At 56.6% G+C, this 57,671-nt stretch carries 48 protein-coding genes and 1 tRNA gene (1 of these 49 running past the window's edge); 25 read left to right on the forward strand and 24 right to left on the reverse strand.

Annotated elements, in window-relative coordinates:
• Positions 1–332: 332 nt before the first annotated feature.
• From LAO21_17000 to LAO21_17030, 7 genes are all read right to left on the reverse strand, one after another.
• Positions 333–2,135: a response regulator gene (locus LAO21_17000; GenBank protein ID MBZ5554418.1), complete on the reverse strand. Its 1,803-nt coding sequence runs from the start codon at positions 2,133–2,135 to the stop codon at positions 333–335.
• Positions 2,136–3,138: 1,003 nt separating this feature from the next.
• Positions 3,139–3,561, reverse strand: coding sequence for a hypothetical protein (locus LAO21_17005; GenBank protein MBZ5554419.1), 423 nt, complete (start codon positions 3,559–3,561; stop codon positions 3,139–3,141).
• A 24-nt stretch (positions 3,562–3,585) separates the two neighbouring features.
• The gene (locus LAO21_17010) at positions 3,586–4,344 is read right to left on the reverse strand and encodes a 1-acyl-sn-glycerol-3-phosphate acyltransferase (GenBank protein MBZ5554420.1); all 759 of its coding nucleotides are present in this window, start codon (positions 4,342–4,344) and stop codon (positions 3,586–3,588) included.
• 92 nt (positions 4,345–4,436) lie between these two features.
• Positions 4,437–6,242, reverse strand: a complete 1,806-nt coding sequence (locus LAO21_17015) for a PDZ domain-containing protein (protein MBZ5554421.1) — start codon at positions 6,240–6,242, stop codon at positions 4,437–4,439.
• A complete protein-coding gene (gene mpl / locus LAO21_17020) occupies positions 6,239–7,702 on the reverse strand; it encodes a UDP-N-acetylmuramate:L-alanyl-gamma-D-glutamyl-meso-diaminopimelate ligase (protein ID MBZ5554422.1) in 1,464 nt (487 codons plus the stop codon). Before mpl ends, LAO21_17015 begins: the two co-directional genes overlap by 4 nt.
• A gap of 47 nt (positions 7,703–7,749) precedes the next feature.
• On the reverse strand, positions 7,750–8,694 hold the full coding sequence (locus tag LAO21_17025; protein MBZ5554423.1) for an LD-carboxypeptidase: 945 nt from the start codon (positions 8,692–8,694) through the stop codon (positions 7,750–7,752).
• Complete coding sequence (locus tag LAO21_17030; GenBank protein ID MBZ5554424.1) at positions 8,691–9,581, reverse strand: DMT family transporter; 891 nt, start codon at positions 9,579–9,581, stop codon at positions 8,691–8,693. Before LAO21_17030 ends, LAO21_17025 begins: the two co-directional genes overlap by 4 nt.
• Positions 9,582–9,605: 24 nt before the next feature.
• On the opposite strand from LAO21_17030, the gene LAO21_17035 reads away from it, so the two are divergent.
• Complete coding sequence (locus tag LAO21_17035) at positions 9,606–9,851, forward strand: hypothetical protein (protein MBZ5554425.1); 246 nt, start codon at positions 9,606–9,608, stop codon at positions 9,849–9,851.
• 45 nt (positions 9,852–9,896) lie between these two features.
• On the forward strand, positions 9,897–11,018 hold the full coding sequence (locus LAO21_17040) for a S9 family peptidase (GenBank protein ID MBZ5554426.1): 1,122 nt from the start codon (positions 9,897–9,899) through the stop codon (positions 11,016–11,018).
• Here the strand turns inward: LAO21_17040 and LAO21_17045 are convergent.
• Positions 10,957–12,168: an endonuclease/exonuclease/phosphatase family protein gene (locus LAO21_17045; GenBank protein MBZ5554427.1), complete on the reverse strand. Its 1,212-nt coding sequence runs from the start codon at positions 12,166–12,168 to the stop codon at positions 10,957–10,959. The genes LAO21_17040 and LAO21_17045 overlap by 62 nt on opposite strands.
• Positions 12,169–12,335: 167 nt before the next feature.
• On the opposite strand from LAO21_17045, the gene thrC reads away from it, so the two are divergent.
• Positions 12,336–13,637 carry a threonine synthase gene (thrC, locus tag LAO21_17050; GenBank protein MBZ5554428.1) on the forward strand — a complete coding sequence of 434 codons (1,302 nt, stop codon included), beginning with the start codon at positions 12,336–12,338 and terminating at the stop codon, positions 13,635–13,637.
• Positions 13,627–15,180 carry a hypothetical protein gene (locus tag LAO21_17055; protein MBZ5554429.1) on the forward strand — a complete coding sequence of 518 codons (1,554 nt, stop codon included), beginning with the start codon at positions 13,627–13,629 and terminating at the stop codon, positions 15,178–15,180. The genes thrC and LAO21_17055 overlap by 11 nt, the downstream gene beginning before the upstream one ends.
• Positions 15,181–15,327: 147 nt before the next feature.
• Here LAO21_17055 and LAO21_17060 read toward each other — a convergent pair whose 3' ends face one another.
• Positions 15,328–16,131, reverse strand: a complete 804-nt coding sequence (locus tag LAO21_17060) for a hypothetical protein (GenBank protein MBZ5554430.1) — start codon at positions 16,129–16,131, stop codon at positions 15,328–15,330.
• 196 nt (positions 16,132–16,327) lie between these two features.
• Here LAO21_17060 and LAO21_17065 point away from each other — a divergent pair, with 196 nt between their 5' ends.
• Complete coding sequence (locus tag LAO21_17065; GenBank protein MBZ5554431.1) at positions 16,328–17,302, forward strand: 2-dehydropantoate 2-reductase; 975 nt, start codon at positions 16,328–16,330, stop codon at positions 17,300–17,302.
• Positions 17,303–17,537: 235 nt separating this feature from the next.
• Here LAO21_17065 and LAO21_17070 read toward each other — a convergent pair whose 3' ends face one another.
• The 7 genes from LAO21_17070 to LAO21_17100 all read right to left on the reverse strand — a co-directional run bounded on the left by LAO21_17070 (position 17,538) and on the right by LAO21_17100 (position 25,588).
• The gene (locus LAO21_17070) at positions 17,538–17,924 is read right to left on the reverse strand and encodes a carboxymuconolactone decarboxylase family protein (GenBank protein MBZ5554432.1); all 387 of its coding nucleotides are present in this window, start codon (positions 17,922–17,924) and stop codon (positions 17,538–17,540) included.
• Between the two features lie 465 nt (positions 17,925–18,389).
• Complete coding sequence (locus LAO21_17075; protein ID MBZ5554433.1) at positions 18,390–19,499, reverse strand: hypothetical protein; 1,110 nt, start codon at positions 19,497–19,499, stop codon at positions 18,390–18,392.
• Between the two features lie 282 nt (positions 19,500–19,781).
• Entirely contained in the window at positions 19,782–20,699 is a 918-nt protein-coding gene (locus LAO21_17080; GenBank protein ID MBZ5554434.1) for a hypothetical protein, read from the reverse strand.
• 132 nt (positions 20,700–20,831) lie between these two features.
• The gene (locus LAO21_17085) at positions 20,832–21,458 is read right to left on the reverse strand and encodes an MBL fold metallo-hydrolase (protein ID MBZ5554435.1); all 627 of its coding nucleotides are present in this window, start codon (positions 21,456–21,458) and stop codon (positions 20,832–20,834) included.
• 6 nt (positions 21,459–21,464) lie between these two features.
• On the reverse strand, positions 21,465–22,034 hold the full coding sequence (locus LAO21_17090; protein MBZ5554436.1) for a hypothetical protein: 570 nt from the start codon (positions 22,032–22,034) through the stop codon (positions 21,465–21,467).
• 133 nt (positions 22,035–22,167) lie between these two features.
• On the reverse strand, positions 22,168–24,660 hold the full coding sequence (gene leuS / locus LAO21_17095) for a leucine--tRNA ligase (GenBank protein ID MBZ5554437.1): 2,493 nt from the start codon (positions 24,658–24,660) through the stop codon (positions 22,168–22,170).
• Positions 24,661–24,694: 34 nt separating this feature from the next.
• Positions 24,695–25,588: a deoxyribonuclease IV gene (locus LAO21_17100; protein MBZ5554438.1), complete on the reverse strand. Its 894-nt coding sequence runs from the start codon at positions 25,586–25,588 to the stop codon at positions 24,695–24,697.
• 183 nt (positions 25,589–25,771) lie between these two features.
• On the opposite strand from LAO21_17100, the gene LAO21_17105 reads away from it, so the two are divergent.
• The 5 genes from LAO21_17105 to LAO21_17125 all read left to right on the forward strand — a co-directional run bounded on the left by LAO21_17105 (position 25,772) and on the right by LAO21_17125 (position 31,406).
• The gene (locus LAO21_17105; GenBank protein MBZ5554439.1) at positions 25,772–27,454 is read left to right on the forward strand and encodes a methylmalonyl-CoA mutase family protein; all 1,683 of its coding nucleotides are present in this window, start codon (positions 25,772–25,774) and stop codon (positions 27,452–27,454) included.
• 171 nt (positions 27,455–27,625) lie between these two features.
• Positions 27,626–28,606 carry a curli production assembly protein CsgG gene (locus LAO21_17110; GenBank protein MBZ5554440.1) on the forward strand — a complete coding sequence of 327 codons (981 nt, stop codon included), beginning with the start codon at positions 27,626–27,628 and terminating at the stop codon, positions 28,604–28,606.
• A gap of 187 nt (positions 28,607–28,793) precedes the next feature.
• On the forward strand, positions 28,794–29,207 hold the full coding sequence (locus tag LAO21_17115; protein ID MBZ5554441.1) for a cobalamin B12-binding domain-containing protein: 414 nt from the start codon (positions 28,794–28,796) through the stop codon (positions 29,205–29,207).
• Positions 29,208–29,505: 298 nt separating this feature from the next.
• On the forward strand, positions 29,506–30,861 hold the full coding sequence (locus tag LAO21_17120) for a hypothetical protein (GenBank protein MBZ5554442.1): 1,356 nt from the start codon (positions 29,506–29,508) through the stop codon (positions 30,859–30,861).
• Complete coding sequence (locus tag LAO21_17125; GenBank protein ID MBZ5554443.1) at positions 30,858–31,406, forward strand: LOG family protein; 549 nt, start codon at positions 30,858–30,860, stop codon at positions 31,404–31,406. The genes LAO21_17120 and LAO21_17125 overlap by 4 nt, the downstream gene beginning before the upstream one ends.
• A 58-nt stretch (positions 31,407–31,464) precedes the next feature.
• Here LAO21_17125 and LAO21_17130 read toward each other — a convergent pair whose 3' ends face one another.
• From LAO21_17130 to LAO21_17145, 4 genes are all read right to left on the reverse strand, one after another.
• The gene (locus LAO21_17130) at positions 31,465–32,232 is read right to left on the reverse strand and encodes an enoyl-CoA hydratase/isomerase family protein (GenBank protein MBZ5554444.1); all 768 of its coding nucleotides are present in this window, start codon (positions 32,230–32,232) and stop codon (positions 31,465–31,467) included.
• Between the two features lie 325 nt (positions 32,233–32,557).
• Positions 32,558–32,923 (reverse strand): hypothetical protein, encoded by a 366-nt coding sequence (locus LAO21_17135; GenBank protein ID MBZ5554445.1) that lies wholly within the window; start codon positions 32,921–32,923, stop codon positions 32,558–32,560.
• A gap of 40 nt (positions 32,924–32,963) precedes the next feature.
• Positions 32,964–34,322, reverse strand: coding sequence for a DUF1446 domain-containing protein (locus tag LAO21_17140; protein MBZ5554446.1), 1,359 nt, complete (start codon positions 34,320–34,322; stop codon positions 32,964–32,966).
• A 103-nt stretch (positions 34,323–34,425) separates the two neighbouring features.
• Complete coding sequence (locus LAO21_17145; GenBank protein ID MBZ5554447.1) at positions 34,426–36,078, reverse strand: acyl-CoA carboxylase subunit beta; 1,653 nt, start codon at positions 36,076–36,078, stop codon at positions 34,426–34,428.
• A 266-nt stretch (positions 36,079–36,344) separates the two neighbouring features.
• Here LAO21_17145 and bfr point away from each other — a divergent pair, with 266 nt between their 5' ends.
• The 4 genes from bfr (at position 36,345) to hutU (ending at position 41,382) form a co-directional block, all read left to right on the forward strand.
• A complete protein-coding gene (gene bfr / locus LAO21_17150; protein ID MBZ5554448.1) occupies positions 36,345–36,815 on the forward strand; it encodes a bacterioferritin in 471 nt (156 codons plus the stop codon).
• Between the two features lie 256 nt (positions 36,816–37,071).
• Complete coding sequence (locus tag LAO21_17155; protein MBZ5554449.1) at positions 37,072–37,479, forward strand: acyl-CoA thioesterase; 408 nt, start codon at positions 37,072–37,074, stop codon at positions 37,477–37,479.
• Between the two features lie 259 nt (positions 37,480–37,738).
• The gene (gene hutH / locus LAO21_17160) at positions 37,739–39,280 is read left to right on the forward strand and encodes a histidine ammonia-lyase (GenBank protein MBZ5554450.1); all 1,542 of its coding nucleotides are present in this window, start codon (positions 37,739–37,741) and stop codon (positions 39,278–39,280) included.
• A 401-nt stretch (positions 39,281–39,681) separates the two neighbouring features.
• Entirely contained in the window at positions 39,682–41,382 is a 1,701-nt protein-coding gene (gene hutU, locus LAO21_17165; protein ID MBZ5554451.1) for a urocanate hydratase, read from the forward strand.
• Between the two features lie 187 nt (positions 41,383–41,569).
• Here hutU and LAO21_17170 read toward each other — a convergent pair whose 3' ends face one another.
• Positions 41,570–42,988 (reverse strand): insulinase family protein, encoded by a 1,419-nt coding sequence (locus LAO21_17170; GenBank protein ID MBZ5554452.1) that lies wholly within the window; start codon positions 42,986–42,988, stop codon positions 41,570–41,572.
• A gap of 51 nt (positions 42,989–43,039) precedes the next feature.
• Positions 43,040–44,374, reverse strand: a complete 1,335-nt coding sequence (locus LAO21_17175) for an insulinase family protein (protein ID MBZ5554453.1) — start codon at positions 44,372–44,374, stop codon at positions 43,040–43,042.
• A 283-nt stretch (positions 44,375–44,657) separates the two neighbouring features.
• On the opposite strand from LAO21_17175, the gene LAO21_17180 reads away from it, so the two are divergent.
• Complete coding sequence (locus LAO21_17180) at positions 44,658–44,945, forward strand: 4a-hydroxytetrahydrobiopterin dehydratase (protein MBZ5554454.1); 288 nt, start codon at positions 44,658–44,660, stop codon at positions 44,943–44,945.
• A gap of 11 nt (positions 44,946–44,956) precedes the next feature.
• On the opposite strand, the gene LAO21_17185 is transcribed toward LAO21_17180, so the two are convergent.
• Positions 44,957–45,181 (reverse strand): zinc ribbon domain-containing protein, encoded by a 225-nt coding sequence (locus LAO21_17185; protein MBZ5554455.1) that lies wholly within the window; start codon positions 45,179–45,181, stop codon positions 44,957–44,959.
• Positions 45,182–45,441: 260 nt separating this feature from the next.
• Between LAO21_17185 and hutI the strand changes: the two genes are divergently transcribed.
• From hutI to LAO21_17235, 10 genes are all read left to right on the forward strand, one after another.
• A complete protein-coding gene (hutI, locus tag LAO21_17190; GenBank protein MBZ5554456.1) occupies positions 45,442–46,719 on the forward strand; it encodes an imidazolonepropionase in 1,278 nt (425 codons plus the stop codon).
• Positions 46,720–46,748: 29 nt separating this feature from the next.
• Positions 46,749–48,287, forward strand: a complete 1,539-nt coding sequence (gene ftcD / locus LAO21_17195) for a glutamate formimidoyltransferase (GenBank protein ID MBZ5554457.1) — start codon at positions 46,749–46,751, stop codon at positions 48,285–48,287.
• Positions 48,288–49,490, forward strand: a complete 1,203-nt coding sequence (locus tag LAO21_17200; GenBank protein ID MBZ5554458.1) for a P1 family peptidase — start codon at positions 48,288–48,290, stop codon at positions 49,488–49,490.
• Positions 49,491–49,728: 238 nt separating this feature from the next.
• Positions 49,729–52,566, forward strand: a complete 2,838-nt coding sequence (locus LAO21_17205) for a prolyl oligopeptidase family serine peptidase (GenBank protein MBZ5554459.1) — start codon at positions 49,729–49,731, stop codon at positions 52,564–52,566.
• A gap of 60 nt (positions 52,567–52,626) precedes the next feature.
• Positions 52,627–52,899, forward strand: coding sequence for a hypothetical protein (locus tag LAO21_17210; GenBank protein ID MBZ5554460.1), 273 nt, complete (start codon positions 52,627–52,629; stop codon positions 52,897–52,899).
• A gap of 235 nt (positions 52,900–53,134) precedes the next feature.
• Positions 53,135–54,820, forward strand: coding sequence for an N-acetylmuramoyl-L-alanine amidase (locus tag LAO21_17215; GenBank protein ID MBZ5554461.1), 1,686 nt, complete (start codon positions 53,135–53,137; stop codon positions 54,818–54,820).
• A gap of 33 nt (positions 54,821–54,853) precedes the next feature.
• On the forward strand, positions 54,854–55,552 hold the full coding sequence (locus LAO21_17220; protein ID MBZ5554462.1) for a GerMN domain-containing protein: 699 nt from the start codon (positions 54,854–54,856) through the stop codon (positions 55,550–55,552).
• Positions 55,542–56,261 (forward strand): ribonuclease PH, encoded by a 720-nt coding sequence (gene rph / locus LAO21_17225; GenBank protein MBZ5554463.1) that lies wholly within the window; start codon positions 55,542–55,544, stop codon positions 56,259–56,261. Before LAO21_17220 ends, rph begins: the two co-directional genes overlap by 11 nt.
• A gap of 5 nt (positions 56,262–56,266) precedes the next feature.
• Positions 56,267–56,884, forward strand: coding sequence for an XTP/dITP diphosphatase (locus tag LAO21_17230; protein MBZ5554464.1), 618 nt, complete (start codon positions 56,267–56,269; stop codon positions 56,882–56,884).
• Positions 56,885–57,004: 120 nt separating this feature from the next.
• Positions 57,005–57,082, forward strand: a tRNA-Pro gene (locus LAO21_17235).
• 203 nt (positions 57,083–57,285) lie between these two features.
• Here LAO21_17235 and LAO21_17240 read toward each other — a convergent pair.
• Positions 57,286–57,671: the final stretch of a maleylpyruvate isomerase family mycothiol-dependent enzyme gene (locus LAO21_17240; GenBank protein MBZ5554465.1), read on the reverse strand. It continues 439 nt past the right edge of the window; the window shows 386 of its 825 coding nt (coding positions 440–825); its start codon lies beyond the right edge, outside the window; it ends in the stop codon at positions 57,286–57,288.

The following is a 57,671-nucleotide window of genomic DNA, read 5'->3' on the forward strand; positions in this document are numbered from 1 at the left end:
GACGCCCAAACTGATGTAATCGGTGATGCGGCTCCCCGCAGGAAGCGTCGCCAAGGTTCTCGCCATGAGGTGGCCTCCCGAACCGTTATTGTAGTCCAGGAGACTCTATCATATATTTCTCTAAGTGAACAGTATTGGGAACAGTCCTGAATTTCCCGGTCGTTCTTGACCCGGAGGCGGAATTTGAATGATCCACCAGCTACCGCAGGTGGGATTCTCAGGTCGAGCTTTGCCGGTTGGTAGGTTGAATTTTAACAATCCACCACCTCCCGGTGGGGGGATTTGAGCAACGGCCTGTTGAGACCTTGCACTAGCACTGTTGGCCCCTGCAATCATACCTTATCCAGCACCTCTCGAACCTTGGTAGCCATATCCTTTGTTGAGAATGGCTTCTGTAGGAACTGGACCCCATCGTCCAGCACACCGCGATGGGCGATAATATCGGCCGTGTAGCCGGACATGAACAGGAATTTCAACGCCGGCCGGGACGAGAGGAGCTGTTGGGCCAAGTCTCGGCCATTGATGCCGGGCATGATCACATCGGTGATCAGCAGGTGAATCTCGCCGGCGTGTTGTTTTGCCAGCCGGATTGCTGCGTCAGAGGTTTCGGCGGGAAGGACGGCATAGCCCAAGCCTTCCAGGATCTTGCCGGCAAGGTTGAGGATGGAAACATCGTCTTCCACCAACAGCACCGTTTCGCCCTGACCCTTTGGAATCTCCGTCTCGGTTTCTGGGCGGGTGTCATCGGCTTTTCCTTCATGCCGGGGCAGGTAAATCCTGAAGGTGGTTCCTTTCTTCGGTTCACTGTAAACGTCGATAAACCCGCTATTCTGCTCAACGATGCCGTAGACCGTGGCCAGCCCCAGGCCGGTTCCATGGCCCCGCTCCTTAGTGGTGAAAAACGGTTCGAAGACCTTTTTGAGTGTCTCCTTGTCCATGCCGCAGCCGTCGTCGCTCACCCTCAGCATTACAAACTCGCCTGGGATTGACCCCGCATGAAGGTCGCAGTATGCCTTGTCGAAAACGACATTAGCTATCTCGATAGTGACCTGACCGGTGTTCGCGATCGCATCCCGGGAGTTGACACACAAATTGGCCAGGATCTGGTCGAATTGGCTTGGGTCCATTTTGACTCTCCACAGCCCTGACCCGGGCTGCCAGACCAGATCGATATCCTCGCCGATCAGCCGCCGGAGTATCTTGAGCATGCCCTTCACGGTGTGGTTCAAGTCGAGAACCACAGGAGCAATGGTCTGCTTCCGTGCAAAGGCCAGCAATTGACGGATGATGTCCCGGGAACGCAGTGCGGCCCTGAGGACTTCGTCGAGATGGGCACGCAGCGGGTCGGCCGGTTCCATCTTGTTGAGGGCGAGCTCCGTATATCCCAGGATCACGCTGAGGATATTGTTGAAATCGTGGGCCACGCCACCCGCCAGCCGGCCGACGGCCTCCATCTTCTGGGCCTGGGTCAACTGCGCCAGCAGCATTTCTTTCTCCTCCTCTGCACGCTTGCGCTCGGTGATGTCGGTCTGTATTCCGTTCCAAGTCACATCGCCGTTCTCCACCAGTTCCGGCGACGACTCGATCAGCAGCCACTTCGTGTCGCCCCCTACCACCACCCTCCCTTCCCACAAGAAGGGTTGCCTGGTTTGGAAGACCTCGTGATTGAGACGAAGGAACAAATCTAGATCCTCTGCATGAATAGTTCTAAAGAAGACCTGCGTGTTCGCATACACTTCCTCCTCAGAAAGTCCAAGCATTTCACAGAAGCGCGGACTGACGTATTCGAATTTCATCTCATCGTCCGTGGTCATCCGCAGACGATATATGCCCACAGGGATCTCGGCCACGAGTTTGGCGTACTGGGCTTCGGTACCGCGGAGGTTTTCCTCCGCCTTCCGGCGCCTGATCAGGGATTCGGAAAGACGCCGGAATTCCCGGACCAGAAGGCTATACAACAACAGCGTGGAGGCGAGAACGAACAGCCATCCCTTGTATGTTTGAAGCGTTGTCAGCGCATGCGGATCGGATGTAAAAAGTTCCAGCAGGCGATCGGAAAGCACAATCCACAGGCCTGCGGCAAGGGCATAGATCAAAATCGTAGGGAGCGGAAACCGCAACTGTGACTCTTTCATAGGGGACTCCGTGGCGATGCTCTCAACTCGGCGGCCAAAGTCTCATGGACGAGGAATCGTATCCGGCATATGGGTCGACGGCACTCTGGATCGCACTCCGGTCCGGAGCAGTCCGCCTTGTCCGGTGGCCGCGATTTCCGGGGCCATACTTTGGCCAGGCGCAAGAATTTATCCGCCATTGCTTGCAGCTGAGAGGAAAAACCCGCTGCATTACTTTTCCATGCTCCATTATTGGGGTTTTATTGTCTACTCCGGCGCGTCTGCCGCCACTGAGCAGAGCCCAGGATCGATCACAAGCGGAATTTTACGCCGAAACGATGCCGCCCGATAGGGGATTTTAATCAGGGAAAAACGAAAAAGGCTGGGGTCTGATGGTTCCGTAGGACGGGGTGGCGCACACATGCGCTGTAGGCATGTGTGCGGTCTTCTGGGAGAGAGACCCCGTCAAAAAGTTGAAGAGCATATCGATTCTTCACCGCATACATCGCAAACGACGCGATGTATGCGCCACCCGGCCGCTCCGTCGATATGCTGGGAAACTAAGAGGTTCTTACACCCCTCCGGGGCTCCCATCCTTTCCGACGCTTACCCCGCCCTCGCCCCGCAAAAACAAAAAGCGCGGGGCTCAGACGGGGCTACAATCTGGTAGCCCTCCGGGCCTTCCAAAGGGCGCTACAATCCACATCCTTCATCGCGCCGCTTGACGCTTTATCGCACACATCGCAAAGAACGCGATGTATGCGCCACCCGGCCGATCCGTCGATATGCTGGGAAACCAAGAGATTCTTACACCCCTCCGGGGCTCCCATCCTTTCCGACGCTCACCCCGCCCTCGCCCCGCAAAAAGAAGAAGCGCGGGGCTCAGACGGGGCTACAATCTGGTAGCCCTCCGGGCCTTCCAAAGGGCGCTACAATCCACATTCTTCATCGCGCCGCTTGACGCTTTATCGAATACATCGCAAACGACGCGATGTATGCGCCACCCGGCCGCTCCGTCCTTTTTTCATTGGATGGTTTTCGATTCCGGCTTCGGGGGGGAGATCAGGGCCACGTTCAGGTTTGTTTCCTTGACCATGACCCCGTTGAGGTAGACTTGAAGGATATAATCGCCCGCCGTTTCAAAGGTGACGTTGGCAAAGATGGTGATGTTGTCGGCGAATCCGTTGGGTTCAATCCGGAAGGGAGCCGCTTGCGCCTGCGCCACTACCTTGGAACGGTCCGGGGACAGGATCTTGACTTCCGATGTGTACTCCCCCTCCCCGGTCCAGTGGTTGATCAATGCGAATTTGAGGAGGCTGGCAGGCAACGCATAGAAGTACACATTTCTGAAAAGTCCCATCAAGCTCAGCTTGTTTCCCAACTCCACCCGAACATCGTCGCACAACAGACTGTATTCGAGATGTGCCTTCAGGGGTTGACTTGACATGATTTACTCCTCATCGTCGACCGATCACACGGTCTCAGAACCTTCCGACTGCGCGATCGGCGATTGAACTTGCGAAAGTTGATCCTGTTCCAGTCCTGAGGCGATGGCGGCGCGGACCCGTTCGATGAGTGCGTCGCGATCGTCCAGCGAATAACCGGAAACATCAATCGGGTCGTGGAAGGTCAGCTTGATGTGGCCCGGGCGGATCTTGAATTCCCCCTTCCGCATCATCTCGTAGCACCCATCCAGGGTCATGGGGACCACGGGAACCTTGGATCGAATCGCCGCGATGAACCCCCCTTTTCGGAACTCCCCCATCTCGCCGGTCCGGGTTCGGGTGCCCTCCGGATAAATCAGGAACGAGTCCCCGGCTTGCAGTTGTCGGATGGCCTGTTCGATGCTTTCTACAGCACTGGAGTGATTCTTTCGGTCGACGGGGATAAACCTCTCCACCCGACAGGCCGTTCCCAGCAGCGGCGTCCTGAAGAATTCCTTCTTGGCAATGGCCTTCACATCCCTCGGGATCGCAAGAAAAACGGCGACGGGATCCACATTGCTCTGATGGTTGGGCATGAAGATGTAATTCTGACCCTCCTGAACCTTTTCCCTCCCGTAGATTGTAAGGTCCCCGCCGGAGAGGAAAAGGGCCAATCGCGCACCGGTTCGACCCACGTTGTAAAGAAAATGGTGCGTCTTGAAGACCCAGGTAATCAGTATGGTCAGCGGCCCCGCCAGCAGGATGTAGAGGCCGACTCCCAGGACTGCGATGGTCGCGCGTATCATAATTAACTCATGGTATCAAACTTTAGACCCGGCAACAGGATCTGCAGGCAACCAGCGAACCTCAGGTGCGCGGTCGCTCCCCCGTCCGCTTTCTATCTTCCGGTCAGTATACCGTTGCGGATCGAGGCCTGAAGCGGCGTGGGATTGGGGAACTCCACGATGGCATACCGGGTCACCGTCTTCGCCGCCGTCTGGAACGAGACCTCCCGGGTCTGACCGTTGCGCACGAACTTGACCTTCAAGCGCTTCCCCGGATCCATGTTGGAGAGCAGGCTCAGGGCGGAACGCGTAACGGCACGCCAGTTGACTTCAACCAACACATCGCCGTTTTTCAGCCCCGCCTTCTCCGCGGGGCTCCCTTCGGTGACCTCATCGATCCGCGGGGATCCATCAAAATTTTGTGTCACGGTGAACCCGGAGTCTGCCACCTTTCGCGGTTGAAGGTCGAGCTTGAGGCCCGCGAGTTTCAAAAACGAGTCGTAGTCGATCTCCTCGACCCCCCGGACGTATCGAGTGAAAAAGTCGCCCCATTCCTTCCCAGTCATCCGCGCCACCGCATCGGGGATGCCTGTCCGGTCGTCAAAGAAGCGCCCTTTCTGAGCGTATTCCTCATTGAGGAAGCGCATCACATCGTCCAGCGAACGCCGGTTCTCGGTCTCCTGGCGAATGGTCAAGTCCAGAAGAAACCCGAGAATCTCACCCTTCTCATAATAGGAGATGGAATTCTCCGGGCGCCGGTAGAACGGGTATTTGTCGAACCAGGTATCGAGACTCGCCTCCTCGACACTTTGATGGAGGCGCGCCGGACGCACCTCTTCGCTTTGAATCGTGTCGGCCAGGGTGCGATAAAAGTCCTCCTTCTTGTCGACGCCCGCCCGAACCAGCGTGTAAAGGCCGTACAGACTCGTGACGCCTTCGCTGAACCAGAGCGCCCGCGTGTAATTCTCCCGGGTGTAATCGACCGGCTCAAGCGATGCCGGCCGAATCCGTTTGACATTCCACAGGTGAAAGAACTCATGCGCGCTGACGTCGGCCACGTCCTCAAGCCGACGCGACACCTCCTGTGCATTCATGTTGATGGCCGTCGAAAAGGCGTGCTCCATCCCGCCCCCTGACGACCCCTCCGGAAAATGATAGATGAAGGTGTAATGGTTCAGCGGAACATCCTGCATGATTTCGAATTCAGCCTCCACGATGCGTTTCAGGAGCGTGAGCAGCTCCTGGTCATCGAATTGGGCCGTTTCTCCATCCACAATGACGTCAAACTTCGCACCCTTGGATTCGAATTGCAGCCAGCGGAAAGTCCCCGCCTCCACCGGGGAATCCACCAGATGATCGTAATTGCGCGCGTTGAAGGCATTCTTTTCCCGGGCTGGAATCAACTCCGTGGCAATCCGCCAGGGTTCGGGAATCTGGAACTCGACCCGGATGGGGAGGCTCTTCTCCCCGACCGGATACATGAAGATATAGGCCCCATTGAAGAACCCGTGGTGGGTGTCGAGTTGGGCATCATAAGGGCTTGAGAGGTTGGCAAAGACATCATAGTCGAGCAGGACCTCGCGGGCGTTTTGGGTCGTCACCCGCCAGGTTTGCTTGTCCACCTTTTCGACCGGGAGCGGCCTCCGGTCCTGGTCGAATGCCTGCACCGCCCGGACCCGGTGAGCGAAGTCGCGAATCTGGTAAAGGGCATTCCAGGCGGGCATTTGAAAATCGATCGTCGGGGCCTTCTCCACCCCAGTCCGAATCTCAACATGAAAGAAATGTTCCTTCTGTTTCGCCATGTCGCAGGTATAAAGAACACGCGGCTCGGCGCGGAGCGGAGGGACGGCCACCTCCAAAAACAGAACTGAGAAAAACACCGTGAAACGCAACGCCGGGAGGGCTGTCCATCGTCTCACGCGTGATGCCCCCTCTTTTTCATGGCCTCCAGCAACTTTTCGTGGATGTTGTCGAAACCCCCATTTGAGAATACGACAAACACGTCTCCCGACCGGGCCAAGGGGCAACAGGTTTCCACGATGGCATCCGCATTGCGAAGAAAGCGCGCGGATTTTCCCTGGGCCTTCAGCCCTTCGACCAAACGCTCGGAAGAGAGCCTTTGCCCCAGGGGGAGCTTCTCCGGGGCATAAACATCGGCAACCACAATCTCGTCCGCCTCAGTGAAGGCACGCAAGAGCTCGGCCTCAGAAACCCTGCGCCGCATGGTCGCCGACCTTGGCTCCACCACCGCCCACAGGCGCGCCTTCGGAAACCGGGAACGGAGAGCCTTCACGGTCTGCTGAATGGCGGTGGGATGGTGGGCAAAATCGTCAATCACAGTTACCCCGCCGACAGTGCCGCGAATTTCCATCCGTCGTCGGACACTTTGAAAAGTTTTGAGAGCCTTCTGGATGATCCGGATGCCAATCCCGAATTGGGTAGCCGTCACAATAGCCCCCAGGGCGTTGCTCACGTTGAAATCACCAAATAATGGAATCCGGAAATCGGAGAAGGGTTTTCCCCCTTCGAAGACGGAAAACGAGGTCCCCTCGGAATTGATCCGGATGTCGCGCGCCCTATAACCCGTCTGCTCCGCGTCGGACGCCGTGCCTGCCTGGGTGGACGCTGTGGCGATCCCAAAAAAGATGACTTTGCAGAATGCCGCTCTCGAGAGTTCAACCACCACCGGATCGTTGACATTGGCGATCAGAAACCCATTCCGGGGAATAATGTTGATCAGGCGCCGAAAGGAGAGTTTGACGGCATCGATGCTGGGATAGATGTCGGCGTGGTCGTATTCGACGTTGTTGAGAAGGACCGCGTTGGGCAGGTAGTGAAGAAACTTTGGCCCCTTGTCGAAGAAGGCGGTGTCGTACTCATCGCCTTCAATGATGAAGTGAGACCCTCCGCCGAGCTGATAACTTTTGTGAAAATTCTGCGCAATGCCTCCGATCAGGAAATTGGGGTTGAGCCCGGCAAATTCAAAAATCCATGCAAGCATGGAGGTGGTCGTGGTCTTGCCGTGGGTCCCCGTCACGACAATCGAAGTGTGCTCCCGGATGAACAGTTCCCTGACGGCTTCGGGCAATGAGCAGTACCGGATCCCTTCATCCAGAACCCGTTCCACTTCCGGGTTTCCTCGCGACAAGGCATTCCCGATGATCACGAGGTCGGGACGAACATCCAGATTCCCGGCATCGAACCCCGCGAAGAGCTGGATTCCCAATCGTGCCAGTTCGGTGGACATCGGAGGATACACGTTCTGGTCTGAGCCCCTCACCTCAAACCCGCTTTCTTTCAGCAAACCGGCCAGCGAAGCCATGGCCGTGCCGCAAATGCCAATCAAATGTACACGGCGGATATCCTGAAGATGATTCATGGACTCATCCTGGGAGGTCCACGCCCTGCCGTTTGCAGGGCATGTCTTTACTTTGTTGTGGGCTCCTCGATCACCAATCTTGGATTCGATCGAGTATCGAGGGTGACCCGGGCCCCGATCGGCAACGTCACGAAGGGATTGCGCGTATGGCCGGAGCTGAGTCCTCTAACCACCGGTCCGTTAAAATTGCGGAAGTAGCTCTCCAGTACTTTCTGAGCGGTCCAGCGCGGATGCTTCTCGTCCGCACAGTTCAGCATGTCGCCCAGTACAACGCCGCGCACCCGGCGGAATTTGCCGGCATCTCCCAGCTGTTTGAGCATGCGATCGAGGCGATACGGGGGTTCATTGACGTCTTCAATGAACAGGATACTGTCGGCACTGTCGAACTCGTAGGGAGTACCCATTGAACTGATGAGAAGCGACAAGCATCCGCCCAACAGCTTTCCCTCGGATCGTCCCGGACGAATGACGCCTTCGTGCGTAAGCGACAGGCTCCAGGGATTTCTTTGTTTCCCTACTCCCAGGCCCATCACGGCGTTCCGGAAGGATTCAAGATCGACACCCGTTTCGCCTTTGGAAAAGTTGGTCGCCACCATCGGACCATGAAACGTGATCAGACCGGTCCGGTTATGGATGGTGTTAAGGAGGACGGTGATATCACTCGCTCCCATCACAATCTTTGCCTGCCGGCGGAGGGTCTTGAAGTCCAGATCTTCGAGCAAGTAAACTGATCCATAGCCTCCGCGCGCGCAAAAGATCGCCTTGACGGCGGGATCGCGGATCATGGCATTCAAGTCGGCCTGGCGCCCTCGATGATTGCCGGCATAGAAAGAGTCCCTTGCAAGAACGTGGGGCCCCACCTTGACGCGGAATCCCATACGGGCAAGGGTCCTTATTCCCTGGCGCAGCCCCGCCTTGTTCACAATTCCCGCAGGAGACACCACGCCTATGACATCTCCCGGCTTAAGCGCGCATGGAAGCAGGGTTTTCATAAGGAGGCCTTCGCCGGCCGGCTCTCACTGACTGAAAGAAAGATTCCCACCAGGATAATAAATCCCCCGAGAACCTTTTCAGGAGTCAAAATTTCCTTAAAGATCAAAAGGGCAAGGAGCGAGGCCCCCACCGGCTCGAGCAGCGTGCACACGGCGACGACAGCGGCTGGAAAATATCGAAGCGCCCAATTCAAGGACGTGTGCCCGATCGACTGCGGGACCAGGGCCGACAAAGCAAAAAATAGAAACGTCCGTCCCGAATAATGGACCCAATTCGGCTCTGTCAACACACCGAGGAGCACCAACAACCCGCCGGCCGCCGCGTACACCCTGAATACGTACCGGGTCAACGGGGTTACACTCCGAATCACCCGGCCGGTTAGTATGTACCCCGCCATCATGATGGCCCCCAGCAGGGCCAGTGCATCGCCCTTGAGGGTGTCGTGGCCGATCCCGATATCGGCCCGGGCCACCAGGATGCCGCCCGCAACGGCAACCAGAATTCCAATGATAGCACGCCGCGAAATCCCTTCGCGTAAAAACCACCAGGAGAACAGGGCAACAAACAGTGGATTGGCGGTGACAAGCACGACTGAGCTCGCCACCGAGGTGTATTTTAATGAGGCTATCCATGTCGTAAAATGGAGGGCCAGGAAGGTCCCGGCCAGCAGATAGTAGATTGCTTTGCTTTGACTCTGCCCCTCCCCGAGAGCCGCTGGTCTTGAGAACTGAAACGGCACTAAAACGATGGAGGCGATGAGTAGCCGGTAGGCCGCTATCACCAGAGACGGCGCCTCGCAAAGCCGGACGAAGATGGATCCAAAGCTGATCGCCACGACCCCGAGGCACAAGACAGAGGCAGTGACGGCACGCGAGGGGGAAGACATGAAATCGCACCTCGAACGGGTTCGTTGACCATCTCATCGGCCCTCCGCCCATTGCCACCCCGTCTGGAGCAGGCGGCAGAATACGGGACCCGATCCCCCGTCAAAAACATCAAGCATCAAGCTCGAGGGGACGGACTCAATGGGGCCGAGGCAACAGAGAAGATAAGCACGACCTCGACTTTCTGCAAGCTCATTCATGACGCTGCCAAGGATTTGTCCGGCCATTTCCCGTCCGGCCGGTCCCTCGAGGGATGTTCCGTTGAAAAATAACTGAAATCCAGTAAAATACTTGTTCTTCTTTGGGTGAAAGGAAACATGTTAGAACGGTGGATCACTTCTCAGGAAAGGCGACGGCTGGCGCGGGACACCAACCGCCGCGTTCTGCCCTTCGAATGGGGCCTCGAATACATCGAGGCTCGAAACGGGTCTGACGATCCCCGCCGGATTCTCGATGAGTACGTCGACTGGGCGATGCAAAACAGCGAGGAATTCTTCCATCATACTTCGACAGCCGACTACCAGTTCGATGGCCGCCAGCTTACCTATCCGAGTCAAATCCAAACACCCTATCCTGAGAATAACACGGTGTTCGCCCGCTACTACCCGTCAAAGCATTTGACATCGCGAGCGAAGATTCGTCCAGCGGTCATTGTGATGCCCCAGTGGAATGGTGACTTCGATGCCCACGTCGCCCTGGCTCAACTTTTTGCCCGGTTCGGAATTTCTGCTTTGCGGCTGAGCATGCCTTACCACGACTCGCGGAAGCCGCCGCACCTGGAGCGGTCGGATTATATGGTCAGCTCCAACATCGGCCGGACCCTCCAGGCCTCCCGGCAGGCGGTCCTGGACGTCAAACGGGCCGCCGACTGGCTACTGGGCCAGGGGTTCAACCGGATCGCCGTCATGGGAACTTCCATCGGATCGAGCGTGGCTTTCCTGACCTTTGCGCACGACCCGAGATTCGCCGCGGGGATCTTCAACCACGGGTCGAGTTATTTTGGGGACGTTGTTTGGACCGGGATCACCACGCAGCATGTGCGCCAGGGGATCGAGTCTCACCTGACTCAGGATCAGCTTCGCCGCTACTGGTCACCGATCAGCCCGTTCCCCTTCATTCGGAGGCTCAACCAGAATCCCCGAAAGATGCTCATCGTTTCGGCGGAATACGACCTTTCGTTCCTTCCGTGCTTTTCGCAGGATGTCTTCCGCGAGTACAGGTCCCATGGCATCCCCTTTGAGCTACAACTCATGCCTTGCGGACATTACACGCTCGGCACTTTTCCGTTCAGCTGGTGGGTTGCAGGTCGGATGGTCCGGTTCCTGCGGAGACATCTGCTTTCCATCCCGACCGGTTCGCGGGACCTCCCCGGCAACGCTAGGGATGCCACGCCAGGTCGACCAGAATGGGTCGATGATCGGACACCTCCTCAGGTTTAACACCATTCTCAAATTCTATGATGGTCCTTGGAGACAAGGGCTCCGAACCCTTGGCCATGTTCCCCTCCCATGGGGGACGAACCGCCGGGGAGATGTTCTTTCCCACAAACCAGTCCAGGCGCAAAGGAAGTCCTTCCTCGAAAGATTTCAAGGTCCTGAAGGCCCGGTCCCGGAGAAACCTTGGGACAAGATGAACATCTTCAAGGGAGCGAAGAAAAGTAGCAGCGGTTGGGTTATCGTCGTTGAAAGGTCCCCATTCAAACCCGGATTGACCCAGGACATCAAAAAGGGGCTCACGCCCTTGCGGCGAGAGCGTGGAAGCCAACAAGTTGCCGGGCTTCGAACTCACCAGCCGGATGAGACTCCGAAGGGTGCGCCATGCGGTTCCGCGTGAAAAAGTATTTGAATTGAAGTCGCCCCCGATCAGGATGATGGCCCTCGCTTCTTCCTTGAAGGGCTCAACCAGGGCGGCCATCTGTCGCGCCCGGCACCGCGGCGTGTTGCGAACTTCGAGATGGGTTGTGGCAGCCATCATCTTCCGCCCTCCAATTTCAAAACGGCATATCAGGGCGGCCCGGTTTCCATATCGTTTTTCAGAAAACTCAAAAGGCTCGAAACACCGGGGCAGGCGAGATGTCCGGGCCGATTGAATCGGAAACCGAGACAAGATGGCGTTTCCCTGGAGGCCGGACCTGTTTTCTCCTGGCGCCCTGAGATCCTCTCCTGCCCCCTTGGTCAGCTCTATAAAACAGGGGGCGTAGGCGAAGTTCATACCCAGTGTCCCGGCGAGTTCGCGGGCGACAAAGCGATTTCCTGAACGTGCCATCCCCAGGTCGGCTTCCTGCAGAAGAATCAGATCTGCACTGAGGAACCTCGAATCCGACCGGAAGATGTCGATCAGCTGATCGAGTTTCGTACCTTTTTCAATATTCCAGGTCAGGCATCGCAACCATGGTTTCTCGGGGGATGCCGGGAAAAATCTGTTTTCAACGTGAGCATGGTCCAGAACCTGGTCGATCCGTCTGTGGTTCTCTGAAAACCATGTCGAGGAGGTTAACGAATGCAAGGTGGGATGGGTCTTGAGGTGAGCCTGCAGGTCGGCCAGCTCCGCCGGAAACTCAGGATCATCAAGATAGTCATCTTTTGGCATTGAGCTGTTGCGGGCGCAATTAATGCTTGCCGTCCGGGACGATCTGGTGAAGATCTCCTTGAAATCACATCGGCCTTGGATTGTACTATGGATTCAGTCTAAAATGCCTCCGCCTGATATTGACACGATGCTCTCTGCAGGACCCGCTGATCGTCAGGAAACCATTCATGCCCGCACATCTTGAATGCATCACTTGCCATCAACACTATCCTATCCACCGCGCCCTCTACCAGTGCAGCCAGTGCAACGATCTCCTGGATGTCGTTTACTCTTTCGGTTCACCCGATCCGAAGAGACTCAAAGTCGACTTCCTGAATCGCAAGCTCTCGCCGACGCCGCAGGACCAGAGCGGGGTTTGGCGGTTCCGGGAGCTGCTGCCGTTCCTGGATCGCTTCGACTCCGTCATTTCGCTGCGGGAGGGCAACACCCCGCTGTGGGAAGTCCCTCGGGCCGCGAAGGAGGCCGGGCTGCAGCATCTTGCCGTGAAACATCAGGGGATGAACCCGACCGGCTCCTTCAAGGACAACGGCATGACGACGGCGGTCACGCAGGCGAAGCTGCTCGGGGCCCGGACCGTTCTCTGCGCGAGCACCGGCAACACCTCTGCCTCCATGGCGGCGTATGCCGCGCGGGCCGACATGCGGGCGGTCGTCCTGATCCCCGAGGGGCAAATCGCACGGGGCAAGCTGGCCCAGGCGATTGATTATGGGGCCACGGTCGTTCAAATCCGGGGAGATTTTGATCACGCCATGCAGCTCGTCCGGGAGCTGTCGCAGGAGGGCGCCGCCTACCTCCTGAATTCGGTCAACCCATTCCGGATTGAAGGCCAGAAGACGATCGTCATTGAGCTCATGGAGCAGCGCGGGTGGCGCCCTCCGGACCGCATCGTCCTGCCGGCCGGCAACCTGGGAAATTGCTCCGCCTTCGGAAAAGCGCTGCGCGAGCTGTTTGATTTGAAGCTGATCAACCGCCTTCCCAAATTGACGCTGGTCCAGGCGGTCGGGGCCAATCCCTTTGCCCGGATGGTCCGGTCGGGGGATACGAATCTGATTCCCATGAAGGCCGACACCCTGGCGACCGCCATTAAAATCGGCAGTCCGGTTTCCTGGAAGAAAGCTCTCCGGGCGCTGGAGTGGACCCAAGGCGATGTGGTCGAAGTGACGGAAGGCGAGATTGCTGATGCCCGTGCTCTGCTGGCCCGGGATGGCGTTGGGTGCGAGCCGGCGTCGGCCTCGACCCTCGCAGCGATCCTGAAGTTATCGCGCGAGAAGAAGTTGATGTCGAGCGAAGAAGTCGTGGGAATTCTGACGGGCCATCACCTCAAGGATCCCGAATACATTCTGGATTACCACGAGGGGAAATTGAGCCATCAAGGCGCCCTCATTCCTGCACACTATCAAAATACGCTCCAAACGGTCGCCGCTGAAACTCAAGCGCTCAAGAGACTCCTGTTCGCCCATGACAAATGACCTGATGGAAGGACCCTTTCCGCTTTCCCCGGGATTTCGTGTTGTCTTTGGGGTCTTGATGGCCGCAGCCCTCCTGCTGGTCTGGATTCCAAAATTTCTTCCGCTGACCGATTATCCCGAGCACCTCCTGGTCATCCAGGTTCTCTCTCACTACCAGGATCCCCAGTATCAATATGCGCGGGATTACACGGTACAGCTGGGCAATGTTCCTTATGTGTCCATCTACCTGATTGGGATGTGGCTGAATCGATTCCTGCCCATCTTCACCGTGGGAAAGATTCTCCTCTCGCTTTACATTATTCTCACTCCCCTCAGCATCCTGGCCTATGTACGTTCGCTCCGGAATGTTTCACCCTGGTCTTCCCTGCTGTCTTTCGTCTTCCTGTTCAATCTCTTCTATTATCTCGGCTCGTTGAACTTTCTGATTTCGATTCCTCTTTCCTTCTTTGTTCTGGCGCTGGTTCTCACCCTTTTGAACCCGCAGGTACCTTCTGCAAACATCCCCAACCCGCCAACCTCATTCTTCGAGCAGTACTGGCGGGTCGCTGCCCTCGTGCTGGTCTCCACCGCATTGTTCTACACCCACATTGTTTCCTATGCGGCGGTCATTTTGGCGGCTGCCGGCTTGTGCCTGGCCGCATATTTACGCCGTCGGCCAGTCACGCTCACCGCCGTCGCGCTGGTTCCTTCGGTCCTGCTCGCCGGATTCTCAGTTTACAGAGCGCTGGGCGCCTCAGCGTCAGGACTTGGTGCAAGCTGGCTTCCCTTTTCTTCACGTCTCTTTGACCTGCTTCAGCCTTTCCTGATCTACCGGGACGATTACTTTCACCGGACCGTTCTCGATCGGCTGAGTCTGCCATTGGTATTTCTGGCGGCCTTATGGCTGGTCACTGGCATGTGGTCCTTTCTTAAGATAAGAAACCGCGATCGCTTGGACGCGTGGCTTATTCTCCTTTTCTTGCTTCTTGCCGCACTCGTGTTTCCGTCTCAAATCCCTTCTGCTTCCTTCGCCCATCGCTTGTCGATCCTTGTCCTTCTCAGCGTCTGCGGGATCCTTCCGAGGCAATTCGGAGAGCATCTCCTCACCAAGGTCACCCTTTTGGCTCTGACGGTTTTTGTTTTCACATTAACGGCTTGGAGGACAAGTGAGTTTAATCGCGAGATGAAACCGTTTCTCAACGCGGTGGCGCGGATGCAGCCCGATGCCCGCGTCCTGCCGCTCATCCAGAACCTCCACTCTTCCCATCTTCAAACATATTGTTTCTTACACATCACGAACTATTATCATCTTGAGAAACAGGGGGGGAACCCTTATCTCCTGTTTCGGAACATGCCCCAGATCCCCGTCCATTACCGGTTTCTGCTCCAGCTGCCGTCCGTTGGCTCTTTTGAACCTGACCTCTTCGACTGGAACACGCACCACGACCATTACCGATATTTTTTGGCCCGGGACGCGAGCGCCCGGGTCATGGGTCAGCTCCGGTCTCATTCCCGGCTGATTTATGAGTCCCAGGGGTGGGCCCTCTTCGAGGCGCAGGACTGACTTCAAGGCATGCTACCGGAGCGGCCTTTATCAACAATCGTGTTTCTTCCTGGAATCGGGGAGAATGCGGACTAGTCAGTGCATAAAACCGATAAGACCCGCTGTGGCTGGCGCGTCCCTAGGGAGCAGGTCTTCGCCGAGGTCGCACTAGGCTTTTTTGAAGAACCTTCCCACCGCAGCACTGAACGACTTTTTTTCTTCCGGCTTGCCCATCGCCGAGTTCACGAGATTTTCGGTCCGGAGCGGATTGGCGGCCGGGAGTGTTCGAAGCTTGAATTTCGTCTCCTTGAGCGCCGTGAGTGTACTGAGACAGTAGAGGCAATCCGCGGCATGACCTTCCGCCTTTTCCTTCTCAGCCCAGAGGGCCTGTCCGTCAATGATTTTGTTGAACAGCCTGACCGGGACACAGTCTTCGGTTTTTTCGTTATCAATTTCAACAAGGAGATTCGGAGGGATAGAAAGAATTCGTTCCTCTGAGGAAAGTGGCAATGTCATCTCGGCCCCACGCTCGAGGGCTTTCACCAGAACGGGTTCTGCCGCCTCGGGCCGCATCGACAGGATTTGGACCACCTCTTTGAGGGGGATCTGACACATACGAAACCAGACGAGTTGCTGATGCAGCAGCGGGAATCCCTTGAGGAGTTCTGCCAACTGGTCACGAGTGAGCGGCGGCGACGTCGGACCATCCACATACACAGCCCGGCCCCGGCACAATCTCAAGGTGTACACCCGCCACTCGCGAAGGAACTCGCGCTCCCACGTGCCCTGGAAGGTTTTCAGAAGGCCATCCGGCTCGACGATTGAGGATTTCAGCAGCTCGACGAGGATCTGATCGCGATGGGGACGCAAGACCCGGAAGTAGTGATCGATCCAGAACTCGGCCAGGGACAAGTAGCTTTGGACCAGTTGTCGGCAGGCGCCGCGATTCCCCTCGCGACAGCCTTCGAGCATCTCGAGAAATGTAGATCCTTGCCGGAGCATAATGACGAGAGAATCGCTCTCCTCGGAACGCTGGAATTTTTTTCGTAAGAACGCTATTGTAATGAGCTCTCATTTAATTGCAAGATGAAACCGTCGATTGAGGATAACAATTTTTAGTGACTCCGTTCGCCCCTACAATTTATGATCCTCAAGACAGGGAGCCCAAATGAGAATCGCGGTGATGGGAACAGGTGGTGTCGGCGGATACTTTGGAGGGAGGCTCGCCCGGGCCGGTGAAGAAGTCTGTTTTATCGCCCGGGGAGAGCACCTGAAGACGATGCTCGACCAAGGGCTGCGAATCGCCAGCGTAACCGGGGATTTCGAGATTCCGATCAAACCGACCCCGCTGCCCGTCGGTCGAGAAGGGGGTCCGTCTGAGCCCTCAGGCACACCGGTTGCCTTTGCCACTGACGACCCTCGAACAGTCGGGCCGGTGGATTTAGTGATCTTCTGTGTCAAGACTTACGACACGGAGGCCGGGTCGAAGGCTGTCTTCCCTCTTGTCGGCCCCACGACCCTGCTCCTGTCCCTGCAGAATGGCGTGGATTCCGCCGATAAACTCGGACGCGACCACGGACGCAACCATGTCCTGGGCGGAGCCACTTACATTTACACCGCCCTGACCCGGCCGGGCGTCATCACCCACTCCGGTGGACCCGGAAAAATAATCTGGGGGGAATTGGATGGCAGCGTCTCGGAACGAATCTCCCGGATCAAGGAATCTTTTGACCGGGCCGGAATCACCCATGAGATATCACAGGATATCCGGCGGGCGCTTTGGGAGAAGTTTGCCATGATCTGCGCCAATGGGGGGATGAGCGCCCTGACTCGGGCCACGCTGGGCGAGATGCTTGCCCGGGAAGAAACTCGTTCCATGATGGAGAAGGCCATGCGCGAGGTTGTCAATGTGGGGACAGGCGAGGGAATCCAGTTTGATGGGCGATTTGTTGAGAAAACGATGAAATTCCTGTCGACGCTCGAACCGAACGGACGCGCCTCGCTCTATACTGATCTCGTCAACAACCGGCGCATGGAACTCGCCTCCTTGAATGGCCGGGTCGTCCAGCTCGCCAAAAAGCACGGCATCCCCGTGCCCATGAACTTTGCCATTTATGCCGCCTTGCTTCCGCATTTGAAATGAGGAGGTACTGGAGATAGGTTCAGAGGTTGATGCCGGCCGCCCCAGTTCCGGATGATCCGGAACCAAAACTAGATTTTATAAGGAAACCAGGAAACCGGGGGATTAATCGTCGATGGAATGACCGGCGCGACTGGATCCTCAGAGCTCTTCCGATCGGCGGTTCTCAACCTCCTGTCTTCCTGGCCTCCTGATGATGCATCTCTTTGCATTGATCGGAAACAATTCCGTTGAGAGGTCACGGATGCGTATGAGAGGGTGCAGTGGGTGGGCTCATAGGGATTACCTCGAACAAATCATCCAGCACTTCGAAGGCATAGCGCAGATGGGGAATCACGATGGTTCCCCCCACGGTTAAGGCAATGTGCATCGCCTCATACAACTCCTTCCGGGAGCAACCCTCCGAAACACAACGATCGAGATGATAGAAGATGCAGTCATTGCACCGCAGGACCATGGATGCCACCAGGCCCATCATCTCCTTCGTTCTGACATCCAATGTGCCTTTCACATAAGCACGGGCATCGGCGGCGAAAAACTTGTTGAATTCCTGATACCCGGAGTTGAGGATTTTTTCATTCATGTCACTGCGGTACTTCCGGGTCTTGGACACTGAGCCTTTCATCAGACTCTCCTTTGGAGGGCGGCCTCCAGTTTGAGATCCAGGATCTTTCGGCGGCAGCACTACACCGTCGGTGAGAAATCGAATGTCGTGGAAGAGAGTGCAGGAGAGGGAACCTACCTCTTTCGGGAAGGGGTTTTCTTGCCTGGTTTCGAAGACTCATCTCCCGCGAGGCCAGGCATTGACGCGGCCACCTGGTCGAAGAGCGACTGAACATTGCTCTTCTTGGGTTTCCCCCCCTTGCCTTCCCGGAACGCATGTTCAAACGAACACGTGTTGCATCGGACCTTTCTCACTTCCCCACCGACAATCGCAACAACACCGTGATCGAGGACCAACTTGCACCGCACACAATAGTCCTCAATGGTATCTCCCAACCTCAGTTCGCGGTCAAACACCATACACCCCCTGGAAGTGCATTAACACCGAAGTGCCCTCCAATCCTCACTCACCCACCGGCGGCAATTATCACGGGGAGGCTTCCGTCAATTGCAGTGACTGATTCAGGGCGGGATCGCGCCGCACCCGCCAGATCTTGGCATCAAGATAGTAATGGGTGAAGGCATACCCCCAGAAGAACGCGGCGAGGATCGATTGTGCCGTCATGTAATTGTTGGTTGTCCCCACGAAGGAGCGGGGCAGCTGGTAGATAAAATTAAACAGCAGCCCGAAGAGGGCATACCGGAGAAAGGTCTTGTTAGCGAACACGGCATATCCGAAGCGACCTTCCGCCTCCGGCTTCCGGTACTTGTTCGAGTTATGAAACCATACCAGCCGGTGATACTGGATGTTATGGGGCAGCGTGAGCAACGGAACCAGGGCCAGGGGCGTGATATTCGCCCGGACGACAGATGAAATCACAATCCAGTGGAGTGGAATACATGCGGCCAGGAGCAGATATTTGGGGAGGTTGATGGGAACCCGGCCGACCAGCCGGCGGACCTGTCGCGTGACCCACAGAAAGATCACTCCCAGCATGGCCAGGAAAAGAATCCGCAGGATGGCAGCTTCCACCCTCCCGCCCAAACTCAAGGGAAGGTAGTCGTGAGCCGGCCCGTAACTGATGATCATCCATACGAATGGGTACCCGAGCAGGAACACAAGGAACAGGCGATCCAGGACATTGTCGAACAGATCCAGGTCGCTGTTCTTCTTCTTGTAAAGCACCATGAAGCCGTAATGCTGTTTGACCAGGTGGTAGTAGGCCCAGATGTTGGCGAAGAAAAAGAAGGATTTTGCGAAGACGTCGCGGTGGGACCACTGCGTTGAGAGGACCAGGGCCGGACCGAGCACAAACCAGAAGGCACAGCCGTAAAGGAGCCGGGCGCGTTGCCGTCTCTCCTCGGTGTCCAGGTAGGTTCTAGAAAATGTCGCCCACACATGGGGGCCATCAAAAACGATGGCCCAGACGAAAACGAGCACAAGCAGCGGAACACCCCACACCCGGTTCAGGGCCAGCAGCGCGTATCCCGAGACCACACTTCCGATAAAGTAAACCAGGTCGTCGTTCGCACTGATGATCCATCCCGCCTGGAACAGGCGGGCCGGTGCTCTCAACGTCGTCGCCTCACTCGACATTCCACGGGCCTCCAAGCAGCGGCTGAACAGCCAAGTGTTGAGTCGGGGGATCCCCGCAGGATTTAGTCCGCCCGGGCGTGCGGGATAGTTCCGTAAATCAGGTCCCCCACCACTGGAACGCCCTCTCTTCTCCTCCACCGCAGGAAGGAGCCGATGTGGCACCTCCAGCGGCTGAGTGGATACGGCGGCGAGAGCGTATGGTGGGATCTTGTATTGGTCGAGCCCCGTCCTTGGATTCGCTCGAGCCTTCAATGGGTCCGCCCCTCAACTGTCCCCCCCATTTCATTGGGAGGATCGGGGGTTCTCCGATGACAATTTGACGTCCTTGGGAATACTCAAATATCCGGTGACACTGGCCTTGTTCACCTGGTAAATCACGATCTCGTAGCGCAAGCGGTCCTTTCCCACAAGGAACTGGACCGGTTCGTCGATTGTCTTATCCTTCTTTTCCAGGGAGTTGTCATCGACTGAAACCATCAGGGAAAATTTCTTTTTCTTTTGATCCAGCTTGGTCAATCGAAGTGCGATGTCCCCCACCTTCTTGAAGCCCTGTTTCTTGTCGAGTTCAAACTCGACGTAGTTCCGTTCTCCCTTGCGGCGGAGGTCGCCCAACTCGGACGAGTTGTGGGCGATCTGGGAACTCAATGTGTCCCGCACATCCAGCAATTCACGACGAGCCGCCTCCAAATCCTTCTTGGTTTTTTCGACGTCGGTCTTGACATTCGTCACTTCCCCGCTCACGGCGCCGATCTTCGAACTTGTTTCCTCTTTCAGCTGGCTGACTTGCGCAGTCTCCGCCTTCTTGGAAAGCTGTGCTTTAAGTTCCTGCGAGGACCTCTGCTGCTCGCGAGCCAGTTGCTCCGCCTGGGCGCGTGCCGCGTCGAGTTCACGCTGCGTGATTCCCAGCTTTTCCTTGACTACGCTGAAGTCGGCGCTGAGATTCAGAATCCGCCGGTCAGAGGACTCCATACCCTTCGTGAGTGAAGCGATATCATCATTACTCTTATTCAGCGCCTTCTTGGTCCCGTTCAGGTCAAACGCGATATAAGCAAGCAGCAGCAACGAGACGACCGCAACGACCAGACCGATGACGCCAAGCGAGCCCGAAGAGCCCGACGGGGGCTTGGCGGGCGGAGCGCCCGGAGGAGAAGGCGGCCGTTGCCCACTGTCCATGGGCTTTCCATCCAATAGGGTATTCATGCGATTGTCCTTTCAATTGTCGATACGCGGTTCGAATCCTACCTGTCAACTTTCGGTTTTCACACAGGAATGAGAGGCTTAAATTATATCGTGGAATCAGATGGGAGGCAATCAAGTGTTGCGCGGGCAAAACTACTTCGCCCTATCCCCTCCCGGAGACTGTTGGTCGAGCCATTCCTTCAACGCTTTCTTCCCATTGTTGATATAGCCCTTTTTCAGCGAGGCATGGGCAGGAATCACGATCTCGAAGGGGTAGGTCAAGAGTTTTCGGGAGCTTTCAAGCTGTCGCTCCCAATTCCAGGTCCATTCGAAGCGTACCGGACGGACCAGCCCATGGTCATTCCCCAGGAGGTGATCCCCGCAAAAAAGAATCCCCCCCTCAACGTTGAGCAGGAGGCAGGACGTCCCGGGACTGTGCCCCGGCGTGTGGATCAGGGTGACTTCCTGGTCGAATTGAAAATCGTCTTCGAAGGAGATGTCCACATCGCACTCCACATGGTCACGCTCGCTCTCGTGCATGATAATGCGTGCGTCAAAGTGTTTCTTAAATTTGCAGGCGTCACCGATGTCATCCCGATGCGTCAAGAAAATATACCGGACGCCCCCAAAGAACTCCAACTCGGTCAGCATTCGAGGAACAAACTCCGGGACTTCGACAAGGATATTCCCCCGTTCGGACAGGATGAAGTACGCACTTGCTTCGTAGGTCTTGGGGCTGGAGAATTCACACGAATACACGCGTGGGAGTATTTCTCTCATGGCTGGCTAAAAGTTTTCCAAAATGGCGCTGACCAGGGTTTGGGCGAATTGCCGGGAGAGGCGATCCAGCGCAGCGCTGTCCTCCTGAAAGAACTGTGAGGGATCGCGGCTGATTTCGTACTCTTCACGGAAAGAAAAGTTCTTGTTCTGATAGTAGGTCGTCTTCTTTTGGGGATCCGCCATGGTCACAGAGATCCCAACGCTGACCAGGAAAGTGGTAGCCCGTCCCGACGGATCGAAGATCACCGGAGTGGCGCCCACACTCAAGACGCGCCCTGAAATCACGGCATCGGCACCCTCCTCCGAGGAGACGACCCTGTACTGGGTCCGAGCAATGAACTCCTCAATCAACGCGTGCGTCAGCCTTTGTTCCACCTTGAAATAGGTCGTGTTGTTGGAAAAGGTCGGAATGGCAATGGTTCGAATGTTCGGGGGAAGCTTGGTTGCCTTCCCGGCCTGATGATAGCCGCATCCTCCCGAAAAGCCGGCCAATAGAACAAGGGACAGCAAACTGGCAAAGACTGCCCGCCCCCGGCGTTGAGAGTTATAACAAAATGGAGTGTGCGGAAATTCCATGTCGGTACAATGCTCCCCTACCCTCTTGCTGCCAGCCCGAGAAGATCCCCTCCGGCTCCCCGCGTTGCACCCTTCAAGATCAACCCCAGCGCCCGGTTCTCCCTGGGGACCATAGGGAGGCTGGAGCGTCGGTTCATTTCACGACGATATTGACGAGACGTTTGGGCACCACAATGAACTTCACGACGCTCTTGTCCCCCACCCAGGACTTCACCTTGGTGTCCCCGAGCGCGCGCTCCCTCATCTCTTCTTCCGAGACGTCAGCCGACACCCGGATGCGGCCCCGCAGCTTTCCATTGATTTGGATGGGAATTTCAATCTCCTCCTCGGCGGCCAGCGATTCAATGTACTCGGGCCAGGCCTCTCGGGTCAGCCGCCCGGAGTGTCCGCTCAATTCCCACATCTCTTCAGCGATGTGCGGGGCAAACACGGAGATCATCCGGATGAGCGTCTCACAACTCTCTTTGAGAATGGCCCGGCTTCCCGGATTCTCAAGCTCCTGGGCATCCAGGTCCGACATTTCATTGTAGAGCTCCATCATTGCCGCGATGGACACATTGAAGTGGAGGCGCTGTTCCAGATCGTCGGTCACGCGCTTAATCGTCTGATGCATCTTTCGGCGCAGCGATTTCGCGGAAGACGTGAGCGGGTCCTCTCCGGGGGGCCCAGGAAATTCCTTCATCCAGCCCATATTCTGTGTTACCAGGCGGAAGACTTTCTGCAGGAATTTGAACATCCCGGCCACGGCCTCGTCCTCCCAATCCAGTTCCTTTTCAGGGGGGGCTTTGAAGAGGATGAACATGCGGGCTGTATCGGCGCCAAAGTCTGAGACGATATCGTCGGGGTCGACGATGTTCCCCTTCGACTTGGACATGACGGCCCCGTCCTTCAAGACCATGCCCAGATGAAACAGATTCGCGATGGGTTCATCCAACCCCACCACATTCAGATCGCGCATCATTTTCGTCCAGAAACGCGAATAAATCAGGTGCAGGATGGCATGTTCAATGCCGCCGATATAGAGATCGATGGGAAACCAGTAATCGATCGACTTCGTCTCGAAGGGCCGGCCCGAGTTGCGGGGGTCACAATACCGGAAGAAATACCACGACGAATCAATAAACGTATCCATCGTGTCGCTGTCGCGCCGTGCCGCGCCGGCACACCGGGGGCATTTGACGTTGATAAACTCCGTGACGGTGGCCAGAGGCGACCCTCCGGTTCCGGTAAACCTCTCCACTTTGGGGAGGACCACCGGCAGATCCTTCTCAGACACAGGGACGACCCCGCAGCGCTCGCAGTGGATCATCGGGATCGGGGTCCCCCAATAACGTTGTCGAGAAATACCCCAGTCCTTGATGCGGAACTGGACGGCTGATTTTCCGAATCCCCCGCGCTCGGCCTTGGCCGTCATCGTCGCGCGCGCGGCAGACGAGGCCTGTCCGGAAAACTCACCCGATTCCACAACGATGCCGTCTTCAACGAACGCCTCACGCATCCCCTCCAAGGTCAGGGAGCGTTCCCGGTCTTGGATGACCAGCCGAAGAGGAAGATTGTATTTCAAGGCAAACTCAAAATCGCGCTGATCATGGGCCGGGACCGACATCACCGCTCCCGTGCCATACTCCATGACCACGAAATTTCCGATCCAGATGGGCATTCGCTCCCCGGAGAAGGGATTAAGAGCATACCGGCCCGTGAAGACGCCCTCCTTTTCCTGCTGTGCTGACGCCCGCTCGGTTTTGTCTTCCTGCCTGGTTTTCTCGCGGAACTCCGTCACCGGTCTCTCCTGGGGCTGGCCGGAGACAAGTTCATTGACCATTGGGTGTTCGGGGGCCAGCACCATGTAAGTCGCCCCAAAAATCGTATCGATTCTCGTAGTAAACACGGAAATCCGATGGGAGCTGTTCTCCACAGGAAAATCGATGTTCGCACCCTCGGACTTGCCGATCCAATTTCTTTGCATCAACAGGGTGCGGTCGGGAAAACCGGTCAATTTATCGAGGTACGCATTCAGCTCGTCGGCGTAATCGGTAATCTTCAGGAACCATTGCTCGAGGTCGCGGGATTCGACCAGCGTGTCCTCATGGCGCCAACACCAGCCGCCCACCACCTGTTCGTTCGCCAGGGTGGTTTCGCACTTCGGACACCAGTTCAAGGTGCTCTTCCTCCGGTAGGCCAATCCCCGTTCGAACATCTTGATAAAAAACCATTGATTCCAGCGGTAATAGTCCACATCGCAGGTCGCAAATTCACGCGACCAGTCCAGGCTGAAGCCCAGCTTCAGCAGCTGCCGCTTCATGTTGGCAATGCACTGGCGCGTCCAAACCTCCGGATGCGTGTTGTGTTTAATGGCGGCATTTTCCGCGGGCAGACCAAAAGCATCCCAGCCCACGGGATGAAGCACATTGAATCCACGCATCCGCCGGTATCGAGCGACGGCGTCCACGAGCGCGTAATTGCGCACATGCCCCATGTGGATATTTCCGGAGGGATACACAAACATTTCGAGGGTATAGAACTTCGGCTTTGTGGATTTCGGGTCGACCTCAAAATCACGACCTTCAATCCAGGCCTTCTGCCATTTGGGTTCAATTTGATGAGGATCGTATCTAATCTCAGCCATGAGACCTGTCTTTAGAAAATCGTATTCTTCTGAATCATCCAGCTCCTAGGGGGCGAACTCTACGGGCGCCCGCCCTGGGCCCCGCCATCATGCTCCGCATGACCGCCAGATTGCGGAGATCATCCCCCGGCTTGTCGATCGGTGTTTCGAGAATGAAGGGAAGGTGCCGAAACGCCGGATGATGGACCAGGCGTTTGAACGCTTCCCGCCCGATCTTCCCACGTCCAATATGCTCGTGCCGGTCAACCCGTCCACCCAGGGGTACTTTGGAATCGTTGGTGTGGATGACCTTGATCCCCTCCAGGCCCACCGTTTTCTCCAGGTACCTGACTGTTTCTTCCAGTCCTTTTTTGCCTGCAATATCATAACCGGCCGCAAACGTATGCTGCGTGTCGAGGCAGCAGCCCATTCGGAGATTCTTCCCCCGCGCAGCCCGGACAATGTCAGCCACCTCAGCAAAATCCGAACCCAGGGCTGAACCCATTCCTGCTGTGTTCTCCACCAGGATGGTCACGCGATCCAGCCGCAGTCCCTTCGCCGCTTCCTCCAACCCGGCGACGGTCCTCTCGATTCCCTTCTCACGTCCTAATGACCGGGGATTGCCCGGATGAAAAACCACGTAGTCGGCGCCGAGCATGACCGCACGCGTGAGTTCGTCGCGAAAAACATGGACCGATTTTTTCCAGATCTCTTCGTTCTCCGCCGCGAGATTGACCAGGTAGCAATCATGGATGACGACGGGATACAGCTTCGTCTGCACCCGCTCGTCGACAAAGGCCCTGGCTTCGGGCTCTGCCAAGGCGGGAGCAGACCAGCCCCTCGGGTTGCGTGAAAACATCTGGAAACAATCGCAACCCAGCTCTTCCGCGCTGAGGACCGCATTCCTGAGAGACCCGCTGATCGATGTATGAATGCCCAATATGCCCATATTTAAAGCGCAGAATAAGCGGTTGAGTGTAACAAAGGGGTGGGGGGGCGTCAAGATAACGGCCCAACTTGTCGGCGGAAAGGTTGATTTTTTGGCTTCCATCGAATAGTATTACAAAAGGATCGAAGTCTGCATCCACCAATGAGCAGATACCACGCGGGTGAAGGGATAGTTCCCAAGGTTATGAGTAAGCCCCCTGAGACGGCCTCTTCCACGACCGAAGAAGCCAGGAAGCGTTGGGAAGAGACGACGCTGAAGAATTCACTCCAGAGGCTCCCCGAAGAGAATGGCCCATACACGACGGTGTCCATGCGACCGGTGGAGCGGCTCTACACGCCAGCCGAGCTTCCTGATTTTGATTTCGAGCGGGACCTCAGCTTCCCGGGCGAGCCGCCCTTTACGCGGGGCATTCATGCCACGGGATACAGGGGAAAGCCCTGGACGATGCGGCAGTTTGCGGGATTCGGTACTCCCGAGCAAACCAACGAACGCTTTAAGTATCTTCTGGCCCACGGGCAGACCGGCCTGTCGGTGGCCTTCGACCTGCCGACGCTGATGGGCTACGATGCCGACCATCCGGTCAGCACGGGGGAAGTCGGCAAGTGCGGCGTCTCCATCTCGTCTCTGGCGGACATGGAAACCCTTTTTGCAGGGATTCCCCTCGCCGAGGTCACCACCTCGATGACCATCAACGCGCCGGCCCACGTCATCTTCGCGATGTATCTTGCGGTCGCCCGGAAGCAGGGCGCGGACTGGAAGCTGATCTCCGGCACCATTCAAAACGATATTCTCAAGGAATACATCGCCCAGAAGGAATGGATTTATCCCCCGCGACCTTCCATGCGCCTCATCACGGATGGTTTCCTGTTTTGTGCGAAGGATGTGCCTCGATGGAACTCCATCTCCATCTCCGGCTATCATATCCGGGAAGCGGGAGCAACCGCGGCCCAGGAGCTGGCATTCACCTTGCGGGACGGCATTGAATACGTTCAGGCGGGGATAGACGCCGGCATGGATGTCGACGAATTTGCCCCCCGTCTTTCTTTCTTCTTTAATGCCCACAACGACTTCTTTGAAGAAATCGCGAAGTACCGCGCGGCCCGCAAGGTGTGGTACCACACGATGAAGGAGCGGTTCGGAGCGAAAGATCCGCGGTCGTTGCTCCTGCGGACTCATGCCCAGACCGCCGGCGTGAGCCTGACGGCACAACAGCCTTACAATAATGTGGTTCGAGTGGCGATCCAGGCATTGGCGGCCGTTCTGGGCGGAACCCAATCCTTGCACACCAACTCCCTCGATGAGACCCTGGCCCTCCCTTCTGAACAGGCGGTCACCATCGCGCTTCGCACCCAACAGATCATCGCCCATGAGTCGGGGGTGGCCAACACGATCGATCCCCTGGGCGGCTCCTACTATATAGAACGGCTGACGCTCGACCTGGAAAAAGAATGCCAGGATTACTTTGAGAAGATCGATGCCATGGGGGGGATGATCGCCGCGATTGAACTCGGCTTCCCGCAGCGTGAAATCCAGGAAAGCGCCTACCAGTTCCAGAAGGCGGTCGAGCGCAAAGAAAAAATCATCGTGGGGGTAAATGATTTCTTTGCCGAGAACGACCCGCCCATTGATGTCCTGTACATCGATCATACCGTGGGGGACCGCCAGAGGGAAAAACTGGATCAATTGCGCAAAAACCGCGATAATGCGGCGGTCTCAAGGGCTCTTCATTCGTTGCATCAAGCTGCTGAGGGCGACAGCAATCTAATGCCCCATCTCATCGAATGTGTCGAGGCCTACGCCACGGTGGGTGAGATTTGCGATGAGATGAAATTGGTTTTTGGCGTCTATGCGGAGCCGGTGTTTTAGAGGAAAAGAGTTTCATGGACGGATTTCCTCTGATTGGTCTGGCAGGAAGGGCTTTTTAGGGTAGCGACGGTAGCTTGAGAAGGTTTGTTCGTTCCAAGAACCGGGGTGTTCTTCCGGGAGATCCCGGGTTACACATCAAAATTCAAGGATTCGGGAGGGGGCTCGACCATGATTAGAAGATGGGGATTGACTTTCTTTCTTCTGATGTTTTTTGCATCGATCGCAACCAGTCTTGGGGCGCCTGCGGACGCCGTGACCAAGCGCCGTGTTGCGATCATGAATTTCGACTTTGGAACGGTTCAACGCTGGTGGTCTGGCGATTGGGATGTCGGCAAGGGCATTTCAGATATGCTGGTCACCAAGCTGGTCAAGGACGGAACCTATTCTGTTGTCGAGCGGAAGATGCTTGATCAGATCCTGGCAGAACAGAACTTTTCGAACAGTGACCGCGCCAATCCGATGACGGCTGCCAAGATCGGGAAGATTCTGGGGGTCAATGCGATTATTGTCGGCAGCATCACCCAGTTCGGGTTTGACGACAAGAACTTTAAGGTGGGGGGCGGTGGTGGCAGCTGGGGCGGATTCGGCCTCGGGGGGATCGGCAAGAAGAGCATGAAGGCCATGGTGGCCATTGACGCCCGAATGGTAGACACCACTACCGCCGAAATCCTCGGCGTCGCCCAAGGGAAGGGCGAATCCAAGCGGGGTGGTTTCTCGGTGGGAGGCGCCGGCGGCGGTGGAGGCGGCTGGGGCGCGGGCGGCCTGGACATGGGCAGCAGCAATTTCCAGGAAAGTATCCTGGGTGAAGCGACGCGCGCGGCCGTGGACCAGGTGGCGGGAGAGATCATCAGCAATGCTGAAAAGATTGTGGCGACCAAGATTGAAATCAATGGCATCGTGGCCGATGTGGATGGACAGAACGCTATTTTGAACGTCGGCAAAGATCAGGGGGTCAAAATGGGGGACACGTACAAGCTCGAACGTGTCACTCGCACGGTCAAGGACCCGGCCACCGGCAAGGTTCTGAAACAGGTCACCAGCCTGATCGGAACCATCAAGATCATTGAAGTGGACGCCAGCTCGGCCACCGGAGTCGTGACCGGAGGCCCCGCCAAGGTTGGCGACGTCGTGAAGAGCGTCACTTCCAATTGACATTGGACACAAGCAGTTCTCTGGGCTGCAGCCGGAGTCGCGGTCTGCCCGGGGGAACTGCTTTGGTGGCCAAGGAGATCCCCGAAGGTTGGACAGGTCGCCTGACAGGTCCAACCTTTTCTCTTGTTTCGACACAGATCCGCCGTGCTGACGTGATAAGTTTCCACGAACATTGACGAGGGCAATCATGGTAGTGAAGGATCGCAAGATTCGCGTCCTGATCGCAAAACCCGGACTCGATGGCCACGACCGGGGTGCAAAGATTGTGGCCCGGGCATTGCGAGACGCCGGGATGGAAGTCATCTATACCGGCCTCCGTCAGACGCCCGAGCAGATCGTCAATGCGGCCCTCCAGGAAGATGTGGATGCCATCGGGCTGTCCATTCTGTCCGGTGCGCACAATACGATTGTGCCTCGGGTCATGGAACTGTTGAAGGCCAACAAGCTCGACGATGTCCTCGTGGTGTTGGGGGGAATAATTCCGGAACAGGATGTGGGGGAAATGAAGTCGCTGGGAGTCGCGGCTGTCTTCTTTCCGGGCACTTCCACCGAAGAGACGATTAAGTTCATCCAGGAGAACGTCAAAGCCCGGCAACTGTAGATTTCTCACTGACACTGCCGTCAGCAATGGAATCTCATGAGGAGATGCTGGACCCCTCGCGGTAGGGGCGCATAGCTATACGCCTCTACTTTGAATCGTACGAGCGTTTGTATGGCACGGCGGTCGGGCGCCTCGACGACGTCGGTTCGGGGGCCCTTGATGTTTCTTCCCAATCCCGTTCGATTTGCCCCGACGGTGGATTGCGGGATCCTCAGAAAAAGGTGTGGGCCTTGCCCGCACGAAATCATCCCGGGGCTGGGTCAAGGCGAAGCCAATTTGTTACAATCCTGAGGTGATTTTGATCCCGAAAAAGGTCCTCCGGTCGCTCTTTCTTGTCGCCGTTCTCTTCTTTGCCGTCAGTCCCGCCTTTCTATCCTTCGCCCAGGAAAGCACCCTCGGTTCAAAAGAAAAATCCGAAGTCCTCGCCCAGGCAGACTCTATTTTGGATGAACTCCGGACGATGCGAGGACAATCCCCTCCACGGCCCGTCCACAAAGAGTTCAAATCGAAGGAGCAATTGCGCGACCTGTTGGTTCGGTACAGTCAGGAGGAAAAGAACCAGAAGGCCCTCGAAGCGGAACGGAAAACGATGTTGAAGTTCGGGCTCCTCCCCCCGGGTTTCCCTTACGTCAAATTCGCACTCGACCTGCTGACGGAGCAGGTCGCCGGATTCTACGACTTCCGAAGCCACGAGTTGAATCTGCTCGATAGTACCCCGATGGATCTGCAAGTCCCCGTGCTCGCCCACGAACTGACCCACGCGCTTCAGGATCAAAGCTTCAATTTGAAAAAATTCAGCGAGCCCGTCCCGGAAAACGATGATCTGACCGAGGCTCATCAAGCCCTGGTGGAGGGGGAGGCGACCGCGATGATGCTCGACTTCCTTCTGAAGCCCATGGGGAGAAGCCTGAACACGCTGGGATTCGATTTCCGGGAGATGATCGATCAAACCATTCAGATGTCCACCGCCAACACAAAGGTATTTCAAAAGGCGCCCCGCGCTCTTCAGACCACCCTGACCTCACCCTATCTTTACGGGACGAGTTTCTTTCAGTACTTCCGCCGCCATAACGACTGGTCACGAGCCGGGGCATTTTATCGAGATCCACCCTCCTCGATGGAACAGGTGATGCACCCCGAGAAATACTTCGACCGGCGGGACGATCCCATCCTGGTGACTTTCCCGACTCCCAAATCGGAGTTTCTCAAACACTGGAAGCTCGTGGATTCCAACGTTCTGGGAGAACTGGGCATGTTGATCGTCCTCCAACAGTTCCTGAACGATGACAACGCCCGCATTGCCAGTGAAGGGTGGGGCGGGGACCGATATCAGGTTTATGAGGATGAAGCGGGCCGACTCCTCCTGCTGCTTTTTACAACTTGGGACACCCAGGAGGACACCATTCAGTTCTTCAACAGTTATCGAGTCCTGATGGACCAAAAGTACAAACGGCTCAAGGTGGTGGCGGCCGAAGAGCGCAAGCTCTTTCGATGGGATTCGGAGGCCGAGCAGGTGGGACTGGAGATCCGTGACCATGATGTCATCGTGATCGAAGGAGCGCCCGCCTCCGAGTTTGAATCTCTGCGAACGTTTCTGTGGCAATCCAAACGCACTCGAACCGAGTCACCGCAAGTTGTCGACAACTCCCGATGACCTCAGACCCAAGAAGGAAGATTGTCACGGTATTCGGCAGCCGGTATCCCCGATCCGAAGACCCGGAGTACGATGCTGCCCGCCGCCTCGGAAGGCTCCTCGCTGAACAGGGCTACACGATCTGCACCGGAGGATATACCGGCATCATGGAAGCCTCTTCCAGGGGGGCGCGCGAGGCACAAGGACATACCATCGGAGTCACGGTGGAATCCTTCCGTGGGGCGGTGAATTCGTTCGTGGTGGAGGAAATTCGAACCAAAAACTTGTTTTCCCGGCTCGAAAAACTCATGGCCCTGGGTCAGGCCTACGTGGTGTTTCGTGGGGGGATGGGCACCCTCGCCGAGCTCAGCCTCGCCTGGAATCTGGTCCAGATGGGTCAAATTCCCTCATCTCGCCCCATCTTTCTGGTCGGGACATTCTGGAACCGCTTTCTCGAGGAGTGGAAGCGCTCCACCGACACCGCGCCTCAGGACTATGCCTTGTTGACCGTGGTCACAAGGCCTGAGGAGATTGCTGCGGTGCTGGGGATGCAGAAGAGCGTTTGAACAACTCGATCCGTCTGTCGGTGGGCTGTCCGGTCGGTTCACGAAAACCCATCGCTCCTTACTCGTTCTTCTTCAGAAAACCAGCAACCCCCTTCCTGCAATCTTCAGTCATCCGTGCCAGGGTATTCACATCGACCCCGACCCGCAGGGCTTGTTCCCAGGGCATCCCGTCCGTGGAATAGAGAAGCGACTTCGTCAGCGCCACGGCAGAGGCGCTGAGGCGGGTCAAGGTGGATAGATACTCCCCTGCTTCCCTCTCCAATCTGTCGTCATCGAATACCTTGTTGATCAAGCCGATGCGTTCTGCCTCAACGGCGGTGATGGGTTCAGCAAGCACCAGCAACTCAAATGCCCGCTTCTCGCCCAGGGCACGGCGAGCGAGGGCGGAAACAATGGCGGGAACGAACCCGACTTTGGTTTCCGTGTAAGCAAACTGGGCACTCCTTGCCGCCAGGATAAGGTCGCATGCAGTGGCCAGGCCACAGCCCCCGGCAAGCGCCCTGCCCTGAACCACCGCCACAATGGGTTTGGGTATTTTTCGCATGAGAACGATCAGCTCCATCAGCGATTGGGCATCCTCGATGTTCTCCATTACGTCGAGCTGCTGAATCTTCTGGAGGACGCTTAAGTCCATGCCGGCACAAAAATCCCTCCCTGCCCCACTCAACCCGATGGCCTTCACAACCTTATTTGACCCGGCATCGCGGAAGGACTTTTTCAACTCTTCGATGAGTTCGAAATCGAGTGCGTTCCGTTTCTCCGGTCGATTCAGGGTAATGCACGCAATGGAATTCTCAATTTTAAAAATCAGCTTGTTAGAACTCACGGTGGTAGACCCTCGGTTTTGACGTGCATTCAATGGTAGAACAACTCAGATCGCTTCAAAGTGGACCATTGGCTTACCAGGAGAACTTCAGAAACCCCCGATTGACCTGGATTCCGAAGTTACCCTGCGCCCTTATGTCTTATTCGTTCGTCCGGCGAGCAATGGAAACAAATTTGCCATCGAACGAATAAGCCATGTCGCCCGCCGAGGCAGGCTAGTGGGTTGAAGGAGTGCGCGGTTCCTGGGGCTCACGCCCCAGGCTATTCACCGCCGGCGGACCGCTGCGCGGCTTGAGTATGGAATCAAATTCGAACCCAGGAATTAATCATCCTCTCCTGCGTCCTTTGATCCCTACGCGTTTCTCACGGAAGAGTCCCCGAGGAACCTCAATCTCCATCCGAAGCAACGCGGTGGAATAGGTCTTTCCCTGCGCGTCTGTTTTGAGTGAAACCGTACCCCCGCCGCCCAGGGATTCGTGGAGCAGAAAGTTCAGAGCCCCGAGATTGGGAATCTCAAACCGCTCCACCGCGCCTTTGCAGATCCCCCGAAAGTGTTTCTTGACGCGGGCTGCGGTGACCTCCTTAACGAGGACGGGATAGTATTCAGGCTCGAGCGCGATGAGTCCAACATTGGCGGTATCGCCCTTATCCCCCGAACGTGCGTGGGCCAAGCGGAGCAATTGAACTTTCATGGAATCCTTTGTGGCGCGACCCGGCTGACCGCGTGACCCATCACAGCACCTCAACCGCCGGAACCAATTCCGTTTTCGGGATCAAGCCCGGCCAGTAGGCGATGATCTCTTCGACCTTGGGACGGCCCCCGGCGAATCCGGTCACCGTGGGCGGCCCATTCAGCACAAGCGGAACGATCTCCCGGGTAAAGCGTTCGACATCGTCTTTGTCTTGCGAACGCACCCCGATGCGAAACTGGACTTCCGCGATATCACGAGGAGGCTCGCCCGAGAGAGGGCCATGACATGCATCGACTCCGACAAACTCGGTGAGAACCTCTTCAAACTTCAGTCCCATCGATTTCAGCCGCCTCCGGACAACCCCGTCGGCCACTTTCGCCTTTTGGTAGGCCTCCGGCCAGGCATAGACCAGCGTGCCCACGGCTTTCCACCCTGATGAATAGCTGATTGACACCTTATAAAACGGGGTGGCCGGCCGACCCCGGATTCCCGAGAACCGGACGCGATCCTTGCCCTCCGGCTGCAACTGAATCGTCGTGAAATCCGCGATACAGTCGGGAGTAATATAGGAACAGGGGTCCCCCATTTCATATACCAATTGCTCCTTCACCGTCCGCACATCGACGCGACCCCCGGTTCCCTTGTGTTTTGTGATGACAAAGGTCCCGTCTTGCTGGGCCTCAATAATGGGGTATCCGATTTTCGCGAGATCAGGGACTTTCTTCCAATCGACGAGGGAGTTGCCACCCGTCGCTTGTGCGCCGCATTCCACGGTGTGTCCGGCAACCGTTCCCGCAGCAAGGCGATCCCAATCCTGCTCTCCCCACCCGAATTCAAAGGCCATGGGCCCCAGCGAGAGGCCGGTGTCGGTGCATCGGCCTGTCACAATCACATTGGCTCCCTTTTTCAACGCCTCCACAATCGGCCACGCCCCGAAATACACGTTCGCGCTCTGAACCTTCTCCCGGATGGCATGCAACGGCTCTCCTGTCTCCATGTTCTCAAGGTTCACCCCCCGCGAAAGGAAATCATCTAACCTGCCGGAGATGTCATCGCCCGCGACGATTCCCACTTTGATCCTGGAGGACAGGCCGAGCTTCCCGGCAACGCCGCGAACCGCTTCCGCACACGCATGGGGGTTCACCCCGCCGGCATTCGCGATGATCCGGATATTCTTTTCGACGCACCGGGGCAGAATGCCCTCCACAAGCGGGATGAAGTCTTTCGCATAACCCTGCCTGGGATCACGGGATTTCTGTTTCTGCAGGATCGACATCGTGATCTCCGCCAGGTAATCCAGGGCCAGATAGTCCAGGGGTCCCCCTTCCACCAAACGGACGGGTGCCTCCGGCCAATCGCCCCAAAACCCCTGTCCACATCCAATTCGAATGTTTTTCAAATTGTCACCCACTGGAATGCACCGCAAAGGCGCGGAGGACGCAGATGAACATCTATCTCAGCGTACTTGGCGTTCTCCGCGGTGAGTGCATTCTTGATTTCTCTCAAAGCACAAACTGCCCGAGATGTGGTCCCGGATTGTTGAGCGCCGTGCGAAGGGCCAGTTCAAGCGCCTCGCGGGTCTCTTCGGGCGCGATGATGGCGTCGACGAAGCCGCGGGCGGCTGCAAACTTTGCGTCCAACTGATGCTCATAATCTCTGCGGACTTTGTCGATCCGGTCTTCCAAAGCCGCTTCGGGTTTCTTCCCTTCCCGTTCAAGTTTTTCGAGTTCCGTTCCGAAGACCGCCTGGACGGCGCTGTCGCCTTCCATGACCGCCATCCGGCCTGTCGGCCAGGAAAAGATAAAATCCGGATCAAAGCCCTGTCCGGCCATGGCGTAATACCCCGCGCCGGAAGCGTGATTGACGGTGAGAACCAGCTTGGGGACGCCGGCGCAGCTCATCGCTTCCACAAAGCGGGCTCCGGCGCGGATGATTCCGGACTGCTCCGCATCGGTTCCCACCATGAAGCCGGCCACATCTTGAACAAACAGGATCGGGGTTCCCTGCCGGGCGCAGGTCTCAATGAAGTAGGCGACCTTTTCAGCGCTTTCCGTGTAGATGATCCCCCCAAAGCGTGTCGGTCCTCCGCTCGTACTGGGCTTCACGATGCCGCGATAGTTGGCGATGATTCCGATCGGGAGGCCGCAAATCCGTGCATGCCCGCAGATCATCTCGCGCGCATAGTCGGCCTGAAACTCGTCAAAGGAATCGGCATCGAGAATACAGGCCAATAAGGCCCGTGTGTCGTACTGCTGACGATGGTCCGCCGGCAGAATATCGTACAGGTCGGTCAACGGGCGATTGGAGGTCGCCTTGCCCTCCTGACCGGAGAGACTCGTTTCGTTTGGAGCAGCTCGCATGGCCGCTGATCTCGGAAGTTCAGCGATCCAATGCCTCAATTTCTTCAGGCAATCCTCGTCGTCCTTGGCGCGATAGTGGGCAACGCCCGAAATCGCATTGTGGGTCCAGGCGCCTCCGAGGGTTTCACCGTCCACGGTTTGACCAGTCGCCCCTTTGACCAGATTCGGGCCTCCCAGGCCCATGAAAGACGTGCCCTCCGTCATGATCATCACATCGGAGAGGGCGGGCAAATACGCTCCTCCCGCGACGCACTGACCCATGACTGCGGCCAGCTGCGGGACCTTCAGGTACCGGCGCATGATGGAGTTATAATAAAAAATTCTTCCGGCGCCATACTGCCCGGGAAAGACCCCTCCCTGGTAAGGGAGATTCACTCCCGCCGAGTCGACCAGGTAAAGGATGGGCACCCGGCATCGCATGGCGATTTCCTGGGCCCGCAAGATTTTCTTAATGGTTTCCGGCCACCAGGATCCCGCCTTCACGGTCGCATCGTTGGCAACGACGACACACTCTCGCCCCTCAATGATCCCAAAACCAGTAACTACGCCGGCCCCGGGCGCCTGGCCTCCATACTGGTCATAGGCGACCAGTGAACCCACCTCTTGAAAGTATCTGCCGGCATCAAACAACCGATCCACACGCTCGCGCGCCGTTAGTTTTCCCTGTTTGTGCTGCTTTTCAATCCGTTCATCGCCCCCGCCCTTCCTTACCTTTTCCTCAAGGGCGCGCCATTCACGGACGAGTTTCTCCAGGTACGGTCTCCCTGAAATGACTGGGGACCCTTCTTTACGCATGGGATTTTTAACTTTGAATTTTGAGGATGTGGTCATCTTCCGCTGAGATTACCGGATTAGAGTTCGCACCGCACCAACAATAGCATAGCCGTCCAAATGGAGTAAAGGCGGCCTCTGGGTCCAAATTCTTCTATCGAGATCGGGAATTCGTCTTATAATCTGCACCGACTACCTCGGACGATGGCAGTGGTTAAGGGAATTAGAACCGGGCAGTAATCTGTCCGGGGAACCCTGAGGCGTCCGGCATTCCATTTTGAGGAGGAACCATGAAGGGCAATCCGAAGATTCTCAAGTTACTGAATGAAGTCCTGAAAGCCGAACTCACCGCCATCAACCAATACTTTGTCCATGCCAAGATGTGTGAGAACTGGGGGTACATGAGACTGCAGGAAATCATCATGAAGGAATCCATCGATGAAATGAAGCATGCGGATCGCCTGGTGGAGCGGATCCTGTTTCTCGAAGGCTCCCCCAATATGACGGACTATTTCAAGATTAACATCGGGCCCGACGTCAAGACCCAGCTCGAGAACGACCTGGCCCTGGAGCACGCTGCCATCCCGCGCCTGAATGCGGGAATCACAACCTGCCTCGAAGAGGGGGACGGGGGCTCACGCGAACTGCTTGAACATATCCTCGTGGATGAGGAGGAACACACGGACTGGCTGGAGGCACAGCTTTTCATGATCAAAGAGATTGGGTATGAGAATTATTTGGCGGAGCAGATGAAGAAATGAGTTTTCAGTTGTCAGTTCTCAGTTGCCAGTTCTCAGTGCTTCATCCTCAATATTCAGTTGTCAGTCAGCAGAGATGTCTTCTTCAAAAGCACAGTATGGCCTGTTTTGATGAGAAGGCGCATTTCTGAACGGAATCCATTTCCTTTGTTCGTCTCCTCTAACGAAGAATAGACCGATGGCAACTGGGAACCAGCAACCTTTCTGGTAACTGGCAACTTCCCTGACAACTGAGAACTGACAACTGAGAACTTTCTTCATGTCCAAGCAAATCGTTGAAACCACCCTCCGCGTCCGCTACGCCGAAACCGACCAGATGGGGATCGCTTACTATGCCAACTACCTGGCATGGTTTGAAGTCGGCCGGGCCGAATGGTGCCGGGCCACGGGGTTCACTTACCATGAATTGGAACAGCGGGAAGGCATCTACCTGATGGTGGCCGACGCCCATTGCCGTTACAAGGCCCCTGCCCGCTACGACGACGTCCTGGTTATCAAAACGAAGGTCAATTCATTTAAGAAGCGGCTGATTGTGTTCGAGTACGAGATCCTGAACCACGCTTCCGGACAGCTTCTGGCGACGGGGGAAACTACGCACACCATAACCGACGCCGAAGGTCGCTTGCGTTCGCTTCCTGAAAAATATTCGAGATACTTTGTAGCTTAGACAGGGTTCCGTAGCAGCACCCCGATTCATCGAGGTGTCGTGGACGATTTTGAGGCCTGCTGAAACCGATTCATCGGTTTTTGGAAGTGTTGATGGAAACCGTTAAAACGGTTGATTCCCTTCTTGAATCCAATATTCACCCCGATAAATCGGGGTGCTGAAATTAATTCGACCCGATCACGGTTAATCGCTCTTCCGGGGGGAGGAAGCCCACAAACTTATCCTCGGTGACCTTATTAGCGCGGGTCCCACAACTCAAATGAAGACCATCCACCTCACCGGCAACGATCTCACGCTGGAACAATTCCATCTTGTCACCCAGCATCCGAAATCTGTGCAAGTCGCGCTGGCCCCCCGTGCCCGCCTGGCGGTCAACCGCGCCCGCCAGTTGATTGAGAAGATCCTCAAACAAGGCAACGCGGTCTACGGGGTCAACACCGGTTTTGGCAAACTCAGTGAGAAGAGGATCCCGGATGCGCAAATACGCGAGCTCCAGCTGAACCTGGTTCGATCCCACGCATGTGGCGTCGGTGAACCCCTCACTGAACCGGAAACACGCGCGATGCTCCTGTTGAGGGCCAATGTGCTCGCCAAAGGTTTTTCCGGGGTCCGGCCCGTGGTGATTGACACCTTGTGTGCCATGCTGAACCGTGGTGTGTACCCGGTCATCCCCTCCAAGGGTTCGGTGGGGGCCAGCGGCGATCTGGCGCCCCTGGCTCACCTGGCCCTCGTTCTCATCGCCGAAGGAGAAGCAATCTTCAGAGGACGGAGAGGGCATGGCAGCGGTGCTCTGAAGAGAGCCGGCATCAAACCGCTGCGACTGGAAGCCAAGGAGGGATTGGCCCTGCTGAACGGGACCCAGGCGATGCTGGGAATCGCTTTGTTATCGCTGGCCCGGGCCCGCAACCTCGCGGATGCCGCCGATGTCGTGGGCGCCCTGACGCTGGATGCCCTCCAAGGAACGCCCGCGGCGTTCGATGAGAAGATCCACAAGGCCCGCCCCCAGGTGGGACAGTCGATTTCAGCTTTGAATCTGAGAAGGCTCAATGCCGGCAGTGCAATCCGGGAATCGCATCGGGACTCCATGACCGATCCACGCGTCCAGGATGCTTACAGCCTTCGTTGTATGCCTCAAGTCCACGGCGCCGTCCGGGACACCATCGAACATGCCGCCCGGATCTTTGAGATCGAGATGAACAGTGCGACCGACAATCCCCTGGTCTTCCCGGCGACGGGCGAAGTAATTTCAGGAGGAAATTTTCACGGCCAACCCCTCGCCCTGGCGCTCGATTTCATCGCCATTGCAATCACAGGCCTGGCATCGATTTCGGAGCGCCGCATCGAACGATTGATCAATCCCGAGTTTGGCGATCTGCCTGCCTTTCTGGCCCACAACCCGGGACTCAATTCGGGCTTCATGATCGCCCAGGTGACGGCGGCAGCCCTGGCATCGGAGAACAAGGTGCTGGCGCATCCTGCGTCGGTCGATTCCATCCCCACCTCCGGCAATAAAGAGGACCATGTGTCGATGGGGATGGGCGCCGCCCTCAAGTTGAAACAGGTGCTGACGAACTGTGAGACGATCCTGGGGATTGAGCTGTTGTGCGCCGCCCAGGGGCTCGATTTTCTCACGCCGGCCAAGACCGGACGTCTGGCGGATAGAGCCTACCGAACGCTGCGACGGAAGGTCCCCTCTCTCGTGAACGACCGCGATATGCATCATGACATCGAGGCGGCAACGAAGCTGATCAGCGATGGAGTCATTGCGTCATCGATCACGAGGGCTGGGGGAATAATCTGACAGAAAAACAAGTCGAACCTGAATAAAACAGAGGCTTGCAGCTGCGCTGCCCGCCTCATCGACCGTATGAGAACTGCAACTCTACCTCTCACTGTGTTTGATCGTCGTTGCCAATCGAATCGTCCCACTATAGAGGGGCTGACGTTTTGAGACGCAGGTTAGTACGGGGCACGGGCACGTCAATCGCCCTGAGTTAAATCATCCTCCCCGCAAGTCCTTCCCGAATATTTGCTTCACCTCCCGCCGGATGCTAAACTGCCCCGGAGGGTTGAGGTTCTTAACCTCCGAGCATGTTTTGAACAGCGTTGAAGTCCTCAAGGGATTGGTTTCAATCATCAGCAGGACTGGCCCCGAGGGGTAACTGACACAGCCCATGGCGCGGGCCGCCGACAGGAGAGATTATGGTCAAAGGAATTGACACCCCCCCCCTCATTGAGAAGGCTGATGCTGCCTACGTACCCGTCCGGGCGCCTCGTGGCCGTTCACTTACCTGTAAAGGATGGGGCCAGGAAGCAGCCATGCGCATGCTCATGAACAACCTGGATGAGGAGGTCGGGGAAAATCCGAAGGATCTAATCATCTACGGAGGCACTGGGAAAGCAGCCCGCAACTGGGACGCCTATCACGCTATCATCCGTTCCCTGCAAGGGCTTGGAAATGACGAGACGCTTCTTGTCCAAAGCGGAAAGCCGGTGGGGATCTTTCGTACGCACGAATATGCCCCGCGGGTACTTATCGCCAATGCCAATCTGGTCGGGAATTGGGCCAACTGGGACTATTTTCATCACCTCGAAAAGCTGGGCCTCATCATGTACGGCCAGATGACCGCCGGCAGCTGGATTTACATTGGCAGCCAGGGAATTATTCAAGGAACTTTTGAGACCTTTGCGGCCGCAGGCAAGAAGTATTTTGGAAACCATCTGAGGGGACGGTTGATTGTCAGCGGCGGCATGGGGGGAATGGGCGGGGCCCAGCCTCTGGCCGCGACCATGAACGGCGCGGTCTTTCTCGGAATCGATGTCGACCCCGCTCGCATCGATCGGAGGGTCCGCCAGAAATATTGTGATCGCATGACGACTTCACTCGAAACGGCCCTCTGCTGGGTGAGCGCGGCCAAAAAGGCACGCGAAGCTCTTTCGGTCGGTTTGGTCGGGAACTGCGCTGAGGTGATTCCCGAGCTGGCGCGTCGGGGTGTGGTCCCTGACATCCTCACCGATCAAACCTCCGCGCATGATCCCTTGAACGGCTACGTCGCCAGTGGCCTGAGCCTCGAGAAAGTCCTCGAAATGCGACAGAACGATCCGGAGGGCTATGTCCGCCGGTCGCTGGATTCCATCGGGAGGCATGTCGAAGGGATGCTGGCCCTTCAGAAGATGGGAGCCGTTACTTTTGACTACGGGAACAATATCCGGGCTTTTGCCCAACAGGCGGGTGTCCAGAATGCCTTTGATTTTCCCGGCTTCGTACCCGCTTACATCCGCCCGCTCTTTTGTGAAGGCCGGGGGCCTTTCCGATGGGTTGCCCTGTCGGGCGACCCCAAAGACATTCATGAGACGGACCGGCTGGTCCTGGAGTTGTTTCCGGAGGATGAGGTATTACACCGGTGGATTCCCATGGCACAGGAGCGGATTCCCTTTCAGGGACTTCCGGCCCGCATCTGCTGGCTCGGGTATGGCGAAAGGGCCCTCTTCGGCGAGCGCATCAATGACCTGGTGGCACGGGGAAAGATCTCCGCGCCGATCGTCATCGGCCGCGACCACCTCGACTGTGGCAGTGTGGCTTCTCCATACCGGGAGACAGAGGGGATGAAGGATGGCAGTGATGCCATCGCCGACTGGCCGATCCTCAATGCCCTGCTCAACACCGCCAGCGGCGCCAGTTGGGTTTCATTTCATCATGGCGGGGGGGTTGGAATCGGCTACTCACTGCATGCCGGCCAGGTGACTGTCGCCGACGGCAGCCCGGAGATGGCCCTGCGCATCAACCGGGTCCTCACCAACGATCCGGGTATTGGTGTCGCCCGGCACGTCGATGCAGGATATGAAGAGGCCAATGAGACCGCCCGCCTCAAAGGCATCAGGATCCCGATGCGGGATGAATGAAAAGCGGGGCAGGCATCCCCGCCCGCCGTTAACATCCGGGCATCCGAAAATTTATTTCGCCTTCACATCACGCGCCAGTTTCTTAGCAAACAGCTCGATCACTCAAACCTTTCCGATCAACAAAAGAACACATTCAGGCAGGCGGGGACGCCTGCCCCACAGGAGGGTGGGTACGTCTTCCCTTCATTCAAAACCCCGGGTCGGTGATGGATTTCTTTTTCACATCGTTCGCCAGCTTTTTGGCGACCGGGTCGATGACCGAAGCCTTTCCGATCAACACAAAGTCCAGATTATTTACCGGAAAATACGTTTCAATGATTCGCCTGGCGTCGGCCAGCGTCATGGCATCAATCTTCTCAAAGTAGGAATTGATGTACTCCGGCCCCAAACCGTAGAACTCCAGCTCCGCGATAAGACCCGCCAGTTGATCATTGGTCTCAATCGTCGGCCCGAACTGGCCTTTGATGTAATTCTTGGCGGATTGAAGTTGTTCCTGGCTGATTCCCTTCTCGTGAAATGCCTTCAAAGTGTCCAAAGTCATGTTCAGTGCGCGCTCCGTGCTCTCGTTCGGAGTGAAAGAAGAGATCACGAAGGACCCGGGCGTGCGGCGGGAACCGAAGAAACTGTTGGCGCCATACGTCAGTCCGGACTGGATTCGTAACGCGGTATTGATCAGCGAGGTAAAGCGCCCTCCAAACAATGTGTTCACGACCTGCACGGGGATCCAATCCGGGTTCGTTCGTGCAAGCCCCACGGTCCCCAGCCGGAAGAAAGTCTGGGTGGAGTCGGGTTTGTCGACCACCAGCACATGTCTCCCCTGAACGGTTGAAGCCTCCTTTACGACAGGGGTTGTAACCTTCCGCGACTTCCAGGAATTGAACTTCTCCCTCAATCCCGCCTCCAACTCTGATGCCGAAAAATCACCAGCGACGGCAAGGATCATTTCGTTGGGAACAAAATGAGCTTTGTAGAAATTCACGATCTCATCCCGGGTTATCCTCGGTAAGCTCGTCTCGGTGCCGCCCAGAGGGCGCCCGTACGGATGGTTTCCAAAAAGTAAGCCGTCGAAATAATACTGAATCACCCGTTGAGGAACGGCTTTGTCTTCCTTGATGCTGTCGATCTCCTGCTTGATCATTTTATCGACTTCGTCAGGCGGGAATGAGGGGTGCAGAAGCATATCCGAGAGGAGATCGGCCGCAAGGTTCAAATCCTTTTTCAAAAACTCCGCGGATCCCATTGAATACTCCTGAGCCGATCTTGAATTGAAGTTGGCCCCCACGAAGTCCAAGGCCTCCGAGATCTGGTCTGCAGTTCGCGTTGCCGTGCCTTTGCGAAGCAGCTGGGAGGTCAAAGAAGCCAATCCTTCATGGCCTTCCGGATCTCCCATGGAACCTCCCGACTTCAAAACCCAGCGAAAACTGACCAGGGGCAGCTGGTGCCGTTCCAGAAGGAGGAGCGTCATGCCATTTTCGAACTTGACCATCCTGTATTTGGGAAGTTCGACTCTCCCGGTGCTTTCCGCCGCAGGGGATAGGGCGGGCACGAAGAGAATCAACGTCCACAGCACTACCAGTTTGGGGATCCATCCCAATGATTTTTTCATGAGTTCCTCGTCAGAGCCTGCACGCAGGGATCTTCCCAGCGTCAAGCCCCCCTATTTTCCCCTTCCAGGGGCAGGGTCCGGTACCAGGATCGCGACGGTTCGATTTCGGGCGGGGAAGTATTTCTGAGCAACCCGCTGGAGATCCTCGCGTGTGACCTGATTGATCAAATCGACTTCCTTAAACAATTTGTGATAGTCCCCAAAAACCACATCATAGACCCCGAGAACATTGGCCTTTCCATTGATGGTTTTCATCGACCTGTAGAAGTCCGCTACCGCGGTGTTCTTGGCCTTCTGGAGTTCTTTCTCGCTTACCAGGCTCTTCTGCGTCTTCTCCAACTCCTCATACAAGATCTTTTCGACTCGCTCCACCTCGACTCCGCTGCGCGGTTGGACGTCAACCTCAAAGATGTACGGATCGATATGCTCGGATTGGCCGCCTTCCACGGAAACAGCAACTTGTTCCTTATCGACCAGGCGCTGATAAAGACGCGAGCTCTCACCTCGCAACAGGATGTAATCCAGCACGCTGAGTGGGATGAAATCCGAGTCGACCGCTGCGGGAGCGTGATAAGCCACTTGCAGCAACGGGAGTTGGGCGAACTTATGCACGAAGACGCGGCGCTCGCCCTGTTGCTCCGGCTCCCGGGTCGTCACCGGGCGAGGCGGCTCCTGGGCCGGGATCGGCTCCAGGTATTGTTGCGCCAGTTCGATGACTTTTTCAGTTTGAATGTCCCCGACAATGACCATCTCGCAGTTGTTGGGGGCATAATAGGTTTTGAAGTAATTGATCAAATCCTCTCTCTTCCAGTTTTCAATATCGACCATCCAACCCAGCACCGGCCAGTGGTAAGGATGAGCGGTGAAGGCGGCCGCCATCAACTGCTCCCGCAGGAGGTCTTCGTTATTATTCTCCACGCTGAGACGCCGCTCATTCGCCACCACCCCCCGCTCGGACTCCACCATCTTCGGATCAAACGACAGTGCGCTGGTTCGATCGGCCTCCAGGTCGAAGATGAGCGGCAGGGAGGCAGTCGGAAACCAGTCCTGATAGACCGTCAAATCCTCACTCGTGTAGGCATTGTTCGAGCCTCCGTTGTCTTCCATGATCCGGTCGAACATCCCCGGACCATACTTCTTGGCGCCATTGAACATCATATGTTCAAAGAAATGGGAAAGACCGGTGATGCCGGTATGCTCGTTGCGGGATCCAACCCGATGGAAGAAATACAATGCCACATTGGGGATGGAATGGTCCTCCAGAATCAGGATCTTCATTCCGTTCTTGAGTTGGTGGGTCTTGATGTCGAATTGTTGGGAGTAGCCGACATTGCCCAGAAATAGAAGAACCGCTGTTATCCATATCCAACCAGTGTATCGCTTCAGTCTCATCTCCTCACCTCTTCGGGATCCGGGTCGGGCCATTTTGCGTCTCGGGCAGAGACGGGAAGGTGCCGAACTGTAGGTTTTGCGGTGGAGAATCAATCAGTTACGACCTCACCACATTATCCACGCTGCCAACAAGGCCTGCAACGAATTGGCTCGGGCCGGCAGAGTGGTACCATGGCTAAATTAGCCCAAATGAATGAAAAGCTTGCGCTTCCACCTTCAAGCTCTTACACTAAATGGGTATCCTTACGTAATAATCGGGCTTATGGTTCAGGAGTCTATGACAAAATTATCAATTTCCGAGATTGAAGAGGGATTGAAGGCCCTACCCGGGTGGTCAATACAGGAAGGAAAACTGATCAAACAGTTCGAACTCTCAAGCTTTCCCGACCTGGTATCCTTTGTTGTCAAAATCGGATTCATCGCGGAAGCGGCGGATCACCATCCCGACTTGTTGATCAGTTACAGGCGTCTGACCTTCATGCTCTCGACGCATTCCCTCGGCGGCGTGAGCGATAAAGACGTGGAGCTTGCAAAACAGATTGAAGCGGTCGTCAACCGGTATTAGGCCGCGCTACTTCATTCGTTTCCGCACATTCCGCGTTGAGCCGCCCCGCAACTTCCGCAGGGGCCTTCTTCCAAGCGCGAAGAACCCGACCGCTCCCCCACCACTGCAAACAGAGAGAGCCGTTGCTCCACCTTTGTGCTCTCACAATTCCTGCAAGCCACCTTCTCGGCGGGGTTGAACACCAATTGTTCAAAATTCGATCCACAACTCTTGCATTCATATTCATACATCGGCATATGGCATCTCCCGATCCAATCCCTGGCATCTGCGGCCGTGAACCCGGCTTCGGAGGTCCCCCCACCCCTTGGGCTAGCCCTCGAGAGGCATCCTGTTTGAGGGGCAGGCGGGCGAAGATCCGGGGATCCTGCAAAAATATATTCGGAATACCCGAATGGTTGGGGTATTATTTTTCGTCCCACACATGGCTGATAACGCCTCAACTTCAGCCATTTTAATCAATGGACGGGATTAGTCAACCACCGTATCCCATCACCTCATGCCAGGACAACATTTTCCCAGCCTTTTTATCCACAATGCCGCCCAACTGATCACCCCGGAACTTCAAGACCGGGTTTCCGGCCCAAAGCTGATGCTCCGGATCATTCCTGATGGAGCGGTCCTGATCGAAGAGGGGCAAATCGCCGCCGTAGGAAAAACTGAAGCGGTCCGGAGGGAGGGGGGTTCGGGTTCGGCGATCCCCCTTGATGTTTCGAACTGCGTGATCTCTCCCGGGTTTGTCGATAGCCATACGCACCTGGTATTTGCGGGGAACCGACATGAGGAGTATGAGATGCGCATTCGAGGCGCCAGCTACGAGTCGATTGCCGCATCGGGCGGAGGGATTCGCAACAGCGTTCGGCGGCTGCGCAATGTCAGGGAAGACGAGTTGTTTGAAGCGGCCCGACAACGGTGCGCCCAGTTTTTGCAGTACGGGACGACCACGGTTGAGGCCAAGAGCGGTTACGGTCTCGATCTTGAGAATGAGCTGAAGATCCTGCGGGTGCTCGCTCGACTCAACGCAGACCCCGATGTTTCCCTCGAAATCATTCCGACCTTCCTCGGCGCCCACGAAGTGCCGGACGAGTTTCGAGATCACCCCTCTCGGTATGTCGACCTCATTTGCGAGGAAATGATTCCCCGCGTGACCGACGACCAACTCGCCATGTTTTGCGACGTTTTTTGCGAAACCGGTGTTTTCACCGTCGAACAATCCCGGCGGATATTGACCGCCGCGCAAAGTTTCGGCCTCAGACTCAAGATCCACGCTGACCAGCTCAGCCACAGCGGGGGCGCACGCCTGGCCGTGGAACTCGGCGCGATCTCCGCCGACCACCTGGAACACATCCAAGAGGACGAAGTGGCCCTCCTGGCGGAATCCAAGGTGGTGGCCACCCTGCTCCCGGGGGCTGCATTCCACCTGGGCACCAACCAGTTCGCACCCGCACGAAGGCTTCTGGATGCCGGGGCCCTCGTCGCGCTTGCCACGGACTTCAACCCGGGCACCTCCCCCACCGTCAATATGCAATCGATTCTATCGATCGCCGGGTCATCACTCTGGATGACCCCGTCGGAGTCCTTTGCAGCAGCAACCCTGGGAGGGGCGTGTGCCCTCGGCCATCAGCACCGAATCGGATCAATCCAAGAGGGAAAACAAGCCGATCTTGTGATTTTTGACGTAAACGACTACCGGCTTGTTCCCTATCACTACGGGATGAACAGCGTGCGCGCTGTCGTCAAGAAAGGTCAGCTTCTTTTTGACCATCGGAAAATCTGAAACATCTAAATTCCATCCACGAGGTACACATGAATACCCTGATTGAATGCGTTCCCAATTTCAGTGAAGGGCGCCGGACCGAAGTGGTTGAGGCCCTGATCCAAATCATCCAAAGCGTGGAAGGTGCGACCATCCTCGACAAGGAAATGGATGCCGATCACAATCGAAGCGTCATTACCTTCATTGCGCCCAAAGAAGTGGTGGCCGAAGCGGCATTGCGCGCGGTGGGAAAGGCCGCCGAGTTGATTGACCTGACCCGTCACCAGGGCGCCCATCCCCGCATCGGAGCAACCGATGTGCTTCCGTTCATTCCAATCGAAGGGGTGACCATTGAAGAATGCGTGGCGATTTCCAGGCAGGTCGGCGAGGCCCTTTGGCAACGCTACAAGATCCCTGTCTATTATTACGAGATGGCCGCGACCCGGCCCGATCGTGTCAACCTGGAGAATATTCGCAAAGGCCAGTTCGAAGGCCTTCGGGAAGAGGTGAAGACGAATCCCGATCGCCGGCCCGATGTCGGAGAGGCGGCCTTGCATCCCACCGCCGGCGCGACCGTCGTCGGCACTCGAAAATACCTGATTGCTTACAACATCAACCTCGGGACGAGTGACGTCTCCGTGGCCAAGGCGATTGCGAAGAAGATCCGGTTCTCCAGCGGCGGCTTCCCTTTTGTCAAGGCCATGGGGGTGGATCTGAAGGCCCGGAATCTCGCTCAAGTCTCCATGAACCTCACGGACTTTGAACAAACCCCCATCCATGTTGTCTTCGATGCGGTAACGCGCGAAGCTGCTGCGGCTGGGATTGCTGTCGTCGGGAGTGAAATCGTGGGCCTCGTTCCCAAGAAGGCGCTGGAAATGACGGCCGAGCACTACCTCGAAATCGAGAATTTCAAGCCGGACTTAATCCTCGAAAACCGGCTGGCGGCAGTGCTCGCGGAAAAAAAATCCACCCCAACGCAAACGCCTCCCGCCACGGACCGTCCCCTGCTGGCCGGGTGCGAACCGTTCATCGAGGCGGTGGCGGCCCCCACCCCTGCTCCCGGAGGCGGAAGCGTGGCCGCAATGGCCGCAACTCTGGCCGCGGGTTTAGGTGAAATGGTGGCCGCGCGCTCCAAAGGGAAAAAGGCGGCCGCGGCCTTCGAAGACGAGCTTTCCGCAATTCTCATTGCCTTGGCTCAACTTCGCGTTGAATTGAAACGTGCCATCGACGACGACACGAACGCCTATTCCCTCGTCACAGCCGCCTATAAGCTTCCGAAGGGGTCAGAGGCCGAGAAGGCGGAACGGCAACGCAAGATTGAGGAGGCCTTGAAGCAAGCAACCCAGGTCCCGTTTCACGTCGCCGAGCGTTCGAAAATCGTTCTTGGACACATTCTTCGACTCGAGGCCATTGGAAACAAGAACATGATCTCCGATATTCGGGTTGCCCGTGAAATGGCCCGAACCGCCTTGTTCGGGGCCCTCGAAAACGTCAAGATCAACCTCGACTCCATGGGCGACCGGGCATTTGTTGAGCAGATTGCGAACAAGATCGCCCCACTGGATTCTGCCTTGAAACGGAACGATTAGATGCGGCCCTCAAACAAAGGAATCGGCAGTCCTCGACACGGGCTCACGCCGGTCCCGCTTCTGGGCGTGCTGGTTTCTGCCTGTCTCATTGCGTCTTCTCTTTTCGCGCAGTCCGGCACGAGTGCTCCTTCTGGTTCCCCGCCACGGGCCCGTGCCAGGGATCTCCAGATTGCTCCGGGAGTCTTTCCAACGGGAAAGTGGAACGCCATCACCGATGTAGCGGGTGTTCGTGTCGGCCACACCACCCTTCGGGAGGGTGACAACGTGCGGACCGGGGTGACCGCCATCCTTCCTCCCGGAGGTAATCCTTTCAGGGAAAAGGTCGCTGCAGCAATTTATGTCGGCAATGGATTTGGAAAGCTTCTGGGCTTCACTCAAGTCCAAGAACTGGGAGTTCTTGAAACTCCCATCTTGCTGACCAACACCCTCAGTGTGTGGCAGGTGGCAGAGGCGTTGGTCGACTACATGCTTGCTTTGCCCGGAAATGAAGAGGTCCGGTCTGTCAACCCGGTGGTGGGCGAGACCAATGACGGCTACCTGAATGATATTCGTGGCCGACATGTCACGAGGAAGGACGTCTTCAGTGCCATTCTGGGAGCCAAGAGCGGCCCCGTGGAGGAAGGGAGCGTGGGCGCAGGAACGGGGACAGTTGCCTTCGATTGGAAAGGGGGGATTGGGACGTCCTCGCGAGTCCTTCCGACCGAGAATGGAGGATATACCCTGGGGGTCCTGGTGCAGACCAATTTTGGGGGGCACCTGACGATCGATGGAGTGCCTGTTTGGAGGGTCCTTCAGAAGCCCGGAAACAGCAGGCGCCCGGGAGACGGGAGTTGCATGATCGTCATTGCGACAGACTCCCCTGTTGATGCGCATCAGCTCCAGCGGATTGCCAAGCGCGCCCTGGCAGGCATGGCCCGCACTGGCTCAAGTTTTGCGAATGGCAGTGGTGACTACGTGATTGCCTTTTCAACCACCTCCCGGGTTTCTCCATCTTCAGACAAGGGGTCCACTGGCACCCGGGCGAAGCTTCAAGATGAGGAGTTATCGCCGCTCTTTGAAGCTACTGCCGAGGCCACTGAGGAAGCGATTTACAATTCCCTGCTCGAAGCCACAACAGTGAGAGGCCGGGATGGACACGTGGCTGAAGCGATTCCAATTGAGACATTGAAACAGATCTTGATTAGGCATCATCGAGGGATTTAGCGTTCATTCGCCAGTTGATTTTCGCTCTCAAGGTAAGGAGATCCGATCCGTAACTCAGACGCTTGTAGGAGCGGAATCATCCCGCCCGTTTTCGTGGCCAACGCTGAAAGATTGGGCAGACGAGACGTCCGCGCCCCGGAAGCCACGCGGGTCGCGGTATTTCCTTATCAATTCATCGAGACCACTCGGGAGGACTATGATTCACAGGATTAGACGCCCAATTCGATTTTCATTCCTGATGCTTCTGCTCGCCATAACGATTTGTCCGATTTTCGCCGGTGATGAAACCGCCGGCAAATCTACGGCGACCGCCCCCAAGCCGGAGAAGACTGAGAAGTGGCAGATTGACGACTTCATCATGGCCGAAACGGCAAGCCAATTTGACATTTCCCCGGACGGGAAATGGGTCGCCTGGACGAAAAGTGTGGCTGACAAGGAAAAGGACGGACGGTATTCCAACATCTTCCTGACCAGCCTGACCGAGAAGAAGGAAATTGAGTTGACTCGTGGTAAGGAGAATCATTCCTCTCCCAAGTTTTCTCCTCACGGTCAACTTCTGGCCTTCGTCAGTGCCCGTCCTAATCCGCTGGCGAAAGCCCCCTCCCCGGCCTCGGGTCCCGAAGGTCCGGTCCCCCAATTGTGGTTGATCAATCCCTTCGGCGGAGAACCCTGGGCCCTGACCAGCGGGAATCGAGCGGTGATGAACTTCGCCTGGGCGGATGACGATTCTATTGTCTTTTCGGCGCAAGAAGACCCTGCGCACTATGAAGCATCGCTGAAAGAGAAGAAGGACAACTCCAATGTGGTGGATGATGAGGCCCACGTGGTCCCCGTGCGCCTTTACAGGGTCCAGGTTAAATCGAAGGCCGTCACACGGCTGACCGACAACCGGGACGACCGGATTCAGATGTTCGAACTGTCGCATGACGGCACCAAGGCAGTCGCAGTGATTCAACGCAGCCTGAGCTATATCTACGATGAGCGCATCAAACCTGTGACGTACCTTTACGATCTTGTATCCCCTACACGAAAGCAATTGTTTGGGGAGGAGAAGCTTAACCCGGTGCAGTTCCGGTGGGCGCTCGATGACAAGACACTCTACATTGTCAGTCGCTACTCTTCCGACCCAAAGTATCTTAGTGCGACGATTTCCCGTCTCTACTCATACGACGTGCCGACCGGCAAAACCACCGAGGTGAATCTCAACTGGGAAAACGGCCTGTCCGGTGGGGGCTTAGAGGTCACCCCGGATGGCTTTATCTGCAACCTGGCGAACGGTGCCGTCCACAGGCAGGCTCGTTACACTCGGGAAAACAGCAGCTCAGCATGGAATCGAACTTGGCTCGAAGGGGAGCACGTCGGTCACATCTGGCAAATGACGGCGGGCCGCGATGGCCGTTCTCTGGTGTACGGCTTTTCTACTGCGAGTACGCCCGCGCAATGGTACCGGGCTACGCTCGACGGGTCCCGAATCAGTTCACCCGTTCAAATTACCGATCTGAATCCCAATCTCAAAAAGCGTGTCATTGCCAAATCGGAAATCATCCGATGGAAAGGCGCCCTGGATGAAGAGGTCGAAGGGATTCTCTACTACCCCCATCAATATGAACCCGGCAAGAAGTATCCCCTCCTCTTGATGATTCACGGCGGACCCGCCGGCGCCGACTTTGATTCCTGGAGTCAATCCTTTGCCTATCCGGTCAATCTGATTGCCGAACGCGGGGCTTTTGTCCTAAGACCGAATTATCACGGAAGCTCCAACTATGGCTTGAAGTGGGTGGAGTCGATTTCAGGGGGAAAGTATTATGATCTCGAGGTGCCGGATCTTGAAAAGGGCGTTGACGCCCTGATTGCCCGGGGGTTGGTTGATCCTGACAAACTCGGGACCATGGGATGGTCCAATGGGGCGATTCTCTCGATTGCGCTCACGGTATCGACCGATCGCTATAAGGTGTGCTCCGCAGGTGCGGGCGACGTGGATTGGACCAGCGATTGGGGAAATGCTCACTTTGGTGCCGCTTTCGACAATTACTATTTCGGAAAATCCCCGCTCGAAGATCCCCTGTTGTATATCCGCAAGTCCCCTTTCTTTAAGATGGACCGGGTGAAAACGCCGACAATTATCTTCTTTGGCACCGTGGATACCAATGTCCCCACCGAGCAGGGATGGTTGCACTTCCGGGCCCTCCAGCAGCTCGGTAAGACGGACGTCAAGTTTGTCCTTTTTCCCGGTGAACCGCACGGTCCCCAGAAGTTGTCACACCAGCGCCGCAAGTTGGAGGAGGATGTGGCGTGGATCGATAAATACTTATTCAGAACCACCAAGGAAGCCAACGAGGCATTGAAGCCCGATTCGCCGCTCGCGATCGCTCTCAAGAAGAAGGCCATTAAGAAGGTGGGTGCCCATTTCGGTGAATCCTTCCCGGTTGATGAAAAGAAAGAAAAGACTGCCAGGTCGATCCTGGTGCCCGAGGTTGTCGCGCGCGGGTCCCTGGAGATCGGGAGGTTTGAGGTCACCCGAGCACAGTTTGCCGCCTTCGAAAGGGCCTACGTGTTTGAGCCGGGAACTGAAGACTACCCGGCCAACGACATTCCCTTCGAAAAAGCGAAGGCGTATTGTGAATGGCTCAGTAGAACGACCGGAAGAACTTATCGCCTGCCGACGGTGGAAGAGCTGGAGCCTTTGGCGAGCGCGGCAAAATCGGGAGAAAACACGCTCGACTATTGGGCGGGATATTCCGTCAATCCGGACGACGCCTTGAGGTTGAAAAAGACAATCTCAGAGCTCGGCGCTGAACCCCAAGCTCCCTTGCTGCAAAGAGTCGGAAGTTTTCACCCTGGCGGAAACGAGGATCAGGAATTGATCTTTGACCTCGGAGGGAATGTGGCAGAGTGGGCAATAACCAAGGACGGTGCCGGTAAACCTGTCGGAGGGAGTGCCGACACTCCGAGCGATCCCAAAATCTCGCCAGACCTGAGAAAGCCCTCACCGGCCTATATGGGTTTCAGGGTGGCACGAGGGGTCCCCGCCGAGGTCGTGAAGACGGAGCCGTCTCCATCAGCGGAGACTCCGTAAGCTTGCTGCGTGACGGTTCAGCCTACCCAAACCTCCAACCCTGCGCTATCATGTTTCGCGATGTCAAAAAGGGTGAAGCTGGCCGTCGGGGCCGTCTTTGTTGTGGTGGTGGGAATTATTGTGTATTCCACGATGAATTTGAGCCACTTTGAATGTGAGGTGTGCGTAGAATTCAAAGGCCGGACGTCCTGTCGAACGGCGGCGGGTTCGACCCGCGAAGAGGCGGTCCGGACAGCCACTGACAATGCCTGTGCTGACATCGCTTCCGGAATGACCGATAGTATTGCTTGCGGTCACACGACCCCGACGAGCGTCCGGTGGTTGCGCCAATGACTCTGTCGTTTTCGATGATTTCAACGACGCTGTGCTTCCGATGGGCTCCGGCTGCCTTTCATCCGTACAATCTTTTCGGACCGGAAATTTGGGCTGATGACGGGCCCACCTGGGTTTGGACGCGCTGTGCCACCAGGCTGCATATGCTATATTATTCGAGTTCCATTGGGACAGCTGCCGCGGGCCCTGCGGACGAGCATCGATTAATCACGCCCCGGCACGAAAGCTAAATCTCTTGCAGTTGCTATCCTTTCCATTCTCGAAGGTCCAGGGCGCCGATTCCAGACGATTTCTGATCGCCAGCTCAGAATTTCTTCTCTTCTTTCTGTTGCTGAGCCATATCGGATTCCTCTCGATTGCAGCGGAAAACATCATCCTTTACACAGACACGCAATCCAAGACCCTTCCAGTCATTGCAGTGGAAGGTGAGCGCTACCTTGCCTTACAGGATCTGCTTTCCACCCTGGGGCCGGTTACCGAAGTGGAGAAGAGTGCTTCGGTGTTGCAGATGAAGGTAGGCAAGCATTTGCTCCTGTTCCGGCCGAATTCCACGCTGGTGGTCATCGATGGCATTCTGACCTCGATGGGCGATCCAGCGCTGGTCATGCCGGCAGGATGGATGGTGCCAGTGGATTCGATCTCCAGGATCCTTCCCCGGCTGACGGACCGAAAGGTCACCTTCCGACAGGATGCCTCACGGGCCTTTGTGACCGCCCAGCCGCCCTCGCGTGTTTTCTTTGAGGCCACTAAGGGGATACTCTCGTCTCGCGTGGCCATCCAGGTCACTCAGCCCGTCCCGTTCGACATGAAGCAGGATGGAAAACAGCTCATCATCACCCTGGGCAATCCCCCCATTGATCCGACCGCCGAGAAGCTGAGCTATGCGGACGACCGGATCAAATCCATTGTCTACGATGATGCTGACGCCCGACCCAAGATCCGGATCACACTGTCTTCTCCAAATTTCGATGTAAAATCCTCAACCACCCAGGAGGGACGAATATTCGTGGTGATGGTTTCTCCGGCGCAGCAAATCTCCCCACCCGTTCCCGGCGCGTCGGCTCAGCCCTCCGGCGCGGCTCCACCGGCACCTGCCGCCAATGTTGGACCGGGTGCTAAGAGCCAGGAGAAGACAGCCGTCCTGGCGACGCGCGGAATCCTAAGAATCGTCACAATTGACCCGGGCCATGGGGGCCTGGACAGCGGCTCCCGGGCCGCCAACAATGCGGCGGTCGAAAAGGATGTTGCCCTGGAAATTGCTCAACGGCTGCGCGCCAGCCTCCAACAGCGACTGGGGCTGCAGGTTTATCTGACCCGAGACGCCGATGGGGACGTCTCTTTTGACCAGCGCGCCACCACCGCCAACACGAATCATTCTGATGTGTTCATTTCAATTCACGTCGGTTTCTCACTGGTCCAAAGCTGGAATGGCGCCCGGGTCTATGTCTACTCCCCGATCAAGGAAGTCGCCGCGGCGAATCCGGTTCCTTCGAGTTCAACCCCCATCGAGCAGCGTCCTCCGGAAAAACAGCCGGTGGTGCATCTATACTTCCGGGACTGGACGAAGGCCAATACTGCCAATTTTCAGATGAACCAAGCGCTCGCCGAGCTTGTTGAATCGGAACTGGCCCCGCTTTGGAACCAGGAACCGGCTGCTCCGCGGATTGCAGCCCTCAGGCCTTCAGCGAATGTGGTGATGCCCGCGGTCATGGTGGAACTGGGCAATCTAAATTCAGAGACCGACGTCAAGCAGATGGTTAATCCACAGTTTCAAGCCCGGATTGTTTCAGCCATTGCCAATGCCATCCAGCGGTTTAAGCCAGTTTATGAAGCTCAGCCCGGCTCTGCTCTTCCGACTCCAAAGCCGAAGGCCGGCCCTGACGTCCGGCCGGGCAAGGGGGAGAAGGGTCCCCCGCGATAACATTTTTGGATGACCTCGAAAGTCGGTCGATAGATGTGGCGATACTTTAAAATCATCATGGTGTCAGCCTTGCTGGTGGCAAGCGTCGTGGGACTCTATTATTTCCGGGGCTTCTCGCGAATTGTCGAATTGTTTCGCCGCGAGAGCGCCCAACCCACCAAACCCTTTCAACCCGCTTCGACGCTGCTGATCAAGCCGGCAGGATCGGTGCCGGTGAAGCTGTATTTTCCATCCCTCGCCAGACCGGGGATGTTGGAGGAGGAAGATGCGGAGATCCGCGCTTCGGAGTTGGCACAGAACCGGGCCAAGCAGATCATCTTAAAGCTGATCGAAGGTTCGAAGAAGAGCTCCGGCCGCACAATCTCTCAGGAAACCGTCCTGAAGGAACTGTTCCTCACTTCCGATGGGACCGCCCTGGTTGATTTTTCAGGGGCCATCCAGAAGAACCATCCCGGCGGGATCGAATGCGAATTACAGACCATCTATTCGGTGGTCGATTCCTTGACGGTCAACATCCCCACCATCCGGCGGGTCCGCTTTCTTATTGATGATACCGAGGTGGACTCCCTGGTGGGGCATTCTGACTTGGCGCAGGCCTTCACCCAGGACCTTAACTACGTGGTGAGGTCCTCGGCCGCCATTCCGGCAGCGGGTTCCCCTGTTCCTGCTGCACCCCCTCCCGCGCCGGAGCAAAAGGAAGACCCACAAAGGAGATTAAAGAGTGCGCACTGATCACCGGGCGAATGATGCTTTGCGAGACGTCACTATCGTCCCGAATTACATCCAGAATGCTGAAGGGTCCGCGTTGATTTCAGTAGGACGAACGCGGGTCATCTGCACTGCGTCCGTTGAGGACACGGTGCCACAGTTTTTGCGGGGTCAAGGCAAGGGATGGATTACGAGTGAGTACGCCATGTTGCCGCGCGCCACATTAACGCGCACCCCCCGCGAGGTCACTCGCGGGCGCCCTTCCGGGCGCACTCACGAGATTCAACGATTGATCGGGCGCTCGCTGCGCAGTGTGGTAGAATTGAGCCGACTCGGAGAGAGAACCGTTTACATTGACTGTGACGTCATCGAGGCTGACGGCGGCACGCGCACCGCGTCCATTACCGGGGCCACGGTGGCTCTGGCTGTGGCCCTGAAACGGCTGTGCGATGAAAAGCGATTGGAGACCACCCCGTTGAAGGAGATGGTGGCGGCCACAAGCGTCGGCTTGATTCGCGGTAAAGCGATGCTGGATCTCGATTACAGTGAAGACAGCACCGCAGAGGTGGACATGAATGTGGTCATGACCGGAGGCGGCCGGTTCGTGGAGGTTCAGGCCACCGCCGAAGGACGCCCTTTTGAGAAGGAACAAATGAACCAACTGCTCTTGCTGGCGGAAGTCGGCATTCAACAACTGATCGAGATGCAAAAGAAGGCGATCCAGAAGGCGTAACCCCCATGACCTCTGTTGAAAAGACCAGGCTTTTTTTGGCGACCACCAATGACGGTAAGATCCGGGAGATTCAACACGCCCTGGACGAGTTGCCGGTCGCCTTTTCCACCCTGAAAGACATCAAGGATGCTGAAATCTGTGCCGAGGAAAAACCGACGGTTTTGGAGAACGCCATCTACAAGGCATTGCATTACAGCCGTTATTCGGACGCCCTGACCCTGGCGGACGACACCGGGCTTGAAGTCGATGCCCTCAGTGGCGCCCCCGGCGTTCATTCGGCGCGGTACGCGGGCGAACATGCCGGCGACCCGGAAAACATTGAAAAGCTCCTGCAGGCCCTCGTGGGGGTTCCGGAGGAGAAGCGGGCGGCGCGGTTTGTTTGCGTGATGGCCATGGCCTTTCGAGGCCGCTTGATCAAATCGTTTCACGGCCATTGTGATGGACGCATCCTCGAGACACCGCGGGGAACAGGCGGGTTCGGATACGATCCAGTCTTCCTCATTCCCTCCATCAATAAGACGTTCGCCGAACTCACTACCGAGGAAAAGAACAAGATCAGCCACCGCGGGAAGGCCCTGGAGAGGGTGCACGACTATTTCTTGTACGCCACCGAAACCGCTTAACTACCCTTGCCTGCCGGATCCCGGCTATGACGGCGGACCTGACCCAGGACCATTTTCAAGACCATTTTCAAGGAATTGACAACCCGCAGAAACTCTTGTAGCTTGATGTTCTGAGGCGTACGGGGCGTAGCTCAGCCTGGCTAGAGCGCTTGCTTTGGGAGCAAGAAGTCGGAGGTTCAAATCCTCTCGCCCCGACCAAACCCTTCCCCGCATTTTTCTCATGCTCAATCTTTTGTGAGCCGAGCCTTGTGATGCTCAAGACGACGGAGATCCTTCTGCCGGGGACTTCTTTCAGACCCAGGCCGCCGTGTCGGCCTTAAACCAACACGGTTTCTCGACACCGACTCAAGGAGCGTCACACAGGGAAAACCCCGCCTGTTGGGTTCTTGCTGGATTGCGGTTTATGCCACAATCGAAATCATACCCAGGATGTGAAGTCCCAGGCTAGTGTCCCCGCTCACTTTTACATGCGACATGGCAGAGTCCCGGTCAATCCCTTTCGTGAAGATCCGCCATGCAATCTCCTGCGGAATCGTCGTATCTGAAACCCTTTCCCCGATGGGTGTCTGTGCAAGCCTCCAGCTCTCGCCCTCGCGATAGAGATACCAGTTTCCACCGCACTCCCCCGAAACATTAAATTGAGCGTATGTTCCCGCTCTTGCGGTTCGCGTGCGATAGGTGAATGGCAGGGCGCGCATGAAACAGTCCAGGACCGGAAAGTAGAACTCGGGGGTCATGATTCCCGGCTTGTCGACGGCCAGCCGGATCTGCTGCTGGTGGTGCCATC

It is taken from the genome of Terriglobia bacterium (assembly GCA_020073085.1).
Classification (GTDB): Bacteria; Acidobacteriota; Terriglobia; order JAIQFV01; family JAIQFV01; genus JAIQFV01.

Excerpts from the sequence above, each read along its gene's own strand:
- LAO21_17085 (MBZ5554435.1), bottom strand. The coding sequence starts at position 21,458 with ATGAGAGAAATACTCCCACGCGTGTATTCGTGTGAATTCTCCAGCCCC.
- LAO21_17145 (MBZ5554447.1), bottom strand. The coding sequence starts at position 36,078 with ATGCGTAAAGAAGGGTCCCCAGTCATTTCAGGGAGACCGTACCTGGAG.
- leuS (MBZ5554437.1), bottom strand. The coding sequence starts at position 24,660 with ATGGCTGAGATTAGATACGATCCTCATCAAATTGAACCCAAATGGCAG.
- LAO21_17115 (MBZ5554441.1), top strand. The coding sequence starts at position 28,794 with ATGGTAGTGAAGGATCGCAAGATTCGCGTCCTGATCGCAAAACCCGGA.
- LAO21_17030 (MBZ5554424.1), bottom strand. The coding sequence starts at position 9,581 with ATGTCTTCCCCCTCGCGTGCCGTCACTGCCTCTGTCTTGTGCCTCGGG.
- LAO21_17090 (MBZ5554436.1), bottom strand. The coding sequence starts at position 22,034 with ATGGAATTTCCGCACACTCCATTTTGTTATAACTCTCAACGCCGGGGG.
- thrC (MBZ5554428.1), top strand. The coding sequence starts at position 12,336 with ATGCCCGCACATCTTGAATGCATCACTTGCCATCAACACTATCCTATC.
- LAO21_17000 (MBZ5554418.1), bottom strand. The coding sequence starts at position 2,135 with ATGAAAGAGTCACAGTTGCGGTTTCCGCTCCCTACGATTTTGATCTAT.
- LAO21_17170 (MBZ5554452.1), bottom strand. The coding sequence starts at position 42,988 with ATGAAAAAATCATTGGGATGGATCCCCAAACTGGTAGTGCTGTGGACG.
- LAO21_17010 (MBZ5554420.1), bottom strand. The coding sequence starts at position 4,344 with ATGATACGCGCGACCATCGCAGTCCTGGGAGTCGGCCTCTACATCCTG.
- LAO21_17065 (MBZ5554431.1), top strand. The coding sequence starts at position 16,328 with ATGAGAATCGCGGTGATGGGAACAGGTGGTGTCGGCGGATACTTTGGA.
- LAO21_17180 (MBZ5554454.1), top strand. The coding sequence starts at position 44,658 with ATGACAAAATTATCAATTTCCGAGATTGAAGAGGGATTGAAGGCCCTA.
- LAO21_17200 (MBZ5554458.1), top strand. The coding sequence starts at position 48,288 with ATGCGGCCCTCAAACAAAGGAATCGGCAGTCCTCGACACGGGCTCACG.
- LAO21_17025 (MBZ5554423.1), bottom strand. The coding sequence starts at position 8,694 with ATGAAAACCCTGCTTCCATGCGCGCTTAAGCCGGGAGATGTCATAGGC.
- hutU (MBZ5554451.1), top strand. The coding sequence starts at position 39,682 with ATGGTCAAAGGAATTGACACCCCCCCCCTCATTGAGAAGGCTGATGCT.
- LAO21_17230 (MBZ5554464.1), top strand. The coding sequence starts at position 56,267 with ATGACCTCTGTTGAAAAGACCAGGCTTTTTTTGGCGACCACCAATGAC.
- LAO21_17005 (MBZ5554419.1), bottom strand. The coding sequence starts at position 3,561 with ATGTCAAGTCAACCCCTGAAGGCACATCTCGAATACAGTCTGTTGTGC.
- LAO21_17205 (MBZ5554459.1), top strand. The coding sequence starts at position 49,729 with ATGCTTCTGCTCGCCATAACGATTTGTCCGATTTTCGCCGGTGATGAA.
- hutI (MBZ5554456.1), top strand. The coding sequence starts at position 45,442 with ATGCCAGGACAACATTTTCCCAGCCTTTTTATCCACAATGCCGCCCAA.
- LAO21_17070 (MBZ5554432.1), bottom strand. The coding sequence starts at position 17,924 with ATGAAAGGCTCAGTGTCCAAGACCCGGAAGTACCGCAGTGACATGAAT.
- LAO21_17210 (MBZ5554460.1), top strand. The coding sequence starts at position 52,627 with ATGTCAAAAAGGGTGAAGCTGGCCGTCGGGGCCGTCTTTGTTGTGGTG.
- ftcD (MBZ5554457.1), top strand. The coding sequence starts at position 46,749 with ATGAATACCCTGATTGAATGCGTTCCCAATTTCAGTGAAGGGCGCCGG.
- LAO21_17185 (MBZ5554455.1), bottom strand. The coding sequence starts at position 45,181 with ATGCCGATGTATGAATATGAATGCAAGAGTTGTGGATCGAATTTTGAA.
- LAO21_17100 (MBZ5554438.1), bottom strand. The coding sequence starts at position 25,588 with ATGGGCATATTGGGCATTCATACATCGATCAGCGGGTCTCTCAGGAAT.
- LAO21_17155 (MBZ5554449.1), top strand. The coding sequence starts at position 37,072 with ATGTCCAAGCAAATCGTTGAAACCACCCTCCGCGTCCGCTACGCCGAA.
- LAO21_17060 (MBZ5554430.1), bottom strand. The coding sequence starts at position 16,131 with ATGCTCGAAGGCTGTCGCGAGGGGAATCGCGGCGCCTGCCGACAACTG.
- hutH (MBZ5554450.1), top strand. The coding sequence starts at position 37,739 with ATGAAGACCATCCACCTCACCGGCAACGATCTCACGCTGGAACAATTC.
- LAO21_17080 (MBZ5554434.1), bottom strand. The coding sequence starts at position 20,699 with ATGAATACCCTATTGGATGGAAAGCCCATGGACAGTGGGCAACGGCCG.
- LAO21_17040 (MBZ5554426.1), top strand. The coding sequence starts at position 9,897 with ATGTTAGAACGGTGGATCACTTCTCAGGAAAGGCGACGGCTGGCGCGG.
- LAO21_17105 (MBZ5554439.1), top strand. The coding sequence starts at position 25,772 with ATGAGTAAGCCCCCTGAGACGGCCTCTTCCACGACCGAAGAAGCCAGG.
- LAO21_17055 (MBZ5554429.1), top strand. The coding sequence starts at position 13,627 with ATGACAAATGACCTGATGGAAGGACCCTTTCCGCTTTCCCCGGGATTT.
- LAO21_17135 (MBZ5554445.1), bottom strand. The coding sequence starts at position 32,923 with ATGAAAGTTCAATTGCTCCGCTTGGCCCACGCACGTTCGGGGGATAAG.
- mpl (MBZ5554422.1), bottom strand. The coding sequence starts at position 7,702 with ATGAATCATCTTCAGGATATCCGCCGTGTACATTTGATTGGCATTTGC.
- LAO21_17220 (MBZ5554462.1), top strand. The coding sequence starts at position 54,854 with ATGTGGCGATACTTTAAAATCATCATGGTGTCAGCCTTGCTGGTGGCA.
- LAO21_17125 (MBZ5554443.1), top strand. The coding sequence starts at position 30,858 with ATGACCTCAGACCCAAGAAGGAAGATTGTCACGGTATTCGGCAGCCGG.
- LAO21_17075 (MBZ5554433.1), bottom strand. The coding sequence starts at position 19,499 with ATGTCGAGTGAGGCGACGACGTTGAGAGCACCGGCCCGCCTGTTCCAG.
- LAO21_17045 (MBZ5554427.1), bottom strand. The coding sequence starts at position 12,168 with ATGCCAAAAGATGACTATCTTGATGATCCTGAGTTTCCGGCGGAGCTG.
- bfr (MBZ5554448.1), top strand. The coding sequence starts at position 36,345 with ATGAAGGGCAATCCGAAGATTCTCAAGTTACTGAATGAAGTCCTGAAA.